Annotated in this window: 49 protein-coding genes (2 of these 49 cut by a window edge); 22 read left to right on the top strand and 27 right to left on the bottom strand. The window is 66.1% G+C overall.

What is annotated here, in order from left to right; genetic code table 11:
• Together LPH33_RS22655 and nphA are read left to right on the top strand one after the other, a co-directional pair.
• Positions 1 to 1,373, top strand: partial view of a 4-hydroxyphenylacetate 3-hydroxylase family protein gene (locus LPH33_RS22655; RefSeq protein WP_006551048.1) — the 3' portion only. 133 nt of this gene lie to the left of the window's left edge; 1,373 of the gene's 1,506 nt are visible here — the last part of the coding sequence; the start codon falls outside the window, past its left edge; it ends in the stop codon at positions 1,371 to 1,373.
• Between the two features lie 28 nt (positions 1,374 to 1,401).
• Positions 1,402 to 1,929, top strand: coding sequence for an NADH-dependent flavin reductase (gene nphA / locus LPH33_RS22650; RefSeq protein ID WP_229566185.1), 528 nt, complete (start codon positions 1,402 to 1,404; stop codon positions 1,927 to 1,929).
• A gap of 67 nt (positions 1,930 to 1,996) precedes the next feature.
• Here nphA and LPH33_RS22645 read toward each other — a convergent pair whose 3' ends face one another.
• From LPH33_RS22645 to LPH33_RS22625, 5 genes are all read right to left on the bottom strand, one after another.
• Positions 1,997 to 2,422, bottom strand: a complete 426-nt coding sequence (locus LPH33_RS22645) for a tautomerase family protein (RefSeq protein WP_229566183.1) — start codon at positions 2,420 to 2,422, stop codon at positions 1,997 to 1,999.
• A gap of 25 nt (positions 2,423 to 2,447) precedes the next feature.
• Entirely contained in the window at positions 2,448 to 3,200 is a 753-nt protein-coding gene (locus LPH33_RS22640; RefSeq protein ID WP_024102192.1) for an SDR family NAD(P)-dependent oxidoreductase, read from the bottom strand.
• A gap of 87 nt (positions 3,201 to 3,287) precedes the next feature.
• Positions 3,288 to 4,766 carry an aldehyde dehydrogenase gene (locus tag LPH33_RS22635; protein ID WP_064257722.1) on the bottom strand — a complete coding sequence of 493 codons (1,479 nt, stop codon included), beginning with the start codon at positions 4,764 to 4,766 and terminating at the stop codon, positions 3,288 to 3,290.
• A 14-nt stretch (positions 4,767 to 4,780) separates the two neighbouring features.
• On the bottom strand, positions 4,781 to 5,836 hold the full coding sequence (gene dmpG / locus LPH33_RS22630; protein WP_071936088.1) for a 4-hydroxy-2-oxovalerate aldolase: 1,056 nt from the start codon (positions 5,834 to 5,836) through the stop codon (positions 4,781 to 4,783).
• Positions 5,833 to 6,711 carry an acetaldehyde dehydrogenase (acetylating) gene (locus LPH33_RS22625; protein ID WP_071936089.1) on the bottom strand — a complete coding sequence of 293 codons (879 nt, stop codon included), beginning with the start codon at positions 6,709 to 6,711 and terminating at the stop codon, positions 5,833 to 5,835. The genes dmpG and LPH33_RS22625 overlap by 4 nt, the downstream gene beginning before the upstream one ends.
• 222 nt (positions 6,712 to 6,933) lie before the next feature.
• On the opposite strand from LPH33_RS22625, the gene LPH33_RS22620 reads away from it, so the two are divergent.
• Together LPH33_RS22620 and LPH33_RS22615 are read left to right on the top strand one after the other, a co-directional pair.
• Positions 6,934 to 8,028: a VOC family protein gene (locus tag LPH33_RS22620; RefSeq protein ID WP_060650080.1), complete on the top strand. Its 1,095-nt coding sequence runs from the start codon at positions 6,934 to 6,936 to the stop codon at positions 8,026 to 8,028.
• A gap of 399 nt (positions 8,029 to 8,427) precedes the next feature.
• The gene (locus LPH33_RS22615) at positions 8,428 to 8,610 is read left to right on the top strand and encodes a hypothetical protein (protein WP_138844707.1); all 183 of its coding nucleotides are present in this window, start codon (positions 8,428 to 8,430) and stop codon (positions 8,608 to 8,610) included.
• A gap of 603 nt (positions 8,611 to 9,213) precedes the next feature.
• On the opposite strand, the gene LPH33_RS22610 is transcribed toward LPH33_RS22615, so the two are convergent.
• Together LPH33_RS22610 and LPH33_RS22605 are read right to left on the bottom strand one after the other, a co-directional pair.
• Positions 9,214 to 10,254, bottom strand: coding sequence for an NADH:ubiquinone reductase (Na(+)-transporting) subunit F (locus LPH33_RS22610; protein WP_019290748.1), 1,041 nt, complete (start codon positions 10,252 to 10,254; stop codon positions 9,214 to 9,216).
• Between the two features lie 97 nt (positions 10,255 to 10,351).
• Positions 10,352 to 11,566, bottom strand: coding sequence for a cytochrome P450 (locus LPH33_RS22605; RefSeq protein ID WP_229568470.1), 1,215 nt, complete (start codon positions 11,564 to 11,566; stop codon positions 10,352 to 10,354).
• A gap of 1,341 nt (positions 11,567 to 12,907) precedes the next feature.
• On the opposite strand from LPH33_RS22605, the gene LPH33_RS22600 reads away from it, so the two are divergent.
• A complete protein-coding gene (locus LPH33_RS22600; protein WP_019290753.1) occupies positions 12,908 to 13,879 on the top strand; it encodes an LLM class F420-dependent oxidoreductase in 972 nt (323 codons plus the stop codon).
• Between the two features lie 88 nt (positions 13,880 to 13,967).
• Positions 13,968 to 14,945 (top strand): alpha/beta fold hydrolase, encoded by a 978-nt coding sequence (locus LPH33_RS22595; protein ID WP_229566181.1) that lies wholly within the window; start codon positions 13,968 to 13,970, stop codon positions 14,943 to 14,945.
• On the opposite strand, the gene LPH33_RS22590 is transcribed toward LPH33_RS22595, so the two are convergent.
• Complete coding sequence (locus tag LPH33_RS22590) at positions 14,915 to 16,090, bottom strand: MFS transporter (RefSeq protein ID WP_229566179.1); 1,176 nt, start codon at positions 16,088 to 16,090, stop codon at positions 14,915 to 14,917. The genes LPH33_RS22595 and LPH33_RS22590 overlap by 31 nt on opposite strands.
• A 141-nt stretch (positions 16,091 to 16,231) precedes the next feature.
• On the opposite strand from LPH33_RS22590, the gene LPH33_RS22585 reads away from it, so the two are divergent.
• The 14 genes from LPH33_RS22585 to LPH33_RS22520 all read left to right on the top strand — a co-directional run bounded on the left by LPH33_RS22585 (position 16,232) and on the right by LPH33_RS22520 (position 35,727).
• The gene (locus tag LPH33_RS22585) at positions 16,232 to 17,629 is read left to right on the top strand and encodes an amidase (RefSeq protein WP_229566177.1); all 1,398 of its coding nucleotides are present in this window, start codon (positions 16,232 to 16,234) and stop codon (positions 17,627 to 17,629) included.
• A gap of 21 nt (positions 17,630 to 17,650) precedes the next feature.
• A complete protein-coding gene (locus LPH33_RS22580) occupies positions 17,651 to 18,754 on the top strand; it encodes an XdhC family protein (RefSeq protein WP_229566176.1) in 1,104 nt (367 codons plus the stop codon).
• A 54-nt stretch (positions 18,755 to 18,808) separates the two neighbouring features.
• Complete coding sequence (locus LPH33_RS22575) at positions 18,809 to 20,512, top strand: helix-turn-helix domain-containing protein (RefSeq protein ID WP_229566174.1); 1,704 nt, start codon at positions 18,809 to 18,811, stop codon at positions 20,510 to 20,512.
• A gap of 177 nt (positions 20,513 to 20,689) precedes the next feature.
• Complete coding sequence (locus LPH33_RS22570) at positions 20,690 to 22,138, top strand: uracil-xanthine permease family protein (protein ID WP_229566172.1); 1,449 nt, start codon at positions 20,690 to 20,692, stop codon at positions 22,136 to 22,138.
• An 87-nt stretch (positions 22,139 to 22,225) separates the two neighbouring features.
• Positions 22,226 to 23,140: an FAD binding domain-containing protein gene (locus tag LPH33_RS22565; protein ID WP_229566171.1), complete on the top strand. Its 915-nt coding sequence runs from the start codon at positions 22,226 to 22,228 to the stop codon at positions 23,138 to 23,140.
• A complete protein-coding gene (locus LPH33_RS22560; RefSeq protein ID WP_229566169.1) occupies positions 23,137 to 23,808 on the top strand; it encodes a (2Fe-2S)-binding protein in 672 nt (223 codons plus the stop codon). The genes LPH33_RS22565 and LPH33_RS22560 overlap by 4 nt, the downstream gene beginning before the upstream one ends.
• The gene (cutA, locus tag LPH33_RS22555) at positions 23,805 to 26,345 is read left to right on the top strand and encodes an aerobic carbon-monoxide dehydrogenase large subunit (RefSeq protein ID WP_229566167.1); all 2,541 of its coding nucleotides are present in this window, start codon (positions 23,805 to 23,807) and stop codon (positions 26,343 to 26,345) included. The genes LPH33_RS22560 and cutA overlap by 4 nt, the downstream gene beginning before the upstream one ends.
• The gene (locus LPH33_RS22550; protein ID WP_229566166.1) at positions 26,342 to 27,019 is read left to right on the top strand and encodes an SRPBCC family protein; all 678 of its coding nucleotides are present in this window, start codon (positions 26,342 to 26,344) and stop codon (positions 27,017 to 27,019) included. The genes cutA and LPH33_RS22550 overlap by 4 nt, the downstream gene beginning before the upstream one ends.
• Before the next feature lie 196 nt (positions 27,020 to 27,215).
• Positions 27,216 to 29,318 (top strand): hydantoinase/oxoprolinase family protein, encoded by a 2,103-nt coding sequence (locus LPH33_RS22545; protein ID WP_229566164.1) that lies wholly within the window; start codon positions 27,216 to 27,218, stop codon positions 29,316 to 29,318.
• Positions 29,315 to 31,267: a hydantoinase B/oxoprolinase family protein gene (locus LPH33_RS22540; protein WP_229566162.1), complete on the top strand. Its 1,953-nt coding sequence runs from the start codon at positions 29,315 to 29,317 to the stop codon at positions 31,265 to 31,267. Before LPH33_RS22545 ends, LPH33_RS22540 begins: the two co-directional genes overlap by 4 nt.
• A complete protein-coding gene (locus LPH33_RS22535; protein WP_229566160.1) occupies positions 31,267 to 32,115 on the top strand; it encodes an SDR family oxidoreductase in 849 nt (282 codons plus the stop codon). Before LPH33_RS22540 ends, LPH33_RS22535 begins: the two co-directional genes overlap by 1 nt.
• A 26-nt stretch (positions 32,116 to 32,141) precedes the next feature.
• Entirely contained in the window at positions 32,142 to 32,957 is an 816-nt protein-coding gene (locus LPH33_RS22530) for an enoyl-CoA hydratase (protein WP_229566158.1), read from the top strand.
• 57 nt (positions 32,958 to 33,014) lie between these two features.
• On the top strand, positions 33,015 to 34,532 hold the full coding sequence (locus LPH33_RS22525) for an acyl-CoA synthetase (RefSeq protein ID WP_229566157.1): 1,518 nt from the start codon (positions 33,015 to 33,017) through the stop codon (positions 34,530 to 34,532).
• 43 nt (positions 34,533 to 34,575) lie between these two features.
• Positions 34,576 to 35,727, top strand: coding sequence for an acyl-CoA dehydrogenase family protein (locus LPH33_RS22520; RefSeq protein ID WP_229566155.1), 1,152 nt, complete (start codon positions 34,576 to 34,578; stop codon positions 35,725 to 35,727).
• An 85-nt stretch (positions 35,728 to 35,812) separates the two neighbouring features.
• On the opposite strand, the gene LPH33_RS22515 is transcribed toward LPH33_RS22520, so the two are convergent.
• The 15 genes from LPH33_RS22515 to LPH33_RS22445 form a co-directional block, all read right to left on the bottom strand.
• Positions 35,813 to 36,652 carry an alpha/beta fold hydrolase gene (locus LPH33_RS22515; RefSeq protein ID WP_229566154.1) on the bottom strand — a complete coding sequence of 280 codons (840 nt, stop codon included), beginning with the start codon at positions 36,650 to 36,652 and terminating at the stop codon, positions 35,813 to 35,815.
• A 208-nt stretch (positions 36,653 to 36,860) separates the two neighbouring features.
• Positions 36,861 to 38,216 carry an NAD(P)-binding protein gene (locus LPH33_RS22510; RefSeq protein ID WP_060650093.1) on the bottom strand — a complete coding sequence of 452 codons (1,356 nt, stop codon included), beginning with the start codon at positions 38,214 to 38,216 and terminating at the stop codon, positions 36,861 to 36,863.
• Positions 38,213 to 39,004 carry an SDR family NAD(P)-dependent oxidoreductase gene (locus LPH33_RS22505; RefSeq protein WP_060650094.1) on the bottom strand — a complete coding sequence of 264 codons (792 nt, stop codon included), beginning with the start codon at positions 39,002 to 39,004 and terminating at the stop codon, positions 38,213 to 38,215. The genes LPH33_RS22510 and LPH33_RS22505 overlap by 4 nt, the downstream gene beginning before the upstream one ends.
• A 295-nt stretch (positions 39,005 to 39,299) precedes the next feature.
• Positions 39,300 to 40,664 (bottom strand): MFS transporter, encoded by a 1,365-nt coding sequence (locus tag LPH33_RS22500; RefSeq protein ID WP_060650095.1) that lies wholly within the window; start codon positions 40,662 to 40,664, stop codon positions 39,300 to 39,302.
• A 172-nt stretch (positions 40,665 to 40,836) separates the two neighbouring features.
• Entirely contained in the window at positions 40,837 to 41,598 is a 762-nt protein-coding gene (locus LPH33_RS22495; RefSeq protein WP_060650096.1) for an SDR family NAD(P)-dependent oxidoreductase, read from the bottom strand.
• Complete coding sequence (locus tag LPH33_RS22490; RefSeq protein WP_060650097.1) at positions 41,591 to 42,985, bottom strand: flavin monoamine oxidase family protein; 1,395 nt, start codon at positions 42,983 to 42,985, stop codon at positions 41,591 to 41,593. The genes LPH33_RS22495 and LPH33_RS22490 overlap by 8 nt, the downstream gene beginning before the upstream one ends.
• Positions 42,986 to 43,036: 51 nt before the next feature.
• Positions 43,037 to 45,076 carry an FAD-dependent oxidoreductase gene (locus LPH33_RS22485; RefSeq protein ID WP_060650098.1) on the bottom strand — a complete coding sequence of 680 codons (2,040 nt, stop codon included), beginning with the start codon at positions 45,074 to 45,076 and terminating at the stop codon, positions 43,037 to 43,039.
• A 52-nt stretch (positions 45,077 to 45,128) separates the two neighbouring features.
• Entirely contained in the window at positions 45,129 to 46,775 is a 1,647-nt protein-coding gene (gene pruA / locus LPH33_RS22480) for an L-glutamate gamma-semialdehyde dehydrogenase (RefSeq protein ID WP_229566153.1), read from the bottom strand.
• A 43-nt stretch (positions 46,776 to 46,818) separates the two neighbouring features.
• Positions 46,819 to 48,060, bottom strand: coding sequence for an NAD(P)/FAD-dependent oxidoreductase (locus LPH33_RS22475; RefSeq protein ID WP_229566152.1), 1,242 nt, complete (start codon positions 48,058 to 48,060; stop codon positions 46,819 to 46,821).
• Positions 48,057 to 48,809, bottom strand: a complete 753-nt coding sequence (locus tag LPH33_RS22470; RefSeq protein WP_229566151.1) for a GntR family transcriptional regulator — start codon at positions 48,807 to 48,809, stop codon at positions 48,057 to 48,059. The genes LPH33_RS22475 and LPH33_RS22470 overlap by 4 nt, the downstream gene beginning before the upstream one ends.
• Before the next feature lie 24 nt (positions 48,810 to 48,833).
• A complete protein-coding gene (locus LPH33_RS22465; protein ID WP_060650101.1) occupies positions 48,834 to 49,238 on the bottom strand; it encodes a RidA family protein in 405 nt (134 codons plus the stop codon).
• A gap of 158 nt (positions 49,239 to 49,396) precedes the next feature.
• Complete coding sequence (locus LPH33_RS22460; protein WP_229566150.1) at positions 49,397 to 50,137, bottom strand: GntR family transcriptional regulator; 741 nt, start codon at positions 50,135 to 50,137, stop codon at positions 49,397 to 49,399.
• Positions 50,138 to 50,400: 263 nt separating this feature from the next.
• Positions 50,401 to 50,910: an acyl-CoA thioesterase gene (locus LPH33_RS22455; protein ID WP_088898681.1), complete on the bottom strand. Its 510-nt coding sequence runs from the start codon at positions 50,908 to 50,910 to the stop codon at positions 50,401 to 50,403.
• Positions 50,911 to 50,973: 63 nt separating this feature from the next.
• Positions 50,974 to 51,453 (bottom strand): MarR family winged helix-turn-helix transcriptional regulator, encoded by a 480-nt coding sequence (locus LPH33_RS22450; protein WP_229566149.1) that lies wholly within the window; start codon positions 51,451 to 51,453, stop codon positions 50,974 to 50,976.
• A gap of 43 nt (positions 51,454 to 51,496) precedes the next feature.
• Positions 51,497 to 52,459, bottom strand: coding sequence for a DNA-3-methyladenine glycosylase family protein (locus tag LPH33_RS22445; RefSeq protein WP_420714462.1), 963 nt, complete (start codon positions 52,457 to 52,459; stop codon positions 51,497 to 51,499).
• Positions 52,460 to 52,584: 125 nt separating this feature from the next.
• On the opposite strand from LPH33_RS22445, the gene LPH33_RS22440 reads away from it, so the two are divergent.
• Entirely contained in the window at positions 52,585 to 53,103 is a 519-nt protein-coding gene (locus tag LPH33_RS22440) for a ribonuclease H family protein (RefSeq protein WP_033098456.1), read from the top strand.
• Positions 53,104 to 53,115: 12 nt separating this feature from the next.
• On the opposite strand, the gene LPH33_RS22435 is transcribed toward LPH33_RS22440, so the two are convergent.
• The 4 genes from LPH33_RS22435 to LPH33_RS22420 form a co-directional block, all read right to left on the bottom strand.
• Positions 53,116 to 53,874 (bottom strand): ABC transporter ATP-binding protein, encoded by a 759-nt coding sequence (locus tag LPH33_RS22435; protein ID WP_060650105.1) that lies wholly within the window; start codon positions 53,872 to 53,874, stop codon positions 53,116 to 53,118.
• Positions 53,871 to 54,881 (bottom strand): iron chelate uptake ABC transporter family permease subunit, encoded by a 1,011-nt coding sequence (locus tag LPH33_RS22430; RefSeq protein ID WP_229566148.1) that lies wholly within the window; start codon positions 54,879 to 54,881, stop codon positions 53,871 to 53,873. Before LPH33_RS22430 ends, LPH33_RS22435 begins: the two co-directional genes overlap by 4 nt.
• Entirely contained in the window at positions 54,868 to 55,836 is a 969-nt protein-coding gene (locus LPH33_RS22425) for an ABC transporter permease (protein ID WP_060650106.1), read from the bottom strand. The genes LPH33_RS22430 and LPH33_RS22425 overlap by 14 nt, the downstream gene beginning before the upstream one ends.
• A gap of 100 nt (positions 55,837 to 55,936) precedes the next feature.
• Positions 55,937 to 56,920 carry a siderophore ABC transporter substrate-binding protein gene (locus LPH33_RS22420; RefSeq protein ID WP_060650107.1) on the bottom strand — a complete coding sequence of 328 codons (984 nt, stop codon included), beginning with the start codon at positions 56,918 to 56,920 and terminating at the stop codon, positions 55,937 to 55,939.
• A gap of 191 nt (positions 56,921 to 57,111) precedes the next feature.
• On the opposite strand from LPH33_RS22420, the gene LPH33_RS22415 reads away from it, so the two are divergent.
• Positions 57,112 to 57,671, top strand: partial view of an amidohydrolase family protein gene (locus LPH33_RS22415; protein ID WP_229566147.1) — the 5' portion only. The gene runs 319 nt beyond the window's last position; 560 of the gene's 879 nt are visible here — the first part of the coding sequence; its start codon is at positions 57,112 to 57,114; its stop codon lies beyond the right edge, outside the window.

The following is a 57,671-nucleotide window of genomic DNA, read 5'->3' as shown; positions in this document are numbered from 1 at the left end:
CGCTTCATACCCCCGAAGCCCAGGGGGTGCTGGCGGTGCCGACCGATACGGGTAACGGTGGATTCACGCACCCGTTCTTCAAGACCGCCCACAGTTCCGACGATCTTCTTCTGTCCCGCGACGCGATCGTCGCGTGGCAACGTGAGGTGTACGGGTGGATGGGCCGGTCGCCCGACTACAAGGCCTCTTTCCTCGGGACCCTCGGTGCCAACGCGGACTTCTACGGTGAGTACAGGCAGAACGCACTCGACTGGTACAAGAAGGCGCAGGAGCGGGTGCTCTATCTCAATCACGCGATCGTCAATCCGCCCATCGACCGTGATAAGCCTGCCGACGAGACCGCGGACATCTGCGTACATGTGGTGGAGGAAACCGACGCCGGCGTGATCGTTTCCGGCGCCAAAGTGGTGGCGACCGGGTCTGCGATCACCAATGCCAATTTCATCGCCCATTATGGACTTCCGCTGCGCAACAAGAAGTTCGGGTTGATCTTCACTGTTCCGATGGACTCGCCGGGCTTGAAGCTGTTCTGTCGGACGTCCTACGAGATGAACGCTGCAGTGATGGGCAGCCCGTTCGATAATCCCTTGTCGAGCCGCTTCGACGAGAACGACGCGATCATGGTGTTCGATCGTGTGCTGGTTCCGTGGGAGAACGTGTTTGCCTATGACGCGGACACCACGAACGGATTTGTGACGAAGTCCGGGTTCATGGCTCGGTTCATGTTCCATGGTTGTGCACGCTTGGCGGTCAAGCTCGACTTCATCGCCGGCTGTGTTCTGAAGGCGGTGGAGACGACAGGTACCAACAATTTTCGTGGTGTCCAGATGCAGATCGGCGAGATCCTCAACTGGCGCGATATGTTCTGGGGCTTGTCGGATGCGATGGCCAAGTCTCCCGATGAGTGGGTGAACGGGGCTGTGCAGCCGAACCTGAACTACGGTCTGGCCTATCGCACGTTCATGGGGGTGGGCTATCCGCGGATCAAGGAGATCATCCAGCAGACGCTCGGTAGCAGCTTGATCTACCTGAATTCGCATTCGAGCGACTGGGGTAACCCCGATATCCGGCCCTACCTCGACCAGTACGTGCGCGGGTCCAACGGCATCACCGCGATCGATCGTGTGCAGCTGCTCAAGCTGCTGTGGGATGCCGTGGGCACCGAGTTCGGAGGTCGGCACGAGCTGTACGAGCGCAACTACGGTGGCGACCACGAGGCCGTCCGCTTCCAGACATTGTTCGCCTACCAGGCCCAGGGACTGGATACCGAGCTCAAGGGCTTCGCCGAGAAGTGCATGTCCGAGTACAACGTCGACGGGTGGACACGTCCGGACTTGATCAGCAATGATGATCTGAAGATCGTGCGTGGTTGAACGGGACGCGACGATGACGAGCACGACCATGACCGACAACAGCCCGAACGGCGGGATCGAGGTCACCCCCCTACAGATGCGGAAGGCCCTCGGCCGGTTCGCCAGCGGCGTCACCATCGTCACGACCGCCGAAAGCGAGGACGACGCGTCGGTGCACGGTATGACGGCCAACGCATTCACCTCCGTTTCGCTCGACCCCCCGCTTGTTCTGATATCCATCGCGAACCGAGCCAAGACGAACGAGCGGATCAACAAGACCGGCAAGTACGGTGTTTCGATCCTGGCGACAGATCAGGAGCCGTTGTCACTGCACTTCGCAGGAGCTGCCCATCAACCCGATCTGGTGCGATTCGTCTGGCGCCGGGAGGTTCCTCTCCTCGAAGGCGCGCTGGTGCACCTGGCCTGTTCGGTGGACGCCTCGTATCCCGCCGGTGACCACATGTTGCACGTGGGCCGAGTGGAGCAACTGTGGTACGACGACGGACATCCGCTCGTCTTCTACACCGGTAGCTTCCGGTCGCTCGAGTTGCTGCGCGACGACCCGTGGGGGTTCTGAGTAAACCCCTCGGACAGGGGGTGGGATTGCCGAAGGTCGATCCCACCCCCTTGCGGTGTCGGGTAGATCAGATGGACGATCCGCTGTCCGCGCGAGCGGCGATTTCGTCGGCGCGTACCCCCGCTGCTGCGTGGCCGCCGATGAACCAGTTCGCCGGGTCCACCTCGATGATCCGACCACGGACGGCCGAACGCGGCACCCCGAGTACATCGACGATCAGGTCGGTGAACCGGGCCGCGAGCTCCTCGCGCTGTGCGCGAGGACGACCCGCCAGCACGATGGCTGTAAAATACGGTGCAGCCGTGCTGCTCTCGGAGGCAACCGCGCCGGCGACCGCGACATCATCGGTGGTGTAGCGGACGATGAAGGTCCGAACTCGCTCGAGCGTGGAGTCGAGAACCTCCGAATAGCAGTGGCTCGCCTCGACAAGCAGACGGTGCCGCTGCTCGACGGTGAACCGTCCGTCGAGCAGATGGAAATGTGCAACAGGCATGAGAGGGCCTTTCGGGAGTGGTGCTCTACTGGACGCCGTGGCGTGTGCCGGCGTCGACGTTGAGGACGCTGCCGTGCAGCACGCTCGCCTCGGGGGCGAGCAGCATCTCGAGGATCCAGCCGAGCTCGTCCAGCGTCGGTAACCGGCCGAGCGTGGTCTTGGCGCGGTAGCGCTCCCAAATGGTGTCGAGATCGCGGCCGGTCTCGGCTGCTTCGGTTTCGACGAATTTGCGGAGCCGTGGCGTGTCGACCGGGCCGGGCGCGATGGTGTGTGTGGTGATGCCCTTCGGTCCGTACAGGGCGCTGAGCTGGCGCATCAGATTGAACACTGCGGCGTTGACGGTGCCCGGCGCGGCGTCGAGCGGGCCGGGTTCGAAACCGAGCGATCCGGCGACGGCGACGAATCGCGATCCGGGGACCAGCTGGCCGCGGACTGCGTGCAGCAGCCGTACCAGCCCGCCGACCTTGATGTTCGCCCCTACAGCAAGCTCGCCGGGGCTGATGGTGTCGGCGGAACCACGTACCGGCAGACCCGCGGCGAACACGGCCATCCGGATCGGCGCGTCGACATAGGCGGAGATCGCCTCGATCGCACTGTCGTCGCTGATGTCGGCGACACAGGGGATGATCAGGCTGTTTTCGGCTGCAAGGGTTTTGAGGTCTTCGGCGTTGCGCGCGACCGCGATCACGCGTAGGCCTCGACGGACCAGGCGTCGGGTGAACTCGGTGCCCATCGCACCGGTGGCGCCGACGACGACACACAACTTTGGGCAGGTCACGGGTGATTACTCCTCGGGGAGAAGCGGGGACGGCCGGTGCAGCACCTACTGCACCGGCCGCCCACGTGGATGAGTCGAAGGACCGGATCAGCCGCGCAGCCGAAGGGTCACGGCGCGCGGTTCGGTGAAGAAGTCGCGGGAGTACTGACCGCCTTCACGTCCCAGGCCGCTGGCGCCTTCGCCTCCGAAGGGGAGACGCAGGTCGCGTTCGAAGAAGCAGTTGATCCATACGGTGCCGGCCTTCCAGCGCGCGGCCATCCGGTGGGCGCGGTCGAGGTTCTGGGTGAACAGCATCCCGGCCAGGCCATAGCGTGAGTCGTTGGCGATGCGCAGTGCCTCGTCTTCTGTGTCGAAACCCAGGACGGTTTCGACGGGCCCGAAGATCTCCTCTTGCGCGGTCCGGGAGTCATTGGTCAGCCCAGTGATGACGGTGGGGGGATAGTAGAAGCCCTTGGCGTGGGCGTCGCCGGTCAGACGGGCGCCGCCGGTGACGACTTTCCCGCCTTCCTGCTGCGCGAGTTCGACATAGCCGTGGACTTTGTCGAGATGGCGTTGTTCGATGAGCGGGCCGATGAAGTTCGACGGATCCTTCGGATCGCCGACGCTGAGCTTGTTCGCCTCATCGACGAACCGCTCGAGGAACTCGTCCATGATGCTGTTCTGCACGAGCAGTCGGGATCCGGCCAGGCACACCTGTCCGTTGCCGCCGAAGATCGCACGGATCGACATCGGTACGGCCACGTCGAGGTCGGCGTCGGCGAAGATGATGTTTGCGGACTTTCCGCCCATCTCGGCGGAGACCGGCGTGTGGTTGGGTGCTGCTGCCTGAAGGATCTTGACTCCTGTGGCACTCGACCCGGTGAAGGTGATCCGGTCGACTCGCGGATCGGAGGTCAGCGGGCCGGCGACGGCTTCGCCACCGAAACCGTGTACTACGTTGAGTACTCCGTCGGGCAGTCCGGCTTCGAGTGCGAGTTCGGCGAAGCGGTGTGCAGTCAGTGGGGTTTGGGGTGCCGGTTTGAGGATTGCGGTGTTACCGAACGCCAGGGCGGGCGCGATCTTCCAGGTGGCCAGCATCAGGGGTGCGTTCCAGGGGCTGATCGCCGAGACCACGCCGGCAGGCGGGTAGAGCACGTAGGACAGCAGATCCCCGTCGGGGTAGGCCTCGTTGGCGGCCATCGACGCGTAGTCGGCGAAGAACCGCAGGTTGTGCGCCACGCGCGGGATTTCGGCGTGCAGGGACTGGTTGATGCCCTTACCGCCGTCGCGGGTTTCGAGCTGGGCGAGTTCTTCGCGGTGCTCGTCGACCTTGTCGGCGACCGCGTGCAGAATCTTTGCGCGTTCCTTCGGCGACATCTGTGGCCAGGGCCCGCTGTCGAAGGCGTGGCGGGCGGCGGTGATCGCAGCTTGTCCGTCTTCGGCGGTGCCCTTGGGTACGACACCGAGTAGCGACCCGTCGTGCGGATCGATCGATTCGAAAGTTGCTCCGTCCGATGCGTGCTTCCATTCGCCGCCGATGAGATGACGGACCTGTGTGATCGACGGCGCGTTGTGGGTGTGGGTCATGACAGTCTCCTGTGTCAGACTCCGGCGCGGGCCGGGAGTTCGTAGGTGCGGCCGGCGAGCTCGGAAGCGACGTCGATGATCATGTCCTCCTGGCCGCCGATGACACCGCGTCGGCCGAGTTCGATCAGGATGTCGCGGGTGGAGACACCGAATTTCTTCGCGGCACGCTTGGTGGGATGGAAGAACGTCGAGTAGACACCGGCGTAGCCGAGGATCAGTGCGGTCTCGTCGACGATCTGGGGTTCTTTCATCAGCGGCGCGACGACGTGCTCGGCGGTGTCGATGAGTGTGAACAGGTCGACGCCGGTGTCCCAGCCGGCTCGTTCGAACGCGGCGGCCAATACCTCGGTCTGGGCGTTGCCGGCGCTGGCGCCGAGCCCGCGCAGAGATCCGTCGATGAATGTCGCCCCGTTCTCCGCGGCGGCCAAAGCGTTGGCGATACCGACCCCGAGGTTGTTGTGGGCGTGGAAGCCGATGTCGGCGGAGATCGCCTGCCGCAGCGCGGCGACGCGCTCGCCGGCGTGCTGCGGCACCATGGCGCCGGCAGAGTCGACGACGTAGACGACGTCGGCGCCGTAGGAATCGAGCTTGGCGGCTTGCTCGGCGAGCGGCTCGGGGTCGAGTTTGTGGCTCATCATCAGGAACGTCATGACGTTGAGGCCTTGTTCTTTCGCCCATTCGATGGGTTGCTGGCCGCAGTCGGCTTCGGTGCAGTGCACCGCTACCCGGACGGTTTTGATGCCCGCGTCGATCGCTCTTTGCAGTTCGGCGAGGGTAGCGATGCCCGGCACGTAGAGCGCGGCGATGTCGGCGTTGTCGACGGCGTCGACCGCGGCGCGCACGTACTCGGGGTCGGTGGCGGCGGCGAAGCCGTACTGGATGGACGAGGCGCCGAGGCCGATGCCGTGGGCGACCTCGATGGTCGGGATGCCGGCCTGATCGAGTCCGCGGGCGATATCGGCGACGTTCTGCGTGGTGAACTGATGCGAGACCGACGACATGCCGTCGCGCAGTGTGGTGTCGACGAGGGTGACCTTGCGGGGTGTATCGGTGGTGGCGGTGGTGGTCACTGGATTGCTTCCTTGACGAGGGTGCGCTGGGCCATGACGTCGGCGACCTGCACGGCGGCGGCGGTGATGATGTCGAGATTTCCGGCGTAGGTGGGCAAGAAGTCGCCGGCGCCGACGACCTCGAGCATGACGGTGACCTGGTCGCCGTCGACGTCGACCAGGCGCAGGGTGTAGCCGGGGACGTACTGCTGGACCTTGGCGACCATGTCGATCACTGCGCGCTCGATCGCGGCCGGGTCGGGGTTGCGGACTTTGGCGTAGACCGTGTCGCGCATGTTCATCGGTGGTTCGGCTGGGTTGATCACCGAGATGGCCTTGGCGTGATCGGCTCCGGCGACCTGGGCAAGTGCCTTGCCGGTTTTCTCGCTGAATTCGCTGAGGTTCTGCCGGGTGCCGGGTCCGGCGCTGTGCGAGGCGATGGCAGCGACGATCTCGCCGTAGGACGCGTCGGCGACCTCGTTGATGGCATACAGGATCGGGATGGTGGCCTGGCCGGCGCAACTGACCATGTTCACGTTCGGCGCGTCCAGGTGCGTGCTGAGGTTCACGGCCGGCACCACGTACGGGCCCACTGAGGCAGGTGTCAGATCGATCGCGCGGATGCCGGCTTCGGCGTAGCGCGGGGCAGCGGCGGCGTGGACTTTCGCTGATGTCGCTTCGAAGACCACGTCGGGAAGGTCGGGCCGGTTGAGTAGCCAGTCGATTCCCTTTGCGGAGGCCTCGAGGCCTTCCTGTCGGGCTCGTTCGAGCCCCTCGCTGGTCGGATCGATACCGATCATGTACATGGGATCGACGTGCTCGGATCGCAGCAACTTGTACATCAGGTCTGTTCCGATGTTGCCGGATCCGACGATCGCAGCTTTCAATCGACTCATCTGTGCGGCCTTCCCTGAACTCTCGGGTGATGGGCTCGACGCTAGGAAGGGGTTGCTGGTCGGAAGGCGGAAATCCCGTGGTCCTGAACATGTGCGCGGTCGGGAACGTCCCTGTTCGGTTATCCCGGATGTCGGCGACTGCCTGGTTTACATCGCCGCAAGCTCGTGGTCACCACCACAGCCCGGTGCAGCTCGCCCGGACAGCTCAGATCAGGAGTAGCCATGACCGAACTCACTGCTCGATTCGATATCGCGCATCTCGCCCGCGCCGAACTGTTCACTCCCAAGCCGCAGGAGACGCTCGACTTCTTCACCAAGTTCCTCGGCATGTATGTCACTCATCGGGAGGGTCAGTCCGTATACCTTCGAGGCTACGAGGATCCGTACCAGTGGAGCTTGAAGGTCACCGAGGCACCCGAGGCAGGAATGGGTCACGCCGCGCTGCGCGCGAGCTCTCCGGAAGCACTCGAACGTCGGGTGGCATCGCTCGAGCAGGGCAACGTCGACGGTAAGTGGAGCGAGGACCAGTTCGGTTACGGCAAGACCTTCGAGTTCCAGTCCCCGGATGGACACAACCTGCAGTTGTTGTGGGAGGTCGAGAAGTACGTCGCCCCGACGGCGCTGCAGAGCAAGATCCTTTCGCGTCCTTCCAAGAAGCCGCTGTCGGGTATTCCGGTCAAGCGCATCGATCACCTCAACCTGATGGCGTCGAATGTCACCGCGCTCAAGGAATCGTTCGAGCAGCACCTCGGGTTCCGGACCACTGAACGTGTCGTCGACGGCAACGTCGAAATCGGGGCGTGGATGAGCTCGAACCTGCTCGGTCACGAAGTTGCCTGTATGCGCGACATGACCGGTGGGAACGGCAAGCTTCATCACGTGGCGTTCTACTACGGCACCGGACAGCACCTGGCCGACGCGGTCGAGATGTTCCGTGACTATGACATCCGGATCGAGGCTGGTCCGGATAAGCACGGCATCACCCAGGGGCAGTTCCTGTACGTGTTCGAGCCCGGTGGAAACCGTATCGAGCTGTTCGGTGAAGCCGGCTATCTGCATCTCGATCCTGACGCTGAGACCAAGACCTGGCAGATGTCCGACATCGATACCGGTCTCGCTGTTGGCGGTGCGCAGCTGCCGTGGGAAACGTACTTTACGTATGGCACTCCCAATCCGCTCGCGCTGGATCAGCACATCGAGAAGTTCGCTCACTTCGGTCCCGGCGCGCCGATCGAGGATCCGGATGTGGCTGCTGCCGAGCAGGCCATCCCGGACGACATCGACCACTCGCGGGCGGTTTCCGGTTCGCCCGCCTGATCGGGATCGTGCACCCGCTCAACCGCAATCGTGTGATTGTTGTTGAGAGCCTGAGGTCTCCGATGTGGACAGCGAGTTGAACAACTCTCCACATCGGAGACCTTTGTGTGTACAGGAGCGCTTCCCATACAGAATTGCCGTTGGTGTAGTCGAATCGACGGACTGAGGGGCGATGCCCATCGGCGGGTGGTCTCGAATGAGGTCCGTGGCGGTCGAGTTCTTCCTCTGCTGTGAAGGAAATCGGTGTCGGTTCGGGATGACGGCATTGAGCGTCAACTCCACCCTGGGAAGGGCTGCTGGCGCTGATGGCGAAGTTCGCAGGGATACCGTCGCAGCCCAGCTGGGTCCGTTGAGCAGTGCTACCAGATGTCTTGTCTCCCTATCCTGTCAGGAGATGTCATGGAGTATCCCATTCGTTATCGAGTATCAGATTCGACGACCGAATCGGTGACCGCACGCGATCTCGAGGTAGTGCTGCAAGCGCTGACCGGTCGCCCTATGGAGGCCGTTGATATCGAGGCTGTCGAGTCTGCTCTCGACCTCGAGAGGATGTCTCGTGTGGATATCCCGCATCAGTTGTGAAGACATACTGTCGAATTCGATGGTGCATTGCTCTGGTGCACAGTAGAACTGGCCTGTACGAGATGCTTGTGCTCGCCTAGAGCTGTGGCGGGCAGGGGTAGGAATGCGAAAAAGGCCGGCAGTCGCGATACCAAGGATTGTGACGAAGGCCGAGGTGATGGCCGCCCCTGGTTCGGAGGGGCGATTGCCTGTGAACACGGTGGTCAAGACTGATGGACCGATGCCGTTGGTGAACTGCAGCAGAGCGCAGAGCGAGCTGCCGGGCGAGCCAGCCTCCTCGGATTACTCGGGCTGAAGGCAATATTTCCCGCCACTTGCCATGCTCGATAAATCGGGACTCGGAACATCCGAGGACGCGAGCTGGATACGGTGACGCCTAACCGCGCAGGACCGTGCATCCGCCGACGTCACTGAAGTCGCGCAATTGGGGTTCTTGCATGCTCGGCGGTTCACGGGGGCGGGGTTACAGAACGGCCTTCGGGTCCAGCTTTGCGGAAGATCTGCGGGTTACGTCCCCGGGCGAATGAACTGGCAACGAACAAAGTCTGGGGCAGCGAGTACATACGCGCTGCCCCAGACTCTTGTCGTGGTGGATCCTGAAGGTCAGAGCACTGCCGGCGCTGTGCTGGTTGCGGGCGTGATGGCGAACTCCTCGCGGAAGATCAATCGAGGAGCCATACGCCTGCGCTTGAGTGCCTTGACCGCCGCATCGACCATCGCGGGTGGGCCGCACAGGAATGCACTCATCCCCTTGCACGAGGGAAAGTCGCTGACCACGACATCGGTGACCAGCCCGGTTGCCCCTTCCCACTGCTCCTCGCTGAGAACGGGTCGGTAGTGGAAATGCGGGTGCCGGTGTTCGAGATCGCGGAAGAATTCGACATCGTAGAGGTCTTCCCGCCGGCGGCCGCCGTGGTAGAGGAACAGTTCTGGGACAAGGTCCTCGACGAGGGCGTGTTGGACGATCGATTTCAGTGGAGCCAACCCCGTCCCACCGCCGATCAAGATCGCCGGTTCATCCTGTTTCGCGACGAGATTGAACTGCCCGAGGGGGCCGCGCAGCGAGACTCGTTCCCCGAGCGTCATCGAGCGGAAGATCCACCCATCGGTCGACAACCCGCCCGCGGTGAGCTTGATGTGAAATTCCAGCCGCCGAGTCTCGGTCGGAGGATTAGCCATCGAGTACTGCCGCGCCCCTGCGTGCTCAGGAACGATGAGTTCGGCGTACTGACCGGCATTGAACTGCATCGGAGTGTCCAACTCGATCACCAGTCTGCGCGTGTTGGCAGCGATGTCGTCCAACACGACGACGGTGCCTTCATAGTCGCGTAGAGGATGACGAGGCACGCCGTCATCGCTGACGTTGCCGAGCGGCTCGACGGTCAAGTCCGAGCGGGGAGTGGCCATACACCCCAGAGCCAGTCCTTCGGCCCTTTCCTCGACGGTCAGGGTGTACTCCGGAGTCTGACGGTGGTCGACCTCACCGCGCAGCACCTTGAGTTTGCATGTCCCGCAGGTTCCCTGAGTGCACGAGTGGGGCAGCCACTCGTTGGCCCGCAGGGCAGCATCGAGAATGGATTGGGTTTCTTCAACGGCAATGTCCGTGTTCTTTCCCTCTATACGGACCAAATATTGATCAGACATTTCCGGTAGCGCTCCAATTCAATATCGATAACCTCGGGTGTTCCCGATGCTCGCCGTATCTGTGCAGATGATTCAGGAGGGGTGAGGTCGAGGTCGCCTACACTTCCCATTCGACAAACAGCTGCTTGGGGCCGCGGAAACCCCATCCCCAAAAGTCCACCTCGTGGGTTTCGTCTCGTTCGATGTTCGGAATTGCCTCGAGCAATTCTTCGAGTCCGATTCGGACGACTGCATTGGCGAAATAGGTTCCGGCGCATGCGTGTTTTCCGCCGCCGAAGGTCATGTTCGGCACCAGGGCACGATCGAGGTCGTATTCGGTGGGGGCGTTGTACGCGTTTTCGTCCTGATTGGCCGAACCGTACGACAGCATCACGATCGAACCCTCAGGAAGCGTGACCCCGCCCACGGTAACTTCTCTCGCGGCGCGCTTGACCGCGGCGGACCAGATCGGGGCAACCCAGCGCATGCCCTCGGATGCGGCGCGGGGGATCAGAGTCGGATCGTCGATGACACGTTCGAGCTGGTCCGGTCGGCTGAACAGTCCGGCCAAGGTCGTGGCCATGGCATGACCGGGCTCCTGCATTGCTCCGAGCAGGAAGACATACAGGTTGGGGTAGATGACGTCGCGACTGCGGGTCTGGCCCTCCGGCATCCCGTCGTGCAGCCAGTGCGAGATGGCTGAATGGTCCGGTTCGACGATCCATTTGTCGATCTTCGGGTCGACATGCGCGATGATTTCCGCTTTGGCGCGGTCGCCGGGGGCGAACCCTTCGGGGTTGGCGAACTCACCGTTTTCGTCGACTGCCGCATTGGTGAACGACACGCTCAGATTGTGGAACCACTCGCGCAGTTTTTCGGTGCTGACATCCCCGAGACCGAGCAGGTCGCCCAGTGCGCGGACACTCACCGGCTCGCAGTAGGCGGCGACGATATCCGCGTGCCCGTCGTTCTCGAACTCGGCAATGCGCTGTCGCGCAAACGGTCGGACGAGATCGTCGATGTACTTGTCGACGGCTGAGGGCTGCAGGTGTGGTTCGACCATGTCCCTCAGGTTGCGGTGCTCGTCTCCGTTGGTATTCAGCAATGCCTGAGGGCCGAAGGTGCGGCCGCCGGCAGCGGAGATCACCGCAGGCCAGGTTGTGTCGTCTTTGGAGATCTCAGCACACAGTTCTTTCGTCGAGACGATGTGCATGCCGAGGGCGGGAACGTAGGCAATGGGTGCCTCTTTGCGGAGGCGCTCGTAGAACGGGTATGGATCGGCCTCGAGCTCCTCGATGGTGATTTCGTCGATGAAGCTGTGGGTGGAAGTCATCATGCTCCTTCTGATTTCGGGTGCTTTTAGCCGGGAGGCGGGCTGAGGCGGCTGTGAGCTGCTTCGGTTGACCAGGCGGAGGTGATCGTCGGGTCAGCGAAGCGCTGGTAAATGTCTGTGTGAGCTGGCCGCGACAAACGTCAGTTGGGTGTGCCGATTATCGGGATGTCTGATGGGGCCTGATCGCTAGCGTGTGCTGCGCTCGAGAGCGTCGAGAGAGCTGGTACGAAGTGCTGCACGGTCGAGTCGTATGTCAGGGGCCTCGTTCATCCTCGGACGTCACTGGCGCGGATCTTCGTAGCAGCGCAGACAAGCTGCTCGGACCTCACTATGGGTCCCCGTCCACGCCTAGAAACCGCGTAAAGACGATCTCAGTTCCCCGGGGTTGGAGGCTCAGTGGTTTCGCGTGCGCCAGAGATTGGATATCGAACCGGTCGCGGCGGTCACTCATGCGTCGTTCTCCTTCGTCACCTGCGGCGGAGTGAGAGGTGGTGTGGCGGCCGGCGGGTGGCGGCGCGCACACGAATAGCGTCGGGCATGAGCCCGCAGGATCCGGCTTCCCAACTTCACCGAACCGCGTCGGTTTGTGTCTGATGTCACGAGGATGGTCGGAATCGTCGGCTGTGCGTCGCACTGTTCGGGATAGCCGAACGGAAAGGGTGAATCGTCGGGACATTTTCGGCTGCACCGGAAATGAGACGTGTCAGGGATGATTCGGGGAGCATCCCTGAGCTTCGTTGTTGGGTCCGGTCGAAAAGTGAGCAGCTGGCCCCGAGGTGGTCGCACTCCATCGTGTGCGACACGCACCTGCACATCTGGAGGCTGTGCCGTCGACTCGATATGTCAATAGGGCGCGGGGCGGCGCCCACTGTCTGCCAAACCCCGACGATTCCTCGAGCTGTGTGCCCGCCGATAGGGCGTGCGCACCGTCGCTCGACAGGTTGGAGCCCGACCTGCCGCCGGGGAGTTGGGCCGACGGCTGAATCCTCGAGTGGGACGGCAGATCGATCACGACCGTCGCCCCACTCGACCGCCTCGTCGTCCGCGAGATCAGTTCCCTCTGTCTGCCCGAAGACTAGCGGATCCAGATCGCGGACCTCCGTCGGGACGGCATCAGCGTGGTCGGAACTGTCCGACTTCCGAGCGCCGTCAACAGGATTTAGCCTCAATGCACCGATCGGCTGATGCGGTCGTCGTGACTTCCTTTGCGCACCTTCGGACAGAGTCTGGACACAGCTGACCGGACACCGAGGACCGGAGTGGGCGCGGGGCGGGCTCGATCGCCCGGGGCGGGACACGCCCGGATATGACCTGAACCACAGTGTGGCTAGGGTGACGGTCATGACGGAGAACACGACACGACGATGGGGCCTGACCGTCCCGCTCGACGGCATCCCCCTGCCCGACCAGCGACGCATCATCGAAGAGCTCCCCGATCTCGGGTACACGGACGTGTGGTCGTCCGAGGCCGGCGCTGCCGATGCGTTCACCCCGCTGACCCTCGCGAGCGTGTGGGCTCCCGGCCTGCGCCTGGGTACCGCGATCGTCCCCGTCTACACTCGCGGCCCCGCGACGCTGGCCATGTCGGCCGCGAGCCTCGCCGCCGCCGCACCCGGCCGCTTCGTGCTCGGGGTGGGCACCTCCTCCGACGTCATCGTGGAGAAGTGGAACGGCATCCCCTTCGAGGAACCGTTCAAGCGTGCCCGTGACACCCTGCGGTTCCTGCGTGCGGCGCTGGCGGGGGAGAAGGTCTCCGAGAAGTACGACACCTTCGCCGTCGACGGCTTCCGGGCCGGCGTCGTACCCGACCCGGCGCCGCCGGTGCTGCTGGCGGCACTGCGCCCGGGCATGCTGCGTCTGGCCGGACGTGAGGCCGACGGCGCCATCATCAACTGGCTGTCCGCCGACGACGTCCGCACCGTGGCGCCCTACGTCCACGAGGGCGGCGAGAACAAGGAGATCGTCGCGCGGATCTTCGTGCTCCCCGGCTTCGACACCGAGACCGCCCGCGCCATCGGCCGCCGCATGATCGCCGCCTACATGAACGTCCCCGTCTATCGGGCCTTCCACGAATTCCTCGGCCGTTCGGACGATTTCGCCGGCATGTGGAAGGCGTGGGCGGAAGGCGACCGCAAGGCCGCCCTCGAAGCGATCCCGGACCACGTCGTGGACGCCCTCGTGATCCACGGCGAACCCGAGGCCTGCCGCGAGCATGTGGAGCGCTACGTCGAGGCAGGTGTGACCACACCGGCCATCGCCCTGGTGCCCTCGGGCGATCCCGCACCGATGATCCGGGCGCTCGCCCCGCGCTGACGACCGGACGTCACGATTCGATGTCGGTGGTTAACGGCACCCGAGGGCGACGCGACAACTCCTGCAGATGCGCTGTGCAGGAGGCGAGATGGCCGAGCCGACGTCGAGTACGGACCCGAACACGATCGCTCGTGTGACCGTGGTTGCCGACGACGGAGTGCCGTTGGCCACCACGGTGACCGGATCGCGGGATGCGGGTCTGACCCTCGTGTGCCTGCACGGCCACTGCCAGGACGCCGCGAGCTGGGATGCCGTCTGCGAATCGGTGGACCTGCAGGGTCTGCGCATCGTCCGCTACGACCAGCGAGGACACGGTCGTTCCGGGACCGGCGACGTCACGGCGTGCACGGTCTCCGGGATGGCCGACGACCTCGACGCGGTGCTCCGGACCCTCGCGCCGGACGGACCGGTGGTGCTGGCGGGATATTCGATGGGCGGCATGGTCGCACTGTCCTACGTCCGTCGTCACCCTGACGCCGTCGGCGACCGCATCGTGGGTGTCGGCCTGTTCGCCACCGCAGCATCGGGACTCGCGGACGGCGGTATCGGACGCTATCTGCGGCATCCGGCCGCCTTCATCGTGCACCGGGCGGTGTCGCGTGCACCGCGCGTCATGGAGTTGTCGAAACGCGCCGGGGGCCGGGTGTGCACGGTTGCCGCACGCAGGCGCACGGAGGAATCGTGGCTGCGGGTGGTCGGATCGGCGCTGTCGAACGAGACCTCCGTCGTCACCTGGTCGCGACTGCTGGCCGACTTCGCGGTGCTCGACGAGTCCGCCGCCCTCGATGTGCTCGCCAGAGTGCCGGTGGTCGTCGCGGCGGGCACGGAGGACGTCTTCGTGCCCTTGTCGTTGTCGGAGATGATGACGGCGCGGCTGCCGCACGCGAACCTCGTGCGGTTCGTCGGTGCCGGTCACCGCGTGCTCGCCGACCGTCCCCAGGAGGTCGCCGGTGCGCTGTCGGATCTGCTCGGGCACGTGCGCGCCCTGGACCCCGTCGGCCTGGACCCTGTCGGCCTGGACCCCGTCGGCCTCGCTCAGCGCGAGCCGACGAGGGTCGCTTCCTGATCGGCGAGCAACTTCCGAGGGACGAGCGCGAGCACGAGCAGCGCCACGGCGACCGCGAAGCATGCGACGAACCCGACGTGCGGCGCGGCGAGCGAGATGACGAACGGCACCGCGAAACCCAGATAGATCAGGCAGTAGAAGACGGCGACGGTCTGCGCGAGCTCCTCGGGGGGAGCGATGTGCTCGACGGTGACGAGACCGGAGACGAGCAGCATGCCGTACCCCCCGCCGAGGAAGACGGCGGTGACGAGGACGGCAAGCACCGATACCGGGCCGTCGACGAGCACCGCGACGCCGGCGGTCACGAAGCCCAGCACACCGAGGCCCACCCCGGTCCACACGCCGCGATCCTCACCGTGCCGGGTGATGCGCCGGGCCACGGGCTGGATCAACGCACCGGTGAGCAGGGTCAGGGCGGCGACCACACCGGTGAACGCGACGGCCACGCTGTCCACGCGATCCGACACGATGGGCGGCATCGTCGCGAACGAGACGGTTGCGCATCCGAAGACCCACGGAGCCCACGGCACGACACCCCACCGGAAGCGCGGGGACGACAGGGTGGACAGACGCCACGAGCCCTGCACGGTGCGGGGCCGGTGCGCGTCGGGGACGGCCCACACCAGCACCATCGCGACCACCATCAGAGCGATGTGCACGAGATAGGGCAGGCGGTCGGGGGCGGGCAGCCACTGCGCGATGAGACCGGCGAACAGGGCGCCACTGCCGAATCCCGCCGACAGTGAGACGGCGGCCCGGCGTGCTCCCACCCCCGGCCCCTCACTCAGTTCCTTCATCCAGGCGGTGCCGGCTCCGAACGCCATCCCGGACGCCAATCCGGCGAGGACCCGACCGAGATACAGCAGCGCGGGGATGTCGGCACCCAGCAGCAGAACGATCGACGACACGATGCTCACCGGGATCATCGCCCGGATCACCGGGCGACGCCCGATCCGGTCGGCCACGCGCCCGAAGTAGAGCAGGGCGGGGATCAACCCGACGATGTAGGAGCCGAGCATGGCGGTGAACGAGTCGCTGCCGAGTCCCAGGTGGTCGCGGTAGACGAGCTGCATCGGGGCGAACTGATTGGCGCCCCAGCTCACCGCGAACACGGCGAACGCGAGACGAGCCCAGGACGGAATCATTCCCCGATCCTCTCAGGCCCGTTCCGGCGGGAAAGTATCAACTCTTCACACCGCGGCGACCGGCTTCCTGTGGAGTGTGGACGTAGGAGGGGCCCGGAGTCGGCCATAGCGTTCTCGTCGAACGCAGACCAAGGAGGGCCAGTGGCGGTAGACGGTCGATCCCCGACGCTCGACACCGAGCGCACCGGCACGTGGACCGGCGCCGACGCGCGGTCGATCGCCGCCATGGTTCGCGGCCGCGAGGTCACCGCCCGTCGGGTCGTCGAGGACCACCTCGCCCTGATCGCCGAGCAGAACCCGCGCCTCAACGCGATCGTCACCGTCGCGGCGGACCATGCGCTCGCCGAGGCCGACGCTCTCGACCGACGCCTCGACCGTGGTGAGACGGCCGGTCCGCTCGCCGGGGTGCCGTTCACAGTCAAGGACCTCATCGCCACCGCCGGTGTGCGCACGACGGCCGCCTCGAGGGCGCTGGCCGACAACGTTCCCGTCGTCGACGCACCGGCCGTCGCCGCGATGAAGGCGTCCGGCGCGATCCTCGTCGGCAAGACCAACACGCCCGAATTCGGAACCTCCGGGCTCACCGACAACGAGATGTTCGGACCGGCCGTGAACCCGCTCGGCAGCCTCGAGTCGCCGCGCTCACCCGGCGGATCCAGCGGGGGCGAAGCCGCGTCGATCGCGTCGGGCATGAGCGTCCTCGGACTGGGCACCGACTTCGGCGGGTCCGTGCGCTGGCCCGCGCACTGCACCGGCCTGTGCTCGATCCGCCCCACCGTCGGCCGGGTGTCCGCGGACGGCCAGTACCCGGGGGTGCTCGTCGGCGACCACGTGCGGGCCAATCTCACGACGGTGCACGGCGCGCTGCAGACCGTCGGACCCATGGCGCGGAACCTCGACGACCTCGTCCTCGCCCTGCGCGTGATCTCCGAACCGCACGTCGCGTGGACCGATCCGGCGACCGTCGACGTCGACGCGCTGACGATCACCTGGGCACCCGGAGACGGCACCGTCCCCGTCGTCGACGAGATCGTGGACGTCGTCCGGGAGAGCGCGCGGCGACTCGGTGCGCATCCGTACCGCGGGTCGGCGCTGGTCGAGGGGAACGAGCTGTTCGGGCGATTGCGGGCCACCCAGACCCACGCCGATATCGACGCGCTGGCGAGCCCCGACCGGTTCGGTGCCGTCATCCGCGACTTGCTGTCCACGGCCGGTCGCGCCGAGCATCGGGAGGTGGAGGGCCTCTGGGCGTGGCGCACCGCGCTGGTCCATCGGTTGCTCGACGAGATGGGCGACGTGCTGGTGCTGCCGGTCGCGTCCATCGGGGCGCCTCCGCTCGGCGACGATCGTTTCGCTGTCGACGACCGGCTGCTCACCTGGCAAGAGGCGCTGGCGAGCTGCCGCACGATCAGTGTCACCGGTTTCCCGTCCGTCGTCGTCCCCGTCGGGCGGACGAGCGACGGCATGCCCATCGGCGTGCAGATCGTCGCGCGCCCCTTCCACGACCACGTCGCGCTGGCCGTCGCCGCGCGTCTGTGACACACCGGTAAGGAGGCCGCTGTGCGGGACATTCTCGACGAGCTGTCGCGATGGTTCGACGAAGGTGAGACGTTCGCGCTCGCGACCGTCGTGCGCACCTGGAAGTCGTCGCCGCGCGAACCCGGCGCCGCGATGGCCGTCTCGCAGTCGGGCGAAGTGGTGGGCAGTGTCTCGGGAGGGTGCATCGAAGGCGCCCTGTACGACATCGCGGGTGACGTGCTCGCCGACGGGCGCGCACGGACCGAGGTCTTCCGCGTCACGGACGACGATGCCTTCGGAGTGGGCCTGACCTGCGGCGGCACCATCGAGGTGTTCGTGCAGCGGGTCGATGCCGCCATTTATCCAGAGTTCACCGAGGTGGCACGGCGGATCGGGGCGGGAGAGCCGGTCGCCGTCGTCACCGACCGGGAGTCCGCCGGCCATCGTGTGGTCACCCTCGGCGGGGACGACGGCACCGATCCCGAAGCCGAGGTGCGCCTGCGCCTGTCCTACGGCGATTCGGAGGTCTACGTCGACGAGGTGCGCGGGCAGATCGTGGAGATCTTCGCGCCGCGACCGCGGATGTACGTCTTCGGTGCCATCGACTTCGCGTCCGCCCTGTGCACGCTGGGGAAGTTCGCCGGTTACCGCGTGACGGTGATCGACGCCCGGCCCGTCTTCGCGACGCCCGCCCGGTTCCCCGACGCCGACGAGGTCGTGGTGGCGTGGCCGCACGTCTTCCTCGAGTCGGCGCCGATCGACCCCACCACGGTCGTCGCGGTGCTCACCCACGACGAGAAGTTCGACATCCCGCTGCTCGAACGCGCCCTCCGCTGCGAGGCCGGATACATCGGGGCGATGGGCAGCCGCTCCACGCACGAGCGCCGCGTCGCCCTGTTGCGCGAGGCCGGTCTGTCCGCCGACGAACTGGGACGACTGCACTCGCCGATCGGACTCGACCTCGGGGCACGCACCCCGGAGGAGACGGCCGTGTCGATCCTCGCCGAGATCCTCGTGAGCACGCGCGGCGCCACCGGCCGCAGCCTCGCGACACTGCGCGGACCCATCCACCGGGTCCCGGCGGGACGCGCTGCCCGACCTGCGGATTGTCCGCCTGCGATTGACGGTGTTGCGGCAGCCCTCTAATGTCACGTGTCTCCCATGCGGGGGTGAACGACTGGCAGGTGGACGGGTATTGCTGTGACGGTGCGCAAGGCTGAGAAACCGGGGCCCAGCGCATCCGAACCGGGACGCAGCGCAGCCGATCCGGAGGACAGCGCAGCGGTCGTATTCGAACCCTGCCCGCTCGCAGACGTCGTCTCCTCGGGTCTCCTCGTCGCACCGATGGTGCTCGCCGGTGACGTCTCCACGGCGCGACCCGTCACCGGGATCGCGGTGATGATGCTCCCCGAGATCGGTCCCTGGTTGCGTCCGGGGCTGCTGCTCGTCACCTCCACCACCGTGCTCGCGCGACTCGCCGTGCCGGTCGCCGACTTCCTGGCGCGGCTGGACCGGAGCGAGGTCTCGGCTCTGGTGGTCCGACTCGACACCGGACACCCGCTGCCGCAGGGTCTCACGGACGACGTTCCCCTCCCTGTGCTGACGACGCCGGAGGAGGTCGTCGCGGATCACCGTCTCGCGCGGGATCTCCGCGACATGGCCGTCGCTCAGGTGGAAGCGGTCTTCGAGGCGGATCACCTCCGTCGCGGGCTGCTCGAGATCGTCATGGCGGGTGGTGGGCACAGGGCGCTCGCCGAAGGCATCTCGCGCCGGCTCGGCGGGGCGGTTCTGATCACCACGCCCGACGGACGCCAGACCTACAGGGCCGGAAAAGAGTCCGATTTCGCCTGGCTGTCCTCGACGGCGGCTGTCGACGCGACTGGCCGGGTGCGGACCGATTCGATCGAGGGCGGGCTCGGTCTGCACCGATTCGGCAACGAGTACGTGGCGATCGCCGCGATCTCCGCCAATGGCATAGACCACGGCCGGCTCGTGTTCTTCTGTCCCGCACGCGATCTCTCCGCGCCGGATCTGTATCTCGTGGAGCAGGCGGCGACGGTGTGTGCGCTCGTCGTCAGTCGTGAACTCGCAGTGTCGGCGGTCGAGGAGAAGCACCGGGCCAACTTCGTCCGGGACCTGTTGCGCGGCCGCGCCGGTGAACCCGAACAGGTGATCGTGCACGCCCAGATGTTCGGCTGGAATCTCGACCGCCCGGTGGTGGTGGTCGCCGTCGAACCCGATCGCGTGGACGACGATTCCTCGGCGGCACCGGCGCGACTGCCCGTCGTGGAACGGCAGGCCCGCGCGTTCGCGGGTGCGCTCGCCGGCCGCGATTCCGGAGCGTCCGTCACGGCCCTGGCGACCGAGACCGTCGTGCTCATGGGTGAGGGCAGCGACACGATGACCCTCGTGCACGAACTCGTCGCCCAGGTGCGCGGAGCCGGTGGGGGAGGACGTCGCCCGTTCGGTGTGGGGGTCTCGCGTGCGTCGTCGTCCACCGACGACCTGCCGGTGCTCTACGCCCAGGCGCGCACGGCACTCGAAGTGGGGCGCAAGATCTCCGGGCCGTGGGCGGTGACCCATTTCGACGATCTGGGTGTGTACCGGTTGCTGAGCCTCGTCGAGGACACCGAGGAACTCGAGTCGTTCGCGCGCGAGACGCTCAAGGAACTGACCGACGGCACGGCCGAGGCGCAGGACATGTGCCGTACCCTCGAGGTGCTCCTCGCCACCAACATCAACATCGCAGAAGCCGCGCGCCAGTTACATTTTCATTACAACACTCTGCGCTATCGTGTGGCGAAACTCGAAAAGATCCTCGGTCCCTTCACCGAGCAGCCCGAACTGCGGCTGGACCTTTCGCTCGCCCTCAAGATCATCGCGATGCGCGGGATCGATTCCTGACGATCAACCACCGATCTTGCCAATTTCGGAAGGTCGCTCCTGGCAGATTCCTCCCACGCCGGGCCGGAGCTGCTCCGTTAGCGTTTGCGGCTACCGAAGTACACGTGTGATCGGTAACACAGGCGTAACGATCCACGTGAACGCTATCGGCACCCACACTCTGCTGAAAGGTCCGATATGCCCATCTGGACAGTGCACGGAGACGGCAAGAACATAGAACCGGGACAGGTCGTGGCGCCGACGGAGCGCCTGAGTTGGGGTCGCACCATCGGCCTGGGCGGCCAGCACGTGGTGTCGATGTTTGGCGCCACCTTCGTCTTCCCCATCATCATGGGACTCAACCCGCAACTCGCAGTCATGCTTTCGGGCTTCTGCACCCTGTTCTTCCTCGCTGTCGTCAAGGGCCGGATCCCCAGCTATCTCGGTACCTCCGCGGCCTTCGTCGGCGGCATCGCCGCGATCTACGCCCAGGGCGGCTCGCCGTCGGAGGTCACCGGTGCGATCATGGTCTCCGGGCTCGTGCTCGCCGCGATCGGTGTGGTGATCCACTTCCTCGGCGGCTCGCTGGTCTTCAAGATCCTGCCGCCGGTCGTCACCGGCGCGGTGGTCATGCTCATCGGCTTCAACCTGGCGCCGGTGGTGGCCGGTACCTACTGGCCGCAGGATCAGTGGGTCGCGCTGACGGTGATGATCGCGCTGATCGTGGGCAGTGTCGTGCTGCGCGGCTTCCTCGGCCGCGTCGCCATCTTCCTGGCATTGCTGTTCGGCTACGCACTGTCGTGGATCCTCGACCGGATCAGCGGACCGATCACCTCCTACGACGCCGGTGCCGACGCCGTCACCGAACACTTCCGCGTGAACTGGGACGGCGTCGCGTCCGCGCCGTGGTTCGGTCTGCCGCCGTTCACGGACGAAGCCGCCGGTGTCGTCGGCATCCATGCCCCGTCGTTCAGCCTCACCTTCATCGTGCTCGTGCTGCCCGGCGTCATCGCCCTGATCGCGGAGAACGCCGGACACGTCAAAGCGGTCGCCGAGATCACCAAGACCGATCTCGACCCCATGATGGGACGCGCGCTGGCCGGTGACGGTCTCGCCACGGCCCTCGCCACCGGTGTCGGCGGTTCCCCGACGACGACCTACGCGGAGAACATCGGCGTCATGGCCGCGACCCGCGTGTACTCGACGGCCGCCTACGCCGCGGCCGGTGTCATCGCGATGCTCCTCGGCTTCTCCCCGAAGTTCGGCGCGGTCATCTCCGCGACCCCCGGCGGCGTGCTCGGCGGCATCACCGTGGTCCTCTACGGCATCATCGGCCTGCTCGGCGCCAAGATCTGGAAGGAGAACGGCGTCGACTTCGGCGACCCGCGCAACCTCATGCCCGTCGCGGCCGGCCTGATCATCGCGATCGGCGATACCAGCCTCCAGTTCACCGATACGTTCTCGCTGAGCGGCATCGCGCTGGGCACCATCGTCGTGATCGGTCTCTATCACCTCTGCCGGGTCATCGCCCCCAAGGACATCGCACCCGAGGATCCCGATACCCCCTCCGATCAGGGAGAACCTGTCCGGACGGAGCCCGATCCCGACGGCGAGAGCGGCGCGGGGAGGGTGAAGGAGTTCGCGTGACCTCTATTACATCTGACATTGTCGACCGGTGAGCTTTGTCACTTCTCCACGAAACGTCGATCGCACTATGCGGGCAGGATCTGTTCAATGAAACCGTCGCCACTCACCTATCACCGACCGCGGTCGATCGATGAAGCCTGCGAGATCCTTGCAGGGGTCGCGCACGAGGGCAAAGTGCTCGCCGGCGGCCAGTCACTGATTCCGCTGCTGTCGATGCGCCTGGCGGCACCGGCTCACCTCGTCGACATCGGCTCGATCCCGCGCCTCGACGCGATCTCCGCTTCGCCGGAACTCGGCGTCACCTTCGACGCGCTCACCACCCACGCAGCGCTCGAATCCGATCCGACGGTCGCGCAGGTCCAGCCCTTGCTGGGCCGCGCGCTCCGCCTGGTGGCGCACCCGACCATCCGCAATCGCGGAACGACCGTCGGCTCGATCGTCCACGCCGATCCGTCCGCGGAGATGCCGGCCGTGCTGTCGCTGCTCGGTGGAACGCTCACCGTCCGCTCCGTGCGCGGAGTCCGGCAGATCCCCGCCTCGGAGCTGTTCGCCGGACCGCTCGAATCGACCCTCGAAGCCGACGAGATCGCGACCAGCGTGACGGTGCCGGCGGCGCGTCCGGGTACCGGCACCGCCATCGACGAGATCGCACGACGCCACGGTGACTACGCCCTCGTCGGCGTGGTCGCGCAGGTGGAGGTCGAGGACGGCGCGGTGACGTCCGCCCGGATGACCTACGTCTCCGCGGGAGAGCTCGGGCAGGTCGTCGACTGCACCGACATCCTGCGCGGGGCCTCGGCGCACGACGAGCGCGACCCGCTCTGGCAGCAGGTCGCGGAGAAGGCACGCGAGACCGTCGAGACGGAGGCGGACATCCACGCCACCGACCGTTACCGGTCACAGCTGGTGGCGGCACTGACCGGCCGTGTCGGCTTCGCGGCCGCGCAGGACGCGATCCGCGACGACACACGGGTACCGATGCACACGGGAGGAAGTCGATGACGAGTTCGATCCACAAGGGTGGTCGCGACGCCTCGCGGCGGACCGTCGCCGAACAGGTCGACGAGCTGCAGGCGGAGACCGGCGAGCACCACGTCGCCGTGACCTTCACCCTCAACGGCGTGACGCAGACGGTGGTGCTGCCCTCGCGCACGCTGGCATCGGACGCGATCCGTCATCACCTTCGCCAGACCGGCACCCACGTGGGATGCGAGCACGGTGTGTGCGGCGCGTGCACGGTGCTGCTCGACGGCAAGCCGGTGCGGTCGTGCCTCGTGCTCGCCGCGAGCCTCGAGGGCCGCTCGGTGACGACGGTCGAGGGGCTCGTCGAACCGGACGGCACCCTGCATCCCGTGCAGGAGGCGTTCGTCGACTGTCACGGTCTGCAATGCGGTTTCTGCACACCGGGATTCGTCACCACGATCGCCGCCTTCCTCGAGGAGAACCCATCGCCCACCCACGAGGAGGCGACCGATGCGATCGCGGGCAATCTGTGCCGGTGCACGGGCTACCAGAACATCCGGGCGGCCGTGTTGCGCGCCGCCGAGATCAAGCGTGAACGGTCCGGAGGCTCACCGCTCGGCCCCGACAGCGAGGCGGCCCGTGCCTCGCTCGATGCCAAGGTTCGCGGCACCACCGCTCCGGTCGGAGGAAAGGCAGGACGAGCATGACCAGTGTCTCCGATTCGCCCGTCTCCAGCCCCGTCTCGAACTCGGTCTCGACGAGCACGACGACCGACCTCGCTCCCGCCGACATCGGCGGTGCCACCGAGTCGGGCAAGTCGTTCGGCAAGCCGATCCCGCGCGTCGAGGACAACCGGCTCGTCAGCGGCAACGGTCGCTATCTCGACGATCTCGGGCACGGCGCGCTCGCCGCGGCCTTCGTGCGGTCGCCGCACGCGCACGCCCGCATCCTCGACATCGCCGTCGACGCGGCACTCGAACTGCCGGGCGTGCACGCCATCTACACCTACGACGATCTCGAGGCCGACTCGCCCGAGATGGCCGAGAACCTCCCGCTGCTCATCCCGCACCCCGCGATCACCGCTCCGCGCAACGGATATCCGCTCGCGAAGGACGAGGTGAACCACGTCGGCGAGGCGATCGTGATGGTCGTCGCCGACAACCGGTACATCGCCGAGGACGCCTGCGCGCTGATCGACATCACCTACGAGGCCCTTCCGGCCGTGGTCGGTGTCGACACCGCACGCAACGCCGTGCACGTCGTCCACCCGGATGTGCCCGACAACGTCGCGGCGCATCTCCAGCACGGTTTCGGCGACATCGAGGCCGAACTCGCCGCGGCACCGCACACGCTGACCCTCGACCTCGAGATCGAACGTTCGGCGTCGATGCCGATGGAGGGCAAGGGCGTCTACGCGCGCTGGGACGACGACGAGAAGGCGCTGACCTTCTGGACGTCCACCCAGACCTCGACGTCCGCCCGTGCCGCGATCGCAGCGCGACTGGGCATGGCGCACAACAAGGTCCACTGCATCGCCCCCGACGTCGGTGGTGGTTTCGGTGTGAAGATCGTCCACCCGTGGCCCGAGGAGGTCATGGTCACCTGGGCTGCGCGCAAGCTGGGGCAGGCGGGGATCTCCAACGAGGTCAAGTGGGTCGAGGACCGGCGCGAGCACTTCGTCTCCAGCGCCCACGAGCGCGGGCAGATCCACGAGGTCACCGTCGGGTTCGACGACGACGGCCGGCTGCTGGCCTTCGACTTCTCGATCTGGCACGACAACGGCGCGTACCTGCCGTACGGCATCATCGTGCTGCTCAACACCTCCACCCAGGTGCTCGGCCCCTACAAGCCGCGCGCCTTCCGGGTGGACGCTTACTCGCTGTACACCAACACGGTCATCGTCACGCCCTACCGCGGCGCGGGACGACCCCAGGGCGTGTTCGCGATGGAGCGGGCGATGGACGCCATCGCCAAGCATCTCGGCAAGGATGTCCTCGAGGTCCGCGAGACCAACTTCATCCGCCCCGAGGAGATGCCCTACGACTTCCACCTGATCTTCCAGGACGGTCGTCCGCTCATCTACGACACCGGCGATTACCAGGCCGGAATGGACAAGCTCAAGAAGCTCATCGGCTGGGACGAGTTCGCGGAGTACAAGGAACGTGCCCGCGCCGAGGGTCGCCGCGTCGGAATCGGTGTGGGAGCGTACGTCGAGGGCACGGGACCGGGCCCGTACGAGGGCGCACACGTGCTCATCGAGACCTCGGGCAAGGTCAAGGCCGCCACGGGCCTGACCACCCAGGGCCAGGGACACCAGACCTCCTTCGCGCAGATCGTCGCGGATGATCTCGGTGTGCCGGTCTCCGACGTCGAGATCGTCACCGGCGACACCCGCCGATTCGGTTATGCGGTCGGCACGTTCGCCTCGCGCGGTGCCGTGATGTCCGGATCCGCCTTCCACGTCGCCGCGCAGATGGTGGCGGAGAAGGCGAAGAAAATCGCCGCGGAACACCTCCACGCCGACGTCGCCGATCTCGAGCTGCGCGAGGGGCACGTGTGCGTGGTGGGCACCGAACCCGGCGCGGAGGGCACCTCGATCCCGCTCGGTGTCGTGGCCGTACTGTCGAACCCGCTCCGCTACGCCTTCGACGACGCCTCCCGTCACGCAACGGGTTTCGCGAACGCCGAGACCGACATGTCGGTTCCGCCCGTCCTCGAGGGTGAGCAGCCCGGCCTGGAGGCGACCGGCTACTACTCGCCGCCCACGTCGACGTTCGCGTCGGGAATCCACGCGGCGATCGTCGAGACCGATCCCGTCACCGCAGAGATCCGCGTGCTCCGGTACGCGGTGGTGCACGACTGCGGCAACGTCATCAACCCGCGCATCGTCGAGGGTCAGGTGCAGGGCGCGGTCGCGCAGGGCATCGGCGGCGCGCTCTACGAGAAGATCGTCTACGACGAGCACGGGCAGATGCTCAACGCGTCGTACATGGACTTCCTCATGCCCTTCGTGACGGAGATGCCCGACTCGCTCGAGATGGACCACACCGTCACCCCGTCCGCACTCAATCCCCTCGGAATGAAGGGCGCCGGCGAGGCCGGTGTCATCCCGACCTCGGCAGTGATCGCCGCGGCCGTCGAGGACGCGGAGGGCATCCCGATCACCAGCATGCCGATTTCCCCCTCGGAGTTGTTCGAGCTGCGTCTGACCCACGCGGCATCCCGAAACAAGGAGAACGAATGAGAATCGCCGGTACCGCGCAACTGCAGGCACCCCCCGACGTGGTGTACGACAGCCTGCAGGACGGCCGTGTTCTCGCGGCGACGATCCCGGGCGTGCAGTCGCTCGAGCAGATCAGCGACAACCACTACAAGCTCTCCATCACCGCCGGGGTGGCCTCCATCAAGGGCACCTACGACGGGGAAGTGGTTCTGTCGCAGCAGAATCGCCCCGAATCGTTCGTCATGACGGCATCGGGTTCCGGTGCTCCGGGAACGGTCAAGGCCGATGTGGCGGTGCGTCTCGAAGAGCGTGACGGCGGCACCGTGCTCACCTACGACGCGGACGCGGTCGTCGGCGGCATGGTCGGTGGCGTCGGACAGCGGATGATCACCGGTGTCGCGAAGAAGATGGCCGGCGTGTTCTTCAACGGCATCGACGGTGTGATCGCCAACGGTCTGCCGACGGCACCGAGTGCGGCCGAAGCGGCAGCCGTCGCGGGCGTGAACGGAGCCGAGGTGGCCGAGGTCGCCGAGGGTGCGGGTGTGAAGACCACCGCGCTGCCCGTGGCCGCGGCGGCCGCTGCACCGGCACCGTCCGGAACACCCTCGGCAGCAACCGTTCTGCTGTCCGCAGGAGTGGGTGCCGGTATCGCGCTGGCGGGCGTCGCTCTGGGAGCGATCATCGCCCGACGCTGACCTCTTCGTCGAACATCTACGGCACCCCCGGGCCATCGCGGCCCGGGGGTGCCGTCGTCTGCAGGTGGCAGGTGTACGAACCCCGAACTCCGGGCGACGAGTTCGGCGAGATGTGACAAAGAAACACCGCCGCTCAGGGGGTGGAATGTCATCAGACGTCAGGTGGGACACCGGCGAGACGAACCCAGGAGGAAACATGGGATCCAGGAAGATTCGGGTCGGTATCGATACCGGCGGAACATTCACGGACGTGGTCGCGGTGGACGACGAGTCCGGCGCCATCGTCACCACGAAGACCCCGTCGACACCGCAGGATCCGGCCATCGGCTTCCTCGCCGGCATCGAGAAGGTCCTCGCGCAGCTCGGCGAGACCGGCGACGCGATCGACGCCGTCAGCCACGGCACCACCGTCGCAACCAACAAGCTCCTCGAGGGCAAGGTCGGCACCCTCGGATTCATCACCACCGAGGGCTACGAACACGTCCTCGAGATCGCCCGCCAGTCGGTCCCCGACGGCTACGGCAACTCCTACTTCTGGGTCAAGCCCGACCGCATCGTGCCGGCCGACCGTGTCCGCACCATCCGTGGCCGTCTCGCCTACGACGGCAGCGAGATCCGTCCCCTGAACGAGGACGATGTCCGCGCCGCCGCCCGCTTCTTCAAGGACCGCGAGATCCTCACCGTCGGTGTGTGCCTGATGCACTCCTACGCCAACCCCGAGCACGAGCGCCGCGTCCGCGACATCCTCATGGAAGAGTACCCGGAGGCGACCGTGAGCATCTCCAGCGAGGTGCTGCGCGAGTACCGCGAGTACGAGCGGTCCATCACGACCCTCGTCGACGCCGCGGTCAAGCCCAACATTCGCAACTACGTCAACAACATCGCGAACCGTCTGCGCGAGTTCTCCTCCGCCGAGGGCGAGCAGCGCGACATCCCGTTCTACGTGATGAAGTCCAACGGTGGCGTGCTGTCGGCGAAGGAGGTCGTGCACCAGCCGATCACGACCGTGCTCTCCGGCCCTGCAGCCGGTGCCCTGGGTGCGGCCCTGATTGCCGGCGTCGCCGGTGTCGACCAGGTGCTGACCTGCGACGGTGGCGGCACCTCCACGGACGTCACCGTGGTCGTCGGCGGCGAGCCGGCACTCACCACGGAAGGTCGCGTGGGTGTCTACCCGTCCAAGATCCCCATGATCGACGTGGTGACCGTCGGCGCCGGCGGTGGCTCCATCGCGTGGATGACCCCCGAGGGCACCCTGCGCGTCGGCCCGCAGTCGGCGGGCGCCGATCCCGGACCCCTGTGCTACGCCAAGGGTGGCAACGAGCCGACCATCACCGACGCCCACGTCCTGCTCGGTCGCATCCCTCCCCACCTGCTCGGCGGTGAGATCCCGCTCGACACCGAACTCGCCCGCAAGGGCGTCGAGGAGCTCGCACACCGTCTCGGCCTCGAATTCGAGGCGTGCGCCACGGGCATTCTCGAAGTGTCGGCCTGGAACCAGGCCAACGCGCTGCGCCAGATCACCGTCAAGCGTGGTCTCGACGTCCGCGACTTCACCTTGGTGACCTTCGGCGGCTCCGGGTCGCTGCTGGCCTGTCGCCTCATCGACATCCTCGGTCTCAAGGACGTCCTCGTGCCGCTCGAGCCCGGCAACGTCTCGGCCTTCGGGCTGCTCACCGTCGACGTCCGCAACGACTACGTGCAGACGCACGTCAGCCGCCACGACCGGTTGGAGATCGAGGAGCTGCAGGCCGGACTCGACGCCCTCGCGGCCGAGGCCGAACGTGCCCTGGAGGACGAGGGATTCGGACCCGACCAGCGGCAGTACGCCCGCTCGGCGGACCTGCGCTACTTCGGCCAGGCCTTCGAGGTGCGTGTGCCGGTCGGCGACGGCCCCATCACCCAGGAACTGATGGACGAGGCGGCCGAACGCTTCCACCAGGCCCACCGCGAGCTCTACGGCTACGACTTCCGCAACGATCCCCACCAGCACGTGGAATGGGTCAATCTCCGCGTCAGCGGCATCGGACCCATCAAGCGACCTGAACTCGCCGAGATCGCCCCGGGCACGGGTGCGGACGCCGCGCTCACCGGCACCCGCGAGGCGTACTTCGACGAGTGGGTCACCACCCGCGTGTACGACCGCGCACGCCTCGGCGCCGGCGACGAACTCGAAGGTCCCGCCGTGATCGAGGAATTCAGCTCGACCATCCCGGTCCACCCCGGATTCCGCGCTCGCATCGACTCTTTCGGCAACATCCGCCTCACCAAGACATCCGACTCGAACGGAGCCACCCGATGACTGCGACTCTCGAACCCGCCGCGGCCACGACGCGCAAGCCCTTCCGGCTGACCGACGCTTCGGGCACCGCTCCCGATCCTGTGCTCGTCGAGATCGTCGCCGGTTACCTTGCCAGCGTCGAGATGGAGGTGGAGACCTCCATCTCCCGGACCTCGCGCTCGCCGATGATCCGCGACGCCCATGACTTCCGTGCCGGCATCCACGACCGCAACCTGCGCAAGCTCACCGGTCGCTCGTACTCGGCGCTCGTGCATCCGGTGGCGCGTGACTTCCCGCTCGAGACGATGAAGCCCGGCGACGTCTTCTTCCACAACGACGTCTACCTCTCCGAAGGCGGCATCGGGCACCTGCCCGACCTGTGCGTCACGGTCCCGGTCTTCGCGACCCGCCCCGGCGACACCGAGCCTTCGGTGGTCGCGTTCGTGCAGGCCTTCGGCCACCACGACGACATCGGCGGTTGCTGCCCGGGCTCCATGCCCTCGGGTGCGACCACCGTGTACGAGGAGGGACTGATGGTCCCGCCGATCAAGCTGTGGGACCAGGGCGTTCCCAACGAGGCGGCACTGCGGATCATGACCCGCAACTCCCGCATGCCCGATTCGCTCGCCGCCGACCTCGACGCCGAGTGCTCGGCGTGCCTCATGGGTGCGCGTCGACTGTCGGAACTGTTCGAACGCTACGGTGTCGAGACCGTCGAGGCCTGCTTCGACGCGATCCTCGATGCGACCACCGAGACGTACCGCCGCGAGATCCTCAGCAAGATCCCGGTGGGCACGTACACCTGGGAGGACTACGCCGAGCACGACGGTGTGGACGAGCCCATGCTGCACGTGCAGCGCATCACCCTCACCAAGACCTCCCCGGAGGACGAGGGCGGCGAGCGCCTGATCCTGGACTTCAACGGCACCGGTCCGCAGGCGAAGGGCCCGATCAACCACTGCGGTGACTACGCCGACGGCAACTTCCTCATCAAGTGGCTGGCGCCGATCCTCCGCAACCTGGCCGACACCCCGGACCGCATGGCGGAACTGGACGTCAACGAAGGTGTCGTGCCGCTGATCGAGATGAGGTTCCCGGAGCCGGGCACGCTCATCACGCCGATCTTCCCCGCTCCCACCAACGCTCGCACGTTCGTGATCCTGCGTCTGCTCGGTGTGCTCTCCGGTGTGGTCGCCAAGGCGGTCGACGGCAACATGCCCGCCGACCAGGAGACCATCCGCTACACCGGTGTGTACGGCGAGGACTTCGACGGCCACTCCTACCTCATGCGTGAGGTGCTCGGTGGCGGCTCCGGCGGCCGGCACTACGCCGACGGTGAGGACACCATCCACGTGGTACCCGACTCGCGGAACCTGCCCACCGAGTTCACGGAGAGCCGATTCCCGTTCATCGTCGAGAAGCTGGGTCTGGCAATCGATTCCGGTGGAGCCGGTCGCTACCGCGGTGGTCTCGGCTACGAGAAGCACATCCGCATGCTCAAGGACGCGAACTTCATGTCCATCGCGGACCGTTCGATCCTCGCGTGCTGGGGCGTCAAGGGCGGCAAGGCCGGCAAGCCGTTCTCCGTCACCCTCGATCCCGGCGGCCCGAACGAGCGCGAGTTCGATGCTCTCACGGACGCCGAGCCGATCAAGGCCGGCGAGACGGTGCGCATCCGCACCACCGGCGGCGGTGGCTGGGGTGACCCGCTCGATCGTCCGATCGACGAGGTGGTCCGGGACGTGTTGTGGCGCAAGGTGTCCGTCGAGGGCGCCCGCGACGACTACGGTGTGATCCTGAAGGACACCTCGGCGGAGGAGCCCGTCGCCGACGTCGAGGCCACCGAGGCGCTGCGTGCGCAGATGCGCGCCGAGCGCGGCGAGGAGGAGCCCTTCTTCGACCGCGGTCCCGGTTACGCCCGCCTGTCGGGTGGTGCCGAGTTCGCCGAGTACGACTTCATCGGCAACTGATGTCGACGACGGCCCATTTCTCCCGCGGCACCGATCTCGCAGTGATCGGTGCCGCGGGGAAGACCGGAACGGCTGTCGTCGCGGCGCTGGAGACAGCAGACACGACCCCCGTCCGCCGAATGGTGCATACCGCTCGGCAGGCGGGGGATCGTGCTGTCGACCTCGAGACGGGTGCCGGGCTCGTCGACGCGCTGTCGGGTTGCCGCGGTGTCTACTTCATCGCCCCGAACATGCACCCCGACGAGCCGGCGCTGTTCGAACGGTTCCTCGAGGCGGTGGCCGAGGCCGGTGTCGATCACGTCGTCTACCACTCCGTCGCCTGGCCGTACACGCCGGCGATGCCGCACCACCTCGACAAGGCGCGCTGCGAGGACATCCTGCACGCCTCCGGGGTGCGGTGGACCGTGCTGCAGCCCTGCGCGTACACGGAGAATTTCGCGTCCGTGCTCGACGGATCGGTCGACGCACTCGACGTCCCCTACGACCCCGACGCGCCGTTCTCGTTTGTTGCCCTGTCGGACGTCGCGACGGTGGCGGCCCGTGTCCTCGTCGAGGGTGCTGACGTCCACCACGGCGCCACCTACGAGCTCGGGGGACCGGACGCGGTGAGTGTGCGGCAGCTGTGCGCGGTCGCCGGGCGATCGGTGGAGATCGAGCAGGTGTCCGTCCCGGTGTGGATGGAGCGCCACGGCCGCGACCTGCCCGCGGATACCCGGGAGCGTCTGGCGGCGATGTTCGACTTCTACGACGATCACGGCTTCGTCGCCGGGAGTGCCGTCACGGCGGCGCTGCTCGGGCGGGAGCCTGCCCGCGTCGCGGATCTCGTCTCGTCGATGCCGCGCCGGTAACTCGCGGGTGGTGTAGGAAAGGGAACGTGACGGATCGCTCTGCGGACGGCCCCGACGCCGTCGACACCCTGCCCCCGCCCGTGCTCATCGCTGTCGACGAGGCCAGCGGTATCGGGGTGCTCACTCTCGACCGCCCGGAGCAGCGCAACCCGTTGTCGGTGGAGACGATGCGCGAGGTCATCGCCGGTTTGACGGCGCTCGCGGCCGACTCGAAGGTGATCGTGGTCCGCGCGGAAGGTCCGGTGTTCTCGGCCGGGCACGACCTGCGGCAGATGATCGGACGCACGCTCGACGAGGAACGCGCGATCTTCGAGACGTGCAACGAGATGATGCGGACGGTGCAGTCGATCCCTCAACCGGTGATCGCGTCGGTGCAGGGCACGGCGCTTGCGGCGGGATGCCAGCTCGTCGCGTCGTGCGATCTCGCCGTCGCTGCCGGCGACGCCCGCTTCGGTACCCCCGGCGTGCGGATCGGGTTGTTCTGCTCGACGCCGATGGTCGCGGTCAGCCGCGCGATCGGACGCAAGCGGGCGCTGCAGATGCTGCTGACCGGCGACACCATCGACGCGCAGACCGCCGCCGACTGGGGGCTGGTGAACTACGTCGTCGAACCGGAGACGCTGGAGACCGCGACCACCGAGCTCGCCCTGAAGATCGCAACGTCGTCCCCCGCGACGATGCGGATCGGCAAGGAGGCGTTCTACCGGCAGATCGATCTGCCGCAGGAGACGGCCTATGCCGCGATGGCCGAGACGATGGCGTCGAACGCGATGATCGACGACGCGCAGGAGGGGATGACGGCCTTCCTCGAGAAGCGGGCCCCGGTCTGGAAGGGCCGCTGATCCCGAGCGATCGCTAAGTCTGGACTAGTTGGTTGGACGTCCTATAAAGTTCGCTGCATGACCCCCGATCCGCGTCAGAGCACCGTCGACGGCATCCTCCACCGCACCGCCGCGCGCTACCCCGCCCGCGTCGCGCTCCGCTTCGGCGACCGGCAATTCACCTACCGGGAACTCGACGACGCCGTCACCCGCGCCGCCGCACATCTGCTCTCGTCGGGCCTGGCCAAGGGCGACCGCGTGGCCGCCTACGGCACCAACTCCGACGGCTACGCGATCGGATATCTCGCCGCTGCCCGCGCCGGGCTGGTGCACGTGCCGATCAACTACGCACTGCGCGGCGAGGAACTGTCGTACCTGCTCGGTCAGTCGGGCGCGAAAGCCGTGCTCGTCGACCCCGTGTTGCGCGACAATCTCGACGCCGTCCTGGCCGACGTGCCGGCCGAGACCGTCGTCCCGCTCCGCGACGCCGACGACTCCCTGGTGACGGTCGCGCAGACCGGCGACGTGCCGACGCTCGACGTCGCGGTGGCCGACACCGACCTCGTCCAGCTCCTCTACACCTCGGGCACGACGTCGAAGCCCAAGGGCGCCATGATGACCCACCGGGCGCTCACCTTCGAGTACATGTCGTCAATCGAGGCGCTCGACCTGTCGGCCGGCGACGACCCGCTCGTGTGCATGCCGCTCTACCACTCCGCGGCGATGCACGTCTTCCTCATCCCGTACTTCGCGGTCGGTGCGACCGTGCGGCTGCTGCCCGCACCCGACGTCGCCGAGATCCTGCGGCTGGTGGAGGAGGAGCGCATCGGATCGCTGTTCCTCGCCCCGACGGTGTGGGTGCCGCTGACCAACCATCCCGACCTCGACGAGCGCGACCTGTCGTCGCTGCGCAAGGCGCAGTACGGAGCGTCGATCATGCCCGTCACCGTCCTCGAGCGACTCCGCGGCCGCTACCCGGAGCTCGGCTTCTACAACTGTTTCGGCCAATCCGAGATCGGTCCGCTCGCCACCGTCCTCCGCCCCGAGGAACACGACGCGCGCCCCGCCTCGTGCGGCCGGGCCGTGCTGTTCGTCGAAACCCGCGTCGTCGACGCCGACGGCAACGACGTCCCCGATGGTGAACCCGGTGAGATCCTGTACCGCTCACCGCAACTGTGCCTGGGCTATTGGGAGAATCCCGCCGCGACGGAGGAGGCCTTCCGCGACGGCTGGTTCCACTCCGGCGACCTCGTCACCCGCGATGCGGAAGGCTTCATCACCGTCGTCGACCGCATCAAGGACGTCATCAACACCGGTGGCATCCTCGTGGCCTCGCGTGAGGTCGAGGACGCGATCTACACACACCCGGCCGTTGCCGAGGCCGCGGTGATCGGTACTCCGGACGAGAAGTGGATCGAAGCGGTGACCGCGGTGGTCGTCCTCAAGGACGGTCACGAACTCGACGAGGTCACCTTGATCGACCATGTCAAGCAGCGCCTCGCACCGTTCAAGGTGCCCAAGGCCGTTCGCTTCGCCGACGTCCTGCCGCGTAATCAGAGCGGCAAGCTCCTCAAGCGCGAACTGCGCGGATCCTGACCACTCTCCCGAACCGACCACTGCGAAAAGGAAGCCGAGTTCGATGCCGAAGAAGCACGTCGCCTCCTGGTACGACGACGAGGTCTCTGCCGTCTACGAACTCGCGCGCGAGTTCTTCGATCGCGAGGTCATGGGCAAGGCCGAGAAGTGGGACTCGCAGCGCCGTATCGATCGTGAGGTGTGGCTCGAAGCCGGCAAACTCGGTCTGCTGTGCTGCTCGATTCCCGAGGAATACGGCGGTGGCGGCGGCACCTTCGCGCACGACCTCGCGGTGTTCGATGCGCAGGGTTACTCCGGCGACCTCGCGTTCGGCAACTCCGTGCACAGCGGCATCGTGGCGCACTACATCCTCGAATACGGCAACGAGGAGCAGAAGAAGGCGTGGCTGCCGGGCATGGCCACCGGCGAGATCCTCGGCGCCATCGGCATGACCGAACCCGGCGCAGGGTCGGACCTCAAGGCCATCAAGACCACCGCGGTGCGCGACGGCGACCACTACGTCGTCAACGGCTCGAAGACCTTCATCACCAACGGTTCCTCGGCCGACGTCATCGTCCTCGCCGTCAAGACCGACCCGAAGGCCGGCGCCAAGGGCGTGTCGCTGCTCATCGTGGATCTCCGTGACGCCCCGGGCTTCTCGGTGGGCCGTGTGCTCGACAAGGTCGGCCAGCACGCCGCCGACACCTCCGAGCTGTCGTTCGTCGACGTGCGCGTGCCCGTGACGAACCTGCTCGGCGAATCCGAAGGTCTCGGCTTCGGTCAGCTCATGGCACAGCTCGTGCAGGAACGTCTGATCATCGGCGCGCAGGCCGCCGGTGCGATGGACCGGGCCGTCGAGGAGACCGTCCGCTATACCAAGGCGCGACAGGCGTTCGGGCACAGCCTGTTCGAGTTCCAGAACACGGCCTTCGAACTCGCCGAGTGCCAAACCATCGCCCGCACCTGCCGCATCTTCCTCGACCACTGCATCGAGCAGCACCTGAAGGGCCAACTCGATCCGTCCGATGCCGCGATGGTCAAGTACTGGCTGACCGACAAGCAGTGCGAGGTCATCGACCGCTGCGTGCAGTTGCACGGCGGCTACGGCTACATGCGCGAATACCTCATTGCGCGGATGTACGAGGACGCGCGCGTCCAGCGGATCTACGCCGGCGCGAACGAGGTCATGAAACAGATCATCGCGCGGGCGCTGTAAGCACTCGGTTCGGAACTACCCGGCGTCCGGTCCAGTCGACACTCGGCGGCACCGGGCGCCGAGTCGTTTCCGGATGTGGGATGTCTCAACCGGCCGTGGTGGTCAGGAACTCTTCGATCGCCGCGGTGAGCTTCTCGGGCTGGTCTTCGGCCAGCAGGGTGTAACTGTCGTCGATTTCGACCAACCGTGCGTCGGGGAAGGCCTCGACGAGGCGTCGTCCGTGATCGCGCGGCATCATGCGATCCTCGGTGGCCCACACGACCAGCACCGGCCCGGAGAACTGCGCCGCTTTCGCGGCGATCTCGAGCAGGCGCTGCTCAGGCGGAGCCGAAAGTGCGTACTTCGCCAGATCGCGACGGATGTTCCGGTCGACGGTGGCCGGACGGAACCAGGCGTCCATGACGGGTTCGGGTACCGGACGTTTGCTCATCCATCCCCAGGTTCCGGGCCCTCGCCGTCCGAGTTTCGTGCCGAGCACGGCCATGAGTACACGTACCCCGCCCGGAATCTTGACCAGTGGCAGCAGTAGTTTCACCGGGCCGGGCGGGTAGTTGTCGAATGCCTCGCATGCGGTGAGCACCAGTCGCGAGACCCGTTCGGGATTCGACACGGCGAGGAAGGCCTGGGCGCCACCCCAATCGTTCTGGATCAGTGTGACGTCGCGCAGGTCGAGGGCGTCGAGGAACTCCCCGATGAGATGGCCCATTCCGACGAGGGTGAGGTCTGCCTCCGGACGCATCGGTATGCGGTGCGAGCCGAGAGGCCAGGTCGGCAGGATGCAGCGGTAGGTGCCGCGGAGTTGTTCGACGACGTGCCGCCACCCGGTTCCGTCCATCAGAAGGCCATGGATGAACACCAGAACCGGTCCGGTGCCGCCGGTGTCCTCGTACTCGATCGTCCCTGCCGAAAGCTCGATGTCGAACACGCGATCCCCCTTCGCGTCGAGTGGTCGAGATGTTTCCACAGCTCCGCGCCGCTCGCCGGGATTTCGCGCATCCGGCAGACATATTCATCGCGTCGGTGCCGTCAGACGAAACCGTCGAACCACTTCCCGTTCCATCACCCTCGATGCGGTCTTTCTGAAATTCGGCGTTCGATGTCGGGTCATTGCGCGCCTGAGCTGTCCAAGGAGGTCAAGTAATCGGTGCGATCGCTCGCCCGGCATGGATATGGGTGCATTGGTAGCGGGCAGACAGTGGATATCGCTCGAATGCGCCCTCGATCTCCAAGTGAACGTGGTCGTGCACCGTGACCGCTCGGTCCGCTGCCAACCCCAACAGGCGTGCGACGACGAAGGTGGCGCTGAGGACCGTGACATTGCGGGTGATGCCCAACGGAAGCAGGGAGCCGGTATCGGCCAGAGCTTCTTGTTCCCCTGCCCGCAGAACGAGTCTGACGCCGGGTCGCACTCCGTGCGCAGCGACGGAGACGGCGATGTTGTCACGGTCGTCGGAGCCGACGGCAGCGAGGCACAGTGCGCGATCGATACAGGCTCGCTCGAGCACATTCTTGTCGGTGCCGTGGCCGACGATCGTGGGGATACCCAACGATTTGGCCAAGCGTAGATTGCGCGCTCGATCGTCGCGTTCGACGGCCAGGACGGGGATGCCGAGCCGGCGCAGTTCCAGGCACAGTCGTAATCCGACCTGACCCAATCCGACCACGATGACGTGGTTGCGGCGGGGCAGAATGCGCGGCCCCACTAGGCCGATCAGGCTGGTCCCGAGCAGGCGTTCGACCACCCCCGCGGTGAACATGGCTGTGAACAGCATGGCCAGCAGCATCGCGACGGCAGCGAACAGATCGTAGAAGTGATCGCCGTGTGAAGGGCCGGCGGGACCGACAGTGGCGACCACCTGCACTGCCTCCTTGAAGGATTCCACGCCGTTGTGGTTCTTACCGAAGGTCAGCCAGAGCCAGTCCAGGGCGAGGATCGTGCTCAAGCCGGCAAGTCCGGTGAGCAGCATTCGGGTACCGGCGTCATGTGAACGCAGGGCACCTATCGATTGGAGAAGCAGGCGGCGCAGACGGCTCGGACGTGTGACCGGCAGAGGTGACCAGGCCGGGGGATGCTCCGTGGTTCGGTGCTCGATCACCCAGGCGGTGCCGTCGGTGGTGCTGCGGGCAGCGGCCAGGTGCGACGCGATGCAGGGGCCTGCCAGAGCGGGGGCTGCGAGGTCGGCGGGGGAGGTGACCTGACAGTGCGGGATCAAGGTGGTGAGTTGTTCGGCGATGGTGCGGTCGAAGATGGTCACCACCAAGGGCGCATCGGGGTCGATATGCGCGACGGCGAGGGCGTAGCGCAGCGCAGCGACGTCATCGTGGGTGACGACGGCAACCCCTGCCGGGGTTCGCTTCAGTGCGTGCAGTAGCTCCGGGTCATCGGGGGTGATCAGGTGCAGCACGTCGAATCGTCGTTCGGTGAGCGAGGCGCATACTTGCCGGGCCACATTCGATTCGCCGATCACGACGAAGATGCGACCGGTCATATCCGACTCGAGGCAGCGTGCACCGGCGTCAACGGACGGCTGAGGTGGGCGGCGAAGATGTGCCCGCTCCCGATTTCCGAGACCGGATCGACCATTCGCGCGAGCAGGCTGTCGAGGTTGGGGACGGTGTCTCCGTCGTCACCGGACGTCGCTGTCTCGGCGACCAGCCGAATTCCGTTGATCCGTACGGTAGCCGTGTCGGGGTGTTGCCCGGCGGCCACTGTGAACGACTCGACTGCGCCGCTGATCGATGTGCGTGCCGGCCCGGCTGCCGTCACGGGTGCGTGCGCCGGCGCAGTTGGGGAACCCAACCCGGTCACGGTGACGATGGACCCGATTCGTTTGGTGCGGCGGATGGATTCGGCGGCTCGCCGGGTGGTGTGGAACAGCAGAGCCATGTGGTCGTAGGTGAACCGTCCCCAGTCGGCGGGGCGGATCTCCGCCAGTGGGTGGCAGGCGGTTTCCGGTCCGGGCAGCCACGCGGTGTGTACGAGGGCGGAGATACCTCCGAAGCGGTGCTCGAGGTGGGTGAAGAGACGCTCGACCTCGGATTCGACGGTCAGGTCGGCGGCCAGAGGATGGGCGGATCCTCCGGCGTCGGTGATTTCGAGCGCGAGGGCGTCGGCGGCCGCGGGGGAGAAACTGTGCGCGAGAACGGTGTGACCCGCTGCCGAGAGTGCGGTGGCGGCACGAGCGCCTTCGGCCTGCTCCACGCCGGTGACCAGGACGTACGACGTGGCGGTGGCAGGCGGAGAGCTGGGGTACGACGGAGATTCCACGATGGTCATCGGAGCTCACTTCATGGTTAGTGCTGGGTCAGTTCGTGGTGGACCAGGGATTGCGGGTGCCGACCGTCCAACCGCCGTCGGCGAAGATTCCGGCTCCGTTGCGATACGCGCTGTCGTCCGAGGCGAGAAAAGCGGTTACCGCGACGATTCCTGGGGCTGACCGATCCGTTCGAGGGGTGCATTGTCGTATGCGGTCGGGACCCGGGTGCGCAGCGACGGTTCTGCGATACTGAATTCGTTTCGGTGGTGCCGGGTGCGCGGGAGGACCTCCCGCGCACCCGGGGCTCGGGACGGGTCAGTGCCGGCTGAGGTCCAGGGACTGCGGTTGCTCGCGGTGGATGCCGGCGGCTTCTTGAAGGGATCGGTCTTTTGTTTCCGGTGCCCAAGCGATGCATACGAGCAGGCCGATCAAGGTGACACCGGCGCCGAGAAGCATGGTGGTGCCCAATCCGAGGTGGGTCAGACCGACCGGTAGCAGGTAGGTGCCCACGGCGGCACCGATGCGGCTGACCGATGTCGCGAATCCGACTGCGGTTCCTCGGATTTCGGTGGGGAACAGCTCGGTGGGGTAGGCCCATTCGAGGATGCTCGGACCGCCGGAGAAGAAGGCGTACAGGCAGAAGCAGATGACCACTACGGGAATGGCAGCACCGGGAGCGAGACCCAGGATCGTCAGGGGGATGATCATCAACGCGAACGACCAGATGATCAGCGGGCGACGCCCGATTCGGTCGATGAGTTTGATCGCCGGGATCAGGCCGATGAGGAAGACCAGGCTGATCAGCAGGGAACCGAGGATCGAGTCGTCGGACATGTTGAAGGCCGCGAGGATGGTCGGACCGAAGGTGTAGAGGGCGAACAGCGGGATGATCTGGCAGGTCCAGAACAGGGAGACGAACAGTGTGCGTTTGCCGTACGGCTTCTTGAATGCGTGTCCGAAGCCCATTCCAGTGGATGCTTCTTGAGCAGCGAGTACGTCGAGTTCCTGTTCGGTGACCGGGCGGCCGAGTGCCGAAGCGATGTTCTCCTGCGCTTGCTCGCGGTGGCCATTGCTGATGAGCCAGCGCGGTGATTCCGGTGTCCCGTGGCGGGCGACCATGATCGCCAGTGCCGGCACGGCGGCGCTGGCCAGTACCCACCGCCAGGCATCGTCGCCGAGCAGTTGGATCAGGCCGAAGCCCACGATGTAGGCGGCGGAGGCGCCGATGAACCACCAGGCCATGAGCATGCCCATGCAGCGCCCGCGTTCTTTGCGGGGGAGCCATTCGGACAGCATTGCGGTGGCGATGGGGTAGTCGGCTCCGATCGCAATACCCAGGAACAGGCGCAGGACGATCAGTTGCCATCCTTCCTGGACGAACAGGCACAGCAGGGATCCGACCAGCATTGCGCCGAGGTCGATCGTGTACATCAGTTTGCGGCCGATGACATCGGTCAGGCGTCCGAATCCGAGGCCGCCGAGGAACAGTCCGACCAGCGCTGCCGCCCCTACGAGTCCGAGTTCGGTCGATGTGAGACCGAGTTGTGTCTGGATGCCGACGATGACGACGCCGATGTTGCCGAGGATGTAGCCGTCGAGAAAGGGGCCGCCGGAGGACAGCAGCACGAGTTTGCGGTGGAATTTTCCGTATGGTGCCTCGTCGATGACGGAATAGGTCATGGTGCTCTTCTCCCTGATGGGTGAGTCGAGTCCCCGATGAATGAGTCGAGGAGTGGGCGCCGGCGTTGAAACTGCGGAAGGGCTTGTCTCACAGGGGTGTGAGTCGTGCGCCGAGCACGTGGCCACGGAGGGATGAGCGCTCGGTGCCGGTATCGGGTCGAGCCGGCAGCTGTCAGTTCGTGGATGTCCACGGATTACGGGTCCCGACGGTCCAGCCGCCATCGACCAGGATTTCCGATCCGGTGCAGTAGGAGCTGTCTTCGGAAGCCAAAAATGCTGCAACTGTGGCTATTTCACGAGGCTGACCGATGCGTCCGAGAGGTGCCTGCGAGTAAGCGGCCGGCACGGTGCCTTGGGGGGCGCCCATCTCGGTGGCTACACCGCCGGGATGGATCATGTTGATCCGTATACCGTGGGGGCCGAGTTCGCCGACAGCGGCTTTGGACATTGCCAGTAGAGCAGACTTGGTCGATGCGTACGCCGAGGTGTAGTCCAGGGGTGCGAACGACGAGATCGACACGATGTTGACGATCGATCCGCGTCCCAGTTCGATCATGTGTGGGGCGAGAGTCTGCATGCCCAGGAACACACCGATCTGGTTGACGTCGATCAACCGGCGGTACTGGTCGACAGGGGTCTCGACGAGTGGGCCGTGGTGGTAGATCCCGGCGTTGTTGATCAGGACATCGATGTGTCCGAATGCAGCGATCCCGGCTGTGAGAGCTTCGTGCCATTGATGCGGATCGCTGACGTCGAGGTGAACGGCGGTTGCGCGGTCGGTTCCGATGTCGGCGGCCAGTTTGTCGGCTGCGTCGTCGAGGACGTCGGCGATGATCACCTTGGCTCCGCGTTCGGCGAACAGCCGGGCTTCTGCTTCGCCTTGGCCGCGTGAGGCGCCGGTGATCAAGGCGACTTTGCCGGTCAGGTCAGCCATGGTGTTCTCCGATCGTGGCGGTAAGCGCGTGGGAGCGCTCAGGGGTCGGGGTGGCGAGTGCGCTGAGAATGTCCTGGGCGGCAGCGAAACCGGATTGCACGGCGGTTTCGGTGTACCACGTGCCGAGGAAGTCGCCGGCGAGCATGATGCGGCTACCTCGCCGAGTCAGGGTGGGTTGGAGTGCGCCGCGGCCGGGGAAGCAGTAGGCCAGGCCGTGTGGCCATCGTTGGACGTGAGCTTCTTCGACGAGGTTCGGAAAGCCGGGGAAGATGTCGTCGAGATCGCGGTAGTAGGCGTCCAGGATGTCGTCGTCGCTTCGATCGATCAATGGGCGGGCGAAGCGAGCGGGGGAGAACGCCATGATGCTGCTGCCTTTGCCCCGGACGGGTTCGGCTGCACGGGCTGCGTTCGACATGTTGAAGAAGACGTTGAATGCTCGTTTGGGGGTGGCGATGGCATAGGACGAATCCCATGGCTGACTCGAGGTTTCGTTGGTCAAGAATGCGGCACTGACGTACGGCCCGTAGACGATCTTGCTCAATGCGTCTCGTACGTCGGGGTCGAGGTCGGGAGCGATCTTGGAGATGACCGGGGCGGTGGTCGCCAGGACTGCATATCGTGCGGTGGCTTCGTGGTCGACACCGTCGTGGCGGTAGCGCACGATGACGTGGTTGTCGGCGTGCACAACTTCGGTGACTTCGGCACCGATTTTTGCGGCGTCGCCGAGGCCTGCGCCGATTGTCTCGGTCAGTGTGGAGGGACCTCCGACGATGTTGCGGGACAGTCCGCCGGTGCGGTCCCAGACCAGATGGAAGTAGCCGACGCCGGCTCCGGCCGAGACTTGTTCGGGGTCGCCGGCGGAGCGGCTGACCGTGGGGCGGAACAATGCATCCGCGTCCGGAGGGAGGTCACCAACGAAGTCGGTGAAGGTGCGATCGCCGAGGAAGTCGTAGATCCGCTGTTGTCGGATGCGGTAGTCCTCACCGTCGCGTGGTGCGGCGACGCGGGAGTACTGCATGACCGCCAGTCGGACTTTGATGCCGGCACGCATGAGAGCAATGCGATCGTGCCAGGACATCGGGACTCGGAAGGGATATGTCTCGACTCGCCCGGAGGTGAGTAGCTTGCCGTTCATGGCCAGTCCGGCCAGGCTGCCCGGGACGGGGGTCGAGTCGATACCGACGGAGGTCAGCAGGTCACCGGTGGCGCTGCCGGGACCGTTGTAGACGTGTGCTCCCCAGTTGAGCCAGTGGGGTCCGCGGCGTTCGGAGCGGATGCGGCCACCGAAGCGGGGTTCCTTCTCGAGCAGGAGGATATTGCGGTGTCGTAGTCGATGGGCCGCCGATAGGCCTGCGAGGCCTCCACCGACGATGATGGCGTCGTACATCAGGTGTTCTTCTTTCGCTGGGTGCTCGGATCCTTGGACTGCGTGCACGGGTCACAGGGTCAGACAGAGCCGGTAGGCGTCGAGGATCGCGGCGTGAATGTTGCGGCTGGAGACGGCATCTCCGACGCGGAAGAGCTGGAATGTCCCGTCCGGGTTGGGTTCGAGGTGTTGCGGATGTCCGGCGAGCAGCGCGTCCTGATCGACGGCACCGCGGTTGCGGGAGCGGTCCTTGAGGTCGAAATACAGATCGTCGATGGGTGTGGTGCCGTGCTCGACGACGATCTGGTCGACGAGGCGGGTCTCGATGGTGTGGGCGTACTCGTCCTCGAGGGTGACCTCCAGGCGCCGATCGGCACCCCGGGTGACCCCGGTGACCCGGGCACCGAGTGTGGTCCGGACCTTCTTCTCGGCGAACTTCTTCAGGTACGCCGGATAGTTCGACGCACCGACCAGTGGGGCGATCATCCGCTCGGGGGTGACCACTTCCACCACCGACCCGGTGTCGGCGAGGTACTCGGCGGCGCTCATCGCCGGGTGATCGCCGTTGTCGTCGAAGACCAGCACCGAGGCGCCGGGCTTGATCTCGCGGGTGAGGATCTGCCAGGTGTCGGTGAGCAGGTTTTCCGGCCCGTCGACGATGGTGGTGTTCGGGATGCCGCCGGTCGCGATGATCACCACGTCGGGGTTCTCGGCGAGGACGTCGTCGGCTTCGGCGTAGGTGTTGTAGCGGATGGACACTCCGAGGCGTCGGCATTCCTGAACTCGCCAGTCGATGATGCCGATCAGGTCTCGGCGCCGCTCGGGCATCGACGCGATCGCCACCTGTCCGCCCGGCGCGCTCCCTGCCTCGAGGACGGTGACGGTGTGGCCGCGTTCGGCGAGCACGCGGGCGGCTTCCAGTCCGGCCGGGCCGGCCCCGACGACCAGAGCCCTCTTCTTCTGGTCGGCCGGTGTCACCGTGTGCGGCAGTTGATGTTCTCGTCCGGTTGCGGCGTTGTGGATGCACAGGGCGTCACTGCCGGCATACACCCGGTCGATGCAGTAGCCGGCACCGACACAGGGACGGATCCGGTCTTCCTCCCGGTCGAGGACACGCTGCATCAGGTGCGGGTCGGCCATGTGCGCGCGGGTCATACCGACCATGTCGAGCAGACCTTCGCTGATCGCATATCGGGCGGTGGCCAGGTCGGCGATGCGACCGGCATGCATGACAGGGATATCGAGTTCGTGCTTGACGCGGCCGGCGAAGTCGAGATGCACCGCCGCCGGAGTGCCCATCGGGGCGATGACGCGCGCCATGGTGTGATCGGAGTCGAGGTTTCCCTTGATCACGCTGAGGAAATCGATGCCTTCAGCGGCCAGACGACGCACCGCCTCCACACCTTCGTCCATCGCGTTGCCGCCGGCGCGTTCGTCGTCGACACCCATCCGCAGACCGACGACGAAATCGTCGCCGACGCGGCGGCGGATGGCACGGACCACCTCGAGCGGGAAACGTAGGCGACCGTCGAAGTCGCCGCCCCACTCGTCGTCACGATGATTCAGTGCGGGGGAGAAGAACTGATCGAGCAGGTGGCTGTAGGCCATCAGTTCGATGCCGTCCAGGCCACTGGCCTTGCAGCGTTCGGCGGCGTCGGCGTAGGCGGTGATGATGCGTTCGATGTCCCAGTCCTCCGCGGATTTCGGGAAGGCCCGGTGCTGGGGTTCGCGGTCGCCGGAGGAGGAGATGGTCGGCAGCCAGTCACCCTCGTAGTTGCTGGTGCGCCGTCCCGCGTGGGTGACCTGGCACATGACCAGGGCGCCGTGCTCGTGCACCGCATCGGAGATCTTCGCCAGATACGGCACGACCTCGTCGCGGTAGAGCGCGATGTTGTTGACGAACGCCGGGGATTCGGGGGCGATACAGGCCGCCCCGCCCATCATGGTCAACGCCAGACCGCCTCGGGCCTTTTCCTCGTGGTACCGCAAGTAGCGGTCCTTGGGCATGCCGTTCTCTGCGTATGCGGGTTCGTGCGAGGTCGAGACCACGCGGTTCTTCAGCCGCAGGTGCTTGAGGTGCAACGGTGACAGCAGCGGGTCGTTGGATGGCATGGCGTGCTCCGTGGGGACGATGAAGAGGGGCGGTCTGATCGGCAGAGGTCGATCAGACGCCGAGATAGGGGTATCGGTAGTCGGTGTCGGGGTTCAGGTTTTCCTTGATGAACCGCCCGCTGACCCACCGCTGCAATGCGAGGGGAGAGCCGATCTTGTCATTGGTGCCCGAGGCGCGGGACCCGGCGAACTGCTGCTTGCCGATCGACATGCCGGCGGGCTTGTCGTTGATCGCGACGTAGCCGGACGCATCGCGCAGCACGTCCAGGGCCTGACCGATCGCGACGCGGTCGGTGGCGTACACCGAGGCGGTCAACCCGTAGGGGCTGGTGCGCTCGGCGAGAGCCAGGGTGTCCAACCAATCGGCATCGTCGTAGACGAACACCGTCAGCAGCGGCCCGAAGAACTCGGTGGTCAACGTGAAGGCGTTCGGGTCGGTCGTCTCGAAGACGGTCGGCCGCACGAAATAGCCGGTGTCCTTGCTCGTGGTACCGCCGGCGACGAGCGTGTGCGAGTCGAGCGCGTTCGCTTTGCCGATCGCATTGGCGAGCCGATCGTGGGCGGTCTCGTCGATCACCGCGCCGAGGAAGGTGCGGTGATCGGCCACGTCCCCGACGACCAGCGATTCGATCTGCGCGGCGAGGGGGTCTTTGATCTTCTTCCACAGGCTGCGCGGGATGTAGGCGCGCGAGGCCGCCGAGCACTTCTGTCCCTGGAACTCGAAGGCGCCGCGGGTCAGGCCGGTGATCAACGCCTGCGGATCGGCCGAGACGTGGGCGACGACGGCGTTCTTGCCGCCGGTCTCACCGACCAGGCGCGGGTAGCCCTTGTAGGTGTCGATGTGGGAGGCGACCTTCTTCCACAGCTGACGGAACACCTCGGTTGAGCCGGTGAAGCTCAGTCCGGCCAGGTTCGGGTCCGCCAGGGCGATGTCGGTGACGAGTTTGCCGTCGCCGTGCACGCAGTTGATCACTCCGGCGGGAACCCCGGCTTCTGCGAAGACGCGACGGACCACATCGGTGCTCAATGCGGACTTCTCCGAGGGCTTCCACACCACGGTGTTGCCCATCATCGCCGCGGTCGCGGGCAGGTTCCCGGCGATGTTGGTGAAGTTGAACGGGGTGACCGCGAGCACGAAACCTTCCAGGCCGCGCTGGTCGAGGTAATTGTTCTCGCCCTGAGTGGATTTCGGTTGGTTGGCGTAGATCTGCTCGGCGTAGTGGGCGTTGAAGCGCAGCAGGTCTGCGAGTTCGCAGGCGCCGTCGATCTCGGCCTGATGGTAGGTCTTGGACTGGTTGAGCATGGTGGCAGCGTTGATTTCGTCGCGGTACTTGCCGGCGACGAGTTCGGCGGCGCGCAGGAACACCGAGATGCGGTCCCACCACGGCAGACGTGACCAGTCGTGGCGGGCGGCGAGCGCGGAGTCGATGGCACTGCGCACATGAGTCTCGTCGGCCAGCGACAACTCGCCCAGGACACGGGCGTGATCGTGGGGGGAGACGACCTGCTGGGTTCGTTCGGTTTCGATGAGCTCTCCGCCGATGGACAGTGGGATCGACTGGGTGGTGCCGCCGATTCGCTTGATCTCGAGGGCCACGGCCTCGGCCTCCGGGGAGCCGGGGCGATAGTCGCGTACCGGTTCGTTCTCGGGCTCGGGGACGTGGAAGTTGCCGGCGATGTTGTGTACTGCTCCGGTCACGGGTCTACTCCTTGATTCCTGCAGGTCGGTCGAGGTGGGCCGCTCAGAAGCGGGTCAGGCGGAACGGTTCGAGTTGCGGTTGGGTCTGGCCGTGGGCGATTTCGCGGGCGGCCAGAGCCCCGGTGACGGGTCCGAGGGTCACGCCCAAGGTCCCGTGACCGGTGGCCACGTACAGACCGGTGCGGCCGGGAACCGGTCCGATGATCGGCAGATCGTCCGCGGAGGTGGGCCGGTGTCCGACCCATTCGACGTCGAGGTTCGTCGGATGCCAGTCCGCCAGATAGGACAGACCTTGGCGCACGACCATGTCGAGACGCTTGTGGTTGAGCGTGAAGTCGCGGTTGCCGATGTCGAAGGTGCCCGACAGACGTACCGCGTTGCCGAACGGGGAGCAGGCCACCATGTTCTCGTACAGCTTCAGGGGATGACTCGGCGCGGTGCCTTCGCCTCGCGCGGTCATGCTCGTGCCCTTGGCCGCTTCCAACGGCACCTTCACGCCGAGGGGAGCGAGCAGCGTCCGTGTCGGGAAGCCGGCGGCGACCACGAGGTTGTCCGAGACGACGGTGCGTCCGGACGCGGTAGTGACACTCCACTGGCGCGCGGGTCGTTCGGTGATGCGGTCGACGGCATCGTGTTCGACGACTTCACCGCCTTTGTTTTCCATGGCCTTGGCCAGCCCCTGGCAGAGGGTTTCGGGCCGCACGTGCCGTTCGGTCTCGAGGTGCAGCGCCCCGGCGATGTCGGGGTGCAGGGCCGGATCGAATGCCCGAGTCTCCTCACCGCGGTAGACGCGGACACTGCCGACGTAACCGAGTGAGCGCATCGTGGTGACGGTCTGTTCGTAATGGCGCAGGTTCTGTTCGTCCTTGAACACCACCGCCAGACCGTCGGTGTACTGGTCGAAGCTCACTCCACGGTCGAGCAGCGCATCGAAGTGTGCATGTGCACCGCGGGCGAAATCCTGTAGTGCTGCAGTGCTTTTCCGGTTGCGCTTCTTGGTGCTCGCGCGCAGGAACTTCGTGATCCAGTCGGCGAAGCCGAGCTCGGGGTGCGGACGCATCCGGGCCGGGCCCTCGGTGCTGGTGAAACTGCGCATGGCGTCGCGGACCGCTCCCGGCGCGGCGCGAGGGGTGGACAGGAAGGGAGTGACCCATCCGGCGTTGCCGGCCGAGGCGGCAGCACCTGCAGCGTCTGCGTCGATGACGGTCACGGTGTGGCCGAGTTCGGAGAGTTCGTATGCGCACGAGAGTCCGATGACTCCCGCGCCGATGACGGTGGTCCTCACTGGTGTTCGTCCGATCGTGTGTCGAGAAGTTGGCGGACCACGGCTCGTGCGTCCTGGTAGGTCTGTTCGAGGACTGCGAAGGCTGCGGTGGCGTCGTGTTGTTCGGCTGCCTCGAGGAGGGGAGAAAGGTGGGTCCACGTCGCCATGCCGCGTTCGATGGCGTTGGTCACCCAGAGGTTCTTGTAGGGTCGGCAGGTGTCCCACAATCCTCGGATCGTGTTGACCAGCAGGTGGTTTCCACTGGCTTCGTACAGGGCAGTGAGGAAGTGCTCGTCCTGTGCAACCGCCTCGACGACGTCCCCGCGGTCAGCAGCGTCCTCGAGCAGTTGGCGATGATGGCGCATCGCTGCGATCGCAGCCTCGTTTGCATTCAGCGCGCCCAGGCGTCCGGCCTGGGGTTCGAGCATGAGGCGTACGTCGTAGACATGTTCGAGTTCGTCGATGCTCAGCACTCGTACGGTTGCACCCTTGTACGGGGCGGCCTCGAGCAGTCCTGCTTGGGTGAGGCGGCGAAACGCTTCCCGCACCGGCATTTCGCTTGTTCCCAGCAGCGTTGCGATCTCGCGGATGCGTAGCAGTGTTCCGGGTGCCCACTCGCCTCGCGCGATGCGAGAGCGCAGCGCATCGAAGACCTGGTCGACCAGCAGAGACGTGGTGACTCGGTGCTCGAGTCGGGGCACGGAGGAGCCGGGGACAACCGGAGGAAGTGCGGTCGGCAACGCCGAGGAATGGCGCGAGTTGTTCGTCATGGAGAACTCCTGGGGGAATTGGAGTCAGGGGATGCGACGAAATGCGACGGCATCGAACTCGACCTGGGTTCGGCCGCGGAAACGCGAGACCTCCACGGTGGTGCGAGCAGGTGCCCCGTGCACGGTCACGATCGAGGCGTACACCTCGTTGAGCGCGGGGAGCTGTTCGATGTCCTTCACGTAGCCGTTGATCTTGAGGACGGTGGACCAGTCGGCGCCGGCTTCTCGTAGAAATGCTCCCAAGTTGTGCAGTGCGGTGCGTACCTGGGTGCGGAAATCGTCCGAGACGGTGCCGTCCTGCTCGGTGGGGAGGGCGCCGCTGGTCCACACCAGGTTTCCGAGTGCGACTGCAGGCGAGTAGGGCGCGCTCGCTGCGATGGATGGCACACGGATCAGTTCACGTTCGGCTACGAGAGAGGGGCGGGTCATGGGAAGGCCTCCAAGCGGCGGGGAGTTCGCGGTGTGATGCGAACCACCGTAAATGTGATCACATATCGAAGTCAAGAGTTGAGATCTGAGATTTGTGATCACATCAGGGGCGAACAGGCTTGAGCCGGAGATCGAGCACCGGCATCAGCGCCGGGGGATCACTGCTGCGGATCGTCGAGCAGCGCGTGAAGTGCTGCCTTCGCTTCCGTGTATGAGCGGCGCACCATTTCCGCAGCCTGATCTGCATCTTTGGCGCGCACCGCGGCGATCAGATCTGGTTTGTAGTGCCAGATATGGACCTCACCGCGACGTGCCACATCACTGGCCCACAGCACTTTGTACGGCCGGCACTTGTCCCAGAGGCCGTGCACGATGTCGCGCAGGACCTCATTCCCCCCAGCTGCGTAGAGGGTGTCGAGAAGTTCTTCATCGATCTGCACGGATCGGAGCACATCGCCGGCCCGGGCAGCGTCCTCCAAGGCGAGCCAATGTTCCTGCATCCGATCGCACACGCCCTCACCTGCAGCGGCGGCGCCGAGGCGGGCGCACTCGCTCTCCAACAGAATCCGCACGTCGTAGGCCTGCTCGAGTTCGCTCACATCGAGACCCCGCACGCGGGCTCCCTTGTACGGCTCGTGAATGGCCAAACCGGCTTCGACCAGACGCCGTACCGCTTCTCGCACGGGCATGACGCTCGTCCCCACCATCGCTGCGATGTCACGGATTCGAAGACGATAGTCGGGCGGCAGCTGACCATTGACGATCCAGCCGCGCAAAGTATCGAACACTTGATCAGCCAGGGGAGCGGCAACGACCGTCGAGGCAGGATGGATAGTAGCCGGCGAATGCGATGAGACGTCATTCGTCGGTGAAAGCGCGCTATCCCCTGATTCGGACACGATGAGAGAGTACCTGTGCCCTTCTCCATGGCCTCATCACAAGTACCTCGGAAGAGCTCGCCCTGAGGTCCGGCGGATGCCACCGAAGCCGCATCGATGCTCTCTCGTCCTCGACGCTCACCGAGCACAGGCCTGGTGGCGAGTGGGCAGCACTTCGAAATCCTTCGATCTCGTTGCGGTACAAAATGATCCCGCTCATAGTCGCGACATTTTCCAAGGCTGTATCGCGATCAGCGAGAATGCGTCGTTCGCAAGGTCCTAACTCACCACGGCCGGCTGGTGGTGAGGAACTTCGCCATCTCCTGGCTCTGCGCGCGGTGCATGCGGCGGTGCTCCGCTCGCTCGTCACCGGACTCGTTGAGCTTGCGCTCCTCGTCGGACTCGGGCAGCACCGGCGGCACCTGCATGGGGCGACCACCGTCGTCGACCGCGACGAAGGTGAGGAAGGCGGTGGCGGCGATGCGTCGCTCACCGCTGCGCAGATCCTCGGCGGTGACCTTGACGAAGACCTCCATCGAGCTGCGTCCGGTCCAGGTCACGAACGACTCGAGGCACACCGAATCGGACGGGCGAACGGGTTCGAGGAAGGCCACGGAGTCGGTCGACGCCGTCACAACCGACGCGCGACTGTGACGTGTCGCCGAGATCGACGCGGTCATGTCGATGTCGCTCATCAGCTTCCCGCCGAACAACGTGTTGTGGTCGTTGACGTCGTTGGGAAACACCCTGCTGGTCTTGACGACTCGTGATTCTCGGCAAGGTTTGGCCTGCACGCCGAAGGTCCTTTCGTAGATCGTGCTCGCGGCGGGATCTCCGCCGGATGCACCTCTACAAGCCTACGACTGCTGCGCGGAAATCGGCGCAGGCCTGGTGTGATACTCGACAATCCTGGTCAGCATCGCGGTGAGCTGTGCGCGTTCGGCTGCGTCGAGGGGAGCGAACGCCTCGTCCTGCGCCGCGGTGAGCATCCGGTCGAGATCGAACAGTCGTCGGCGCCCGCGCTGGGGGAGGGTGATGATGTTGCGTCGCCGATCGGTGGGGTCGGCGGCGCGTACGACGAAACGACGGTCGACGAGTGCGTCGACGACGGCGGCGACGTCGCTGCGATCGAGGCCGCAGCGACGGGCGAGGTCGATCTGACTGGACGGACCGTATTCCTCGAGGGCGGCCAGGATCCGGTAGTGGTGACCGCGGGCATCGGCGGAGTCGAGGCGATCGAACACGACGCGATGCACGTGTCGCGCCGCCTGGGTCATCAGATAGCTCGGGAGGTGTCCGAGCCGATCGGGGCCGGCCGCGTCGTGGGTGGCGGACATGTGACCGAGTCTACGAGGACGGGCGCGCCGGATCGAGACCCCGTCACCGCCGACGATGGTCGGTGATCGGGGTGCGAGGCCCGCGCTTCGGAACCCGCGCGTACCCACCGGACTCCACGATCAATCGAACGGCCCGATAACGTTGCGGGCGTAGCGGTTCGAGATATTCGATCATGCCGGGGTCGTCGAGGGGACGGCCGAGCAGTGCCCATCCGACGACCTTCGCGAGGTGGTAGTCGCCGACGGAGAGCGCATCGGTGTCGCCGAACGCGCGCTGGGCGACCTCCGCGGCCGTCCACACGCCCACCCCCGGCACGACCCGCAACTTCCGCCGGGCGTCGGCGGCCGGTTCATGCACGAGGCGCTCGAGGGAGTCGGCGACCTGCGCGCACCGCACCACAGTGCGTGCGCGGCCGGGGTCGACGTTCGCCCGATGGAACTCCCAGGACGGCACGGTCCGCCAGGTCGCCGCGGAGGGCGGCACGCGCATGCCCTCCGGGGCCGGACCGGGCGCCGAATCGCCGAACCACGTGACGAGACGACGCCAGGACGCGAACGCCGCCACCCCGTGCACCCGCTGTTCCAGGATGGCCGGCACCAGGGATTCGAGCACCCGGCCCGTGCGGGTGATGCGCAGGGCAGGCATGCGTCGGTGCGCATCGACGAGCAGGGGATGCTCGGGTACGAAGCCGGACGGGTCGTCGTCGGCGCCGAGCAGCGCCGGAAGCCGATCGACCAACTCGGATGCGCCCGGACCCCACGCCAGACACCGCGCGCCGTGCGGACCGTCCTGGGTGAGTCGGTACGTCACGGCACCGGTGTTCATCCGGGAGGTACGCCAGACGGCGCCGGCGACGACGCGATGACACGGATCCCACGGCCCGCGCTGCAGCGGGCGCAGGGTGCGCACCACGTCGACCGGCCACGGCACGCGCACGCGGGTGTCGAGGGGTGCTTCGTCCGCCACGCTCGCGATGCGACGGCCTCGCTCGTCGGACACGGTCACCGTCCTACCGTACTCTGTGCGCTGGAGCCGACTTTCGCGACTCTGTGCGCTGGAGCCGACTTTCGCGACTCTGTGCGCTCGAGCCGACTTTCGTGGTGTCGGAGGGTGCGGCTATGGTCGGGCGCATGATCATCGTGAGCACCGACGGATCCTGCCTTCGCAATCCCGGTGGCGCCATCGGGTGGGCGTGGGTCAATCACGAGGGGCCCAGCGCGTCGGGCGGTGAGCGTTCGGGCACGAATCAGATCGCCGAGCTCCGGGCGGTGCTCGAGGCACTGCGCGCGCATCCCGGCGCCGAGCCGATGATCATCGAATCCGATTCGCAGTACGCGATCAAGTGCGCCTCCGAATGGCTGCCCGGATGGAAGCGCAAGGGTTGGAAGACGGCCACCGGCGCGCCGGTGAAGAACCTCGAACTCGTGCGCGCCATCGACCGCGAGCTCACCGACCGCACCGGTCCGGTGCGGTTCCGCTGGGTGCGCGGCCACGTCGGCAACCACTTCAACGAGATGGCCGACACGCTCGCCGGCCAGGCCGCCCGCGAGATCGCGGCGCAGCCCGGCCCGATCGAGGTGCCGAGCACGCCCGTGGTCGCGCACAAGCCGCCGAAGTGCGCCGACGACGCCGAATTGACCTTGTTCTGAGCGAAGTTCCGCTCAGCGCGCGTAGACCGCGGTGGGTTGCCCGTTGATCGCGTGGACGGTCACGGGGGTATCGAACACGTCGGTGAGGATCTCGTCCCGCATGATCTCGTCGGACGTTCCGCTGGTGACGATCAGGCCGTCGCGCAACGCGATGATGTGATCGGAGTACGCGGCGGCGATGTTCACGTCGTGGATGACGAGCACGATCGTCTTGCCCAGTTCGTCCGCCGCCCGCCGCAGCTGACGCATCATCAGCACGGCGTGCTTCATGTCGAGGTTGTTGAGCGGCTCGTCGAGCAGCACGTACTTGGTGTCCTGTGCCAGCACCATCGCCACGAAGGTGCGCTGCCGTTGGCCGCCGGAGAGTTGGTCGAGGAAGCGGTCTGCGAGGTCGGTGAGGTTGAGGAACTCCATCGCCTCGTCGACGTGTCGTACATCCTCCGCGGTGAGCCGGCCCTGGCAGTGCGGGAACCGGCCGAAGCCGACGAGTTCGCGGACCGTCAGGCGCGCGGTGATGTGGTTCTCCTGCCGCAGGATCGAGAGGTGCTTGGCCAGTTCCTGGGTCTTCGTGGAATGCACGTCGAGTCCGCCCACAGTGACGGTGCCCGTGGTGGGCTCGAGCAGACGGCCGATGATCGTCATGAGCGTCGACTTGCCGGCACCGTTCGGTCCGATCAGCGAGGTGATGCCGCCCTCGCGGATCGTGCCGGAGACAGGGCCGAGGACCGGCTTGTCCTGGTACGACATCGAGACATCGTGGAACTCGATCACAGCGTTCCCTTTCTCAGGAGCATGAACAGGAACAGGATGCCGCCGACGAACTCGATGATCACCGTGAGGAATCCGCCCGCGTAGAAGATGTGCTGCATGAAGAACTGGCCGAAGGCGAGGGTGATCACGCCCAGCAGGAACGCCATGGGCATCACGTACTGGTGCTTGTACGACCCAGCGATCTGATAGGCGAGGGTCGCGATGAGGAATCCGAAGAAGGTCATCGGTCCGGCCAGTGCGGTGGCGAACGCCACGAGCAGCGCGATGAGGACGAGCATCAGCGTCAGCTCGCGCTTGTAGGCGACACCGATGTTGGTCGCGGTGTCGCGGCCGAGCAGCAGCGCATCGAGACGGTGGCGACGGTGCCACAGGATCACCCCGACGACGATGCAGATGCCGAATGCGAGGGGCAGATAGTCGCCGGGTACGGACGACAGGCGGCCCATCAGCTCGACCGAGAGCATGTCGTACTCGGTGGGGGAGAGCACCCGCTGGATGAACGTCGACAGACTGTCGAAGGCCATGCCGAGCACGACGCCGACAAGCAGCATCAGGAACAGGCTGCCGAACCGGCCGGAGAACAGCCAGCGGTAGAGCAGGGTCGCCAGTACAACCATGAGCGCGGTCTGGAGGACGAGCTTGGGGATGCCCTCGGAGGTCGCGATCGCGGTGGCTCCGAAGAAGAAGATCGTCAGCGTCTGCATCAACGTGTACAGGGAGTCGAACCCGATGATGGACGGCGTCAGGATGCGGTTGTCGGTGACCGTGTGGAACACGACGGTCCCCATGCCGTGCGCGAAGGCGGCGACCAGTATGGCCCCGAGGACGGTGAGGCGGCGGGGGAAGGTGAAATCGAACGACCCACGGATGAACAGGAACAGATAACAGGCGACGGCCACAGCGGCGATCACCGCGACGATGGCCAGACGGATCCCCGGTGACAAGCGACGGCGCTCGCCCTTGTCGGTCGAGACGATCCGTGGGCGTACGGAATCAAGCACTGACATAGCGACGCTGCCTCAGAACGAGAGTGATGAAGACGACGGCACCGACGACGCCGAGGATTACGGATGCCGGAATCTCCATGGGGGCGACGATCGTGCGACCGACGAGATCACACGCGAGAAGCAGTCCGGCGCCGATGACGGCGACCCAGGGCAGGTTCTTGTGCATGTCGTCGCCGAGCATCATCGACACGAGATTCGGCACGATCAGGCCGAGGAACGGAATGAAGCCGACCACGACGGTGGTGACGCCCGTGGCGACTGCGACGAGGGTGACCCCGAGGAAGACGACCTGCTCGTATTTCAGTCCCACATTGGTGGCGAGGTCCTTACCGAGACCGGCGATGGTGAACCGGTCGGCGAGGAGATAGGCGAGGACGGCGACGGCGAGCACCGCCCACAGCGGTTCGTAGAAGCCGCGCACCACGCTGCTGAAGCCACCCGAGCGCCACGCCGACATCGACTGCAGCAGGTCGAAGTTGCCGGCGAGGAAAGTGGTGATCGAGCCGACCACGGCACCGAGCATGATGCCGACGAGCGGCACGATGATCGACGACTTCAGTGCGATCCGGCGTAGGACGACGATGAACACCATCGTTCCGGCGAACGCGAAGATCACCGAGATCACCATCTTGACCATCGGTGACGCGTCGGGAACGACGATCAAGGTGGCCAGCAGGCCGAGACCGGCCCACTGTGCGGTGCCCGCGGTGGTCGGTTCGACGAACTTGTTCTGGGTGATCAACTGCATGATCACGCCCGAGATGCTCATCGCGACGGCCGCGAAGATCAGGGCGAGGGTTCGCGGCACGCGGGAGATGAAGAACATCTCGCGGGCCGCAGGGTCGTGGATCAGCGACTCGAGGGTGATGTCGTAGCCGCCGACCATCAGGGACGCCACGGTCAGTGCCAGAACGACCACCGAGATCACCGGCAGCAGCACTTTGTTCTTCGTCATAGGGGCTCGGATCCGGAGAAGGTGCGCTTACACACGCAGCCTGCCCCGGCCCGTGATCCGGGTCGGGGCAGGCTGTTGTGGAGCGTCGAACAACAGGGACTTACTGTGCCGACTGGTTCGCAGCGTCGAACGCGTCGGCGATCTGCTGGAACGCTTCGGTGTAGGACTCGATGCCCTCACGCTTGTAGAAGTCGCCGTCCAGGTAGATGATCTGGTCCTTCGTGGCGAAGGTGGTGCCCGCGAAAGCTTCCTGCGCGTCGATGACGGCGGCAGCCGGCTGCGGGGCCTCCTCGCCCGGCACGGCGGTGGCGGCGTCGCGGTCCAGGACGATCATCCAGTCGGGGTTCGCCTGCGCGATGGTCTCGGGAGCGAGACCGGAATCGCCGTGGACATCGCCGGCGTCACCGGCGAAGACGTCCTTCAGGTTCACGCCCTCCAGCAGACGGCCGATGCGGCCGGCACCGTTGTCGATCTTGCCGCCGGAGACGACGGCGAGGAAGACGGTCTCACCGTTGGTGGCAGCCTCGGCAGCCTCGGTGGCCGCCTCCAGCTCGCCGACGATCGCTTCCGCTTCGGCTTCCTTGTCGAAGATCTGGCCGAGTGCGTGGGTCTGGTCCTTCAGCCCCTGGATGTATCCGCCCTCGGACTCGTCGAGAGCGGAGACGTCGACGACCGGAGCGATCTTCGACAGTTCGCCGGTGAACTCGGTGAAGCGCGACCCGCCGATGATGAGGTCCGGCTCGGCCTCGCTGACGAGCTCGAGCTTCGGCTCGCGGTGCGTACCGATGTCGAGGATGGACTCGTCCTCACGCCACTCGTCGAAGCCCGTGTTGGGGAGGAGGGTCTTCGGCAGCGCGACGGGCGTGATGCCCCAATCGCGCAGCATCTCGAACGACTTGTTGTCGAGGGCCACCACACGCTGGGGGTCCGTAGGAACTTCCATCTCACCGTTGTTGGTCTCGATGGTGACGGTCGCGCCGTTCTCGGCGTCGGCGCTGTCGATACCGCTGTCACCGCAGGCGGTCAGGACGAGCGCCCCGGCGAGGGCCGGTGCGAGGAGCAGGCGCTTGAGATTCAGTTTCACGGGTGACTCCGAGGAAGGGTCGGACGGCGTGCTGACATGTGCCAAGACGCTCGCGGATCGGTAATTCAAGTTTCACATAGTATTGGTAAGGCAAACCTTTGTCCTGCTGGGGGTATGTGACAACGATCTCCCGGAGCGGATATCAACTACTCACGTCACCCCTGCTGAGGGTCGCCGGATAGGGTCGCGGCATGAACGAAGTCGAGTCGGTCGCACGCTTTCGGAGCACCCACGGTCTCGATCACCTGATCGACGTCCACACGCACTTCATGCCCCGCCAGGTCATGGACAAGGTCTGGGCGTACTTCGACTCCGCAGGTCCGCTCGTCGGACGGCCCTGGCCGATCACCTACCGGCACGACGAGGAGGAACGCGTCGCGCGTCTCCGCGACTTCGGGGTACGCCGGTTCACCGCCATGCTGTACCCGCACAAGCCGGAGATGGCGGCGTGGCTCAACTCGTGGGCCGCCGACTTCGCGGCCCGGACCCCCGACTGCCTCCACACCGCCACCTTCTACCCGGAGGCCGAGGCGAAGGAGTACGTCGCGTCGGCGATCGAGGCGGGCGCGCGCGTGTTCAAATCCCACATCCAGGTCGGCGATTACTCGCCGCTCGATCCGCTCCTCGACGACGTGTGGGGCCTGCTCGAGGACTCGGGCGTGCCCATCGTCGTGCACTGCGGGTCGGGCCCGGCGCCCGGCACGTACACCGGTCCGGCTCCGATGCAGGAACTCATGCGCCGGTACCCGCA

Source organism: Rhodococcus sp. RDE2 (assembly GCF_020885655.1).
Taxonomy (GTDB): domain Bacteria; phylum Actinomycetota; class Actinomycetes; order Mycobacteriales; family Mycobacteriaceae; genus Rhodococcus; species Rhodococcus pyridinivorans.
This window is presented reverse-complemented; position numbering and strand designations above follow the sequence as displayed.

Bases quoted from the DNA above. Each gene is read 5' to 3' on its own strand.
- nphA (WP_229566185.1), top strand. From the start codon at position 1,402: ATGACCGACAACAGCCCGAACGGCGGGATCGAGGTCACCCCCCTACAG.
- LPH33_RS22645 (WP_229566183.1), bottom strand. From the start codon at position 2,422: ATGCCTGTTGCACATTTCCATCTGCTCGACGGACGGTTCACCGTCGAG.
- LPH33_RS22635 (WP_064257722.1), bottom strand. From the start codon at position 4,766: ATGACCCACACCCACAACGCGCCGTCGATCACACAGGTCCGTCATCTC.
- LPH33_RS22625 (WP_071936089.1), bottom strand. From the start codon at position 6,711: ATGAGTCGATTGAAAGCTGCGATCGTCGGATCCGGCAACATCGGAACA.
- LPH33_RS22620 (WP_060650080.1), top strand. From the start codon at position 6,934: ATGACCGAACTCACTGCTCGATTCGATATCGCGCATCTCGCCCGCGCC.
- LPH33_RS22615 (WP_138844707.1), top strand. From the start codon at position 8,428: ATGGAGTATCCCATTCGTTATCGAGTATCAGATTCGACGACCGAATCG.
- LPH33_RS22610 (WP_019290748.1), bottom strand. From the start codon at position 10,254: ATGTCTGATCAATATTTGGTCCGTATAGAGGGAAAGAACACGGACATT.
- LPH33_RS22605 (WP_229568470.1), bottom strand. From the start codon at position 11,566: ATGACTTCCACCCACAGCTTCATCGACGAAATCACCATCGAGGAGCTC.
- LPH33_RS22600 (WP_019290753.1), top strand. From the start codon at position 12,908: ATGACGGAGAACACGACACGACGATGGGGCCTGACCGTCCCGCTCGAC.
- LPH33_RS22595 (WP_229566181.1), top strand. From the start codon at position 13,968: ATGGCCGAGCCGACGTCGAGTACGGACCCGAACACGATCGCTCGTGTG.
- LPH33_RS22590 (WP_229566179.1), bottom strand. From the start codon at position 16,090: ATGATTCCGTCCTGGGCTCGTCTCGCGTTCGCCGTGTTCGCGGTGAGC.
- LPH33_RS22570 (WP_229566172.1), top strand. From the start codon at position 20,690: ATGCCCATCTGGACAGTGCACGGAGACGGCAAGAACATAGAACCGGGA.
- LPH33_RS22565 (WP_229566171.1), top strand. From the start codon at position 22,226: ATGAAACCGTCGCCACTCACCTATCACCGACCGCGGTCGATCGATGAA.
- LPH33_RS22560 (WP_229566169.1), top strand. From the start codon at position 23,137: ATGACGAGTTCGATCCACAAGGGTGGTCGCGACGCCTCGCGGCGGACC.
- cutA (WP_229566167.1), top strand. From the start codon at position 23,805: ATGACCAGTGTCTCCGATTCGCCCGTCTCCAGCCCCGTCTCGAACTCG.
- LPH33_RS22550 (WP_229566166.1), top strand. From the start codon at position 26,342: ATGAGAATCGCCGGTACCGCGCAACTGCAGGCACCCCCCGACGTGGTG.
- LPH33_RS22545 (WP_229566164.1), top strand. From the start codon at position 27,216: ATGGGATCCAGGAAGATTCGGGTCGGTATCGATACCGGCGGAACATTC.
- LPH33_RS22540 (WP_229566162.1), top strand. From the start codon at position 29,315: ATGACTGCGACTCTCGAACCCGCCGCGGCCACGACGCGCAAGCCCTTC.
- LPH33_RS22535 (WP_229566160.1), top strand. From the start codon at position 31,267: ATGTCGACGACGGCCCATTTCTCCCGCGGCACCGATCTCGCAGTGATC.
- LPH33_RS22525 (WP_229566157.1), top strand. From the start codon at position 33,015: ATGACCCCCGATCCGCGTCAGAGCACCGTCGACGGCATCCTCCACCGC.
- LPH33_RS22520 (WP_229566155.1), top strand. From the start codon at position 34,576: ATGCCGAAGAAGCACGTCGCCTCCTGGTACGACGACGAGGTCTCTGCC.
- LPH33_RS22510 (WP_060650093.1), bottom strand. From the start codon at position 38,216: ATGACCGGTCGCATCTTCGTCGTGATCGGCGAATCGAATGTGGCCCGG.
- LPH33_RS22505 (WP_060650094.1), bottom strand. From the start codon at position 39,004: ATGACCATCGTGGAATCTCCGTCGTACCCCAGCTCTCCGCCTGCCACC.
- LPH33_RS22500 (WP_060650095.1), bottom strand. From the start codon at position 40,664: ATGACCTATTCCGTCATCGACGAGGCACCATACGGAAAATTCCACCGC.
- LPH33_RS22495 (WP_060650096.1), bottom strand. From the start codon at position 41,598: ATGGCTGACCTGACCGGCAAAGTCGCCTTGATCACCGGCGCCTCACGC.
- LPH33_RS22490 (WP_060650097.1), bottom strand. From the start codon at position 42,985: ATGTACGACGCCATCATCGTCGGTGGAGGCCTCGCAGGCCTATCGGCG.
- LPH33_RS22485 (WP_060650098.1), bottom strand. From the start codon at position 45,076: ATGCCATCCAACGACCCGCTGCTGTCACCGTTGCACCTCAAGCACCTG.
- LPH33_RS22470 (WP_229566151.1), bottom strand. From the start codon at position 48,809: ATGACGAACAACTCGCGCCATTCCTCGGCGTTGCCGACCGCACTTCCT.
- LPH33_RS22465 (WP_060650101.1), bottom strand. From the start codon at position 49,238: ATGACCCGCCCCTCTCTCGTAGCCGAACGTGAACTGATCCGTGTGCCA.
- LPH33_RS22450 (WP_229566149.1), bottom strand. From the start codon at position 51,453: ATGTCCGCCACCCACGACGCGGCCGGCCCCGATCGGCTCGGACACCTC.
- LPH33_RS22440 (WP_033098456.1), top strand. From the start codon at position 52,585: ATGATCATCGTGAGCACCGACGGATCCTGCCTTCGCAATCCCGGTGGC.
- LPH33_RS22430 (WP_229566148.1), bottom strand. From the start codon at position 54,881: ATGTCAGTGCTTGATTCCGTACGCCCACGGATCGTCTCGACCGACAAG.
- LPH33_RS22425 (WP_060650106.1), bottom strand. From the start codon at position 55,836: ATGACGAAGAACAAAGTGCTGCTGCCGGTGATCTCGGTGGTCGTTCTG.